This is a genomic window from Streptosporangium sp. NPDC023615 (assembly GCF_040640155.1).
Lineage (GTDB): Bacteria > Actinomycetota > Actinomycetes > Streptosporangiales > Streptosporangiaceae > Streptosporangium.
This window is the reverse complement of record NZ_JBFABE010000041.1, coordinates 1-56,753: the sequence shown is the minus strand read 5'-3', so window position 1 is coordinate 56,753 and position 56,753 is coordinate 1. Positions and strand designations below refer to the sequence as shown.

General features: G+C 73.2%; 49 protein-coding genes, 2 pseudogenes and 1 riboswitch (1 of these 52 running past the window's edge). Of the genes and pseudogenes, 29 read left to right on the top strand and 22 right to left on the bottom strand.

Annotation, left to right across the window (positions count from 1 at the left end):
* The 3 genes from ctaD to AB0G16_RS25255 all read left to right on the top strand — a co-directional run.
* Positions 1–86, top strand: the final stretch of a protein-coding gene (gene ctaD / locus AB0G16_RS25265) for a cytochrome c oxidase subunit I (protein WP_362809621.1). The gene continues 1,579 nt to the left of window position 1, outside the view; 86 of the gene's 1,665 nt are visible here — the last part of the coding sequence; its start codon lies off the left edge, out of view; it ends in the stop codon at positions 84–86.
* A complete protein-coding gene (locus AB0G16_RS25260) occupies positions 83–478 on the top strand; it encodes a cytochrome c oxidase subunit 4 (protein ID WP_362809618.1) in 396 nt (131 codons plus the stop codon). Before ctaD ends, AB0G16_RS25260 begins: the two co-directional genes overlap by 4 nt.
* A gap of 189 nt (positions 479–667) precedes the next feature.
* Positions 668–1,888, top strand: a complete 1,221-nt coding sequence (locus AB0G16_RS25255) for an Ig-like domain-containing protein (RefSeq protein ID WP_362809613.1) — start codon at positions 668–670, stop codon at positions 1,886–1,888.
* A gap of 229 nt (positions 1,889–2,117) precedes the next feature.
* Here the strand turns inward: AB0G16_RS25255 and AB0G16_RS25250 are convergent, their stop codons facing one another.
* The 4 genes from AB0G16_RS25250 to AB0G16_RS25235 are packed head-to-tail and all read right to left on the bottom strand — an operon-like array spanning position 2,118 to position 6,427.
* Positions 2,118–3,830, bottom strand: coding sequence for a ubiquinol-cytochrome c reductase cytochrome b subunit (locus AB0G16_RS25250; RefSeq protein WP_362809610.1), 1,713 nt, complete (start codon positions 3,828–3,830; stop codon positions 2,118–2,120).
* Positions 3,827–4,981 carry a Rieske 2Fe-2S domain-containing protein gene (locus tag AB0G16_RS25245; RefSeq protein ID WP_362809607.1) on the bottom strand — a complete coding sequence of 385 codons (1,155 nt, stop codon included), beginning with the start codon at positions 4,979–4,981 and terminating at the stop codon, positions 3,827–3,829. The genes AB0G16_RS25250 and AB0G16_RS25245 overlap by 4 nt, the downstream gene beginning before the upstream one ends.
* Positions 4,978–5,793, bottom strand: coding sequence for a cytochrome c (locus tag AB0G16_RS25240; protein WP_362809603.1), 816 nt, complete (start codon positions 5,791–5,793; stop codon positions 4,978–4,980). The genes AB0G16_RS25245 and AB0G16_RS25240 overlap by 4 nt, the downstream gene beginning before the upstream one ends.
* 16 nt (positions 5,794–5,809) lie before the next feature.
* Positions 5,810–6,427 (bottom strand): heme-copper oxidase subunit III, encoded by a 618-nt coding sequence (locus AB0G16_RS25235; RefSeq protein WP_362809600.1) that lies wholly within the window; start codon positions 6,425–6,427, stop codon positions 5,810–5,812.
* Positions 6,428–6,638: 211 nt separating this feature from the next.
* Between AB0G16_RS25235 and AB0G16_RS25230 the strand changes: the two genes are divergently transcribed.
* The 3 genes and pseudogenes from AB0G16_RS25230 to AB0G16_RS25220 all read left to right on the top strand — a co-directional run.
* Positions 6,639–7,037 carry a hypothetical protein gene (locus AB0G16_RS25230; protein WP_362809666.1) on the top strand — a complete coding sequence of 133 codons (399 nt, stop codon included), beginning with the start codon at positions 6,639–6,641 and terminating at the stop codon, positions 7,035–7,037.
* Positions 7,038–7,057: 20 nt separating this feature from the next.
* On the top strand, positions 7,058–8,125 hold the full coding sequence (trpD, locus tag AB0G16_RS25225) for an anthranilate phosphoribosyltransferase (RefSeq protein WP_362809597.1): 1,068 nt from the start codon (positions 7,058–7,060) through the stop codon (positions 8,123–8,125).
* Positions 8,126–8,261: 136 nt separating this feature from the next.
* Positions 8,262–9,044 (top strand): annotated as a pseudogene (locus AB0G16_RS25220) (histidine kinase); the annotation flags it as partial.
* Positions 9,045–9,176: 132 nt separating this feature from the next.
* On the opposite strand, the gene AB0G16_RS25215 reads toward AB0G16_RS25220, so the two are convergent.
* From AB0G16_RS25215 to AB0G16_RS25205, 3 genes are all read right to left on the bottom strand, one after another.
* Positions 9,177–9,464, bottom strand: coding sequence for an Lrp/AsnC ligand binding domain-containing protein (locus AB0G16_RS25215; RefSeq protein ID WP_362809663.1), 288 nt, complete (start codon positions 9,462–9,464; stop codon positions 9,177–9,179).
* Between the two features lie 104 nt (positions 9,465–9,568).
* Entirely contained in the window at positions 9,569–11,293 is a 1,725-nt protein-coding gene (locus AB0G16_RS25210) for a DEDD exonuclease domain-containing protein (protein ID WP_362809594.1), read from the bottom strand.
* Between the two features lie 120 nt (positions 11,294–11,413).
* Positions 11,414–12,607, bottom strand: coding sequence for a phosphotransferase family protein (locus AB0G16_RS25205; protein ID WP_362809591.1), 1,194 nt, complete (start codon positions 12,605–12,607; stop codon positions 11,414–11,416).
* 232 nt (positions 12,608–12,839) lie between these two features.
* Here AB0G16_RS25205 and AB0G16_RS25200 point away from each other — a divergent pair, with 232 nt between their 5' ends.
* The 8 genes from AB0G16_RS25200 (at position 12,840) to AB0G16_RS25165 (ending at position 21,121) form a co-directional block, all read left to right on the top strand.
* Positions 12,840–14,105, top strand: a complete 1,266-nt coding sequence (locus AB0G16_RS25200) for an NYN domain-containing protein (protein WP_362809589.1) — start codon at positions 12,840–12,842, stop codon at positions 14,103–14,105.
* Between the two features lie 45 nt (positions 14,106–14,150).
* Positions 14,151–14,852 carry a hypothetical protein gene (locus tag AB0G16_RS25195; RefSeq protein ID WP_362809586.1) on the top strand — a complete coding sequence of 234 codons (702 nt, stop codon included), beginning with the start codon at positions 14,151–14,153 and terminating at the stop codon, positions 14,850–14,852.
* A gap of 176 nt (positions 14,853–15,028) precedes the next feature.
* Positions 15,029–16,006 (top strand): NlpC/P60 family protein, encoded by a 978-nt coding sequence (locus AB0G16_RS25190; RefSeq protein ID WP_362809583.1) that lies wholly within the window; start codon positions 15,029–15,031, stop codon positions 16,004–16,006.
* Positions 16,007–16,258: 252 nt separating this feature from the next.
* Positions 16,259–16,549, top strand: coding sequence for a DUF1905 domain-containing protein (locus AB0G16_RS25185; protein ID WP_362809580.1), 291 nt, complete (start codon positions 16,259–16,261; stop codon positions 16,547–16,549).
* A gap of 383 nt (positions 16,550–16,932) precedes the next feature.
* Positions 16,933–17,090, top strand: a riboswitch (cyclic di-AMP (ydaO/yuaA leader).
* A 157-nt stretch (positions 17,091–17,247) separates the two neighbouring features.
* Positions 17,248–17,781 (top strand): C40 family peptidase, encoded by a 534-nt coding sequence (locus AB0G16_RS25180; RefSeq protein WP_362809577.1) that lies wholly within the window; start codon positions 17,248–17,250, stop codon positions 17,779–17,781.
* A gap of 120 nt (positions 17,782–17,901) precedes the next feature.
* Positions 17,902–18,726 (top strand): hypothetical protein, encoded by an 825-nt coding sequence (locus tag AB0G16_RS25175; protein WP_362809574.1) that lies wholly within the window; start codon positions 17,902–17,904, stop codon positions 18,724–18,726.
* Positions 18,723–20,000: a M48 family metallopeptidase gene (locus AB0G16_RS25170; RefSeq protein WP_362809571.1), complete on the top strand. Its 1,278-nt coding sequence runs from the start codon at positions 18,723–18,725 to the stop codon at positions 19,998–20,000. Before AB0G16_RS25175 ends, AB0G16_RS25170 begins: the two co-directional genes overlap by 4 nt.
* On the top strand, positions 19,997–21,121 hold the full coding sequence (locus AB0G16_RS25165; RefSeq protein WP_362809568.1) for a glycosyltransferase family 4 protein: 1,125 nt from the start codon (positions 19,997–19,999) through the stop codon (positions 21,119–21,121). The genes AB0G16_RS25170 and AB0G16_RS25165 overlap by 4 nt, the downstream gene beginning before the upstream one ends.
* Before the next feature lie 95 nt (positions 21,122–21,216).
* On the opposite strand, the gene AB0G16_RS25160 is transcribed toward AB0G16_RS25165, so the two are convergent.
* A complete protein-coding gene (locus AB0G16_RS25160) occupies positions 21,217–23,010 on the bottom strand; it encodes an AMP-dependent synthetase/ligase (protein ID WP_362809565.1) in 1,794 nt (597 codons plus the stop codon).
* Between the two features lie 207 nt (positions 23,011–23,217).
* Between AB0G16_RS25160 and AB0G16_RS25155 the strand changes: the two genes are divergently transcribed.
* The 7 genes from AB0G16_RS25155 to AB0G16_RS25125 all read left to right on the top strand — a co-directional run bounded on the left by AB0G16_RS25155 (position 23,218) and on the right by AB0G16_RS25125 (position 30,171).
* On the top strand, positions 23,218–23,985 hold the full coding sequence (locus tag AB0G16_RS25155; protein WP_362809563.1) for a metallophosphoesterase: 768 nt from the start codon (positions 23,218–23,220) through the stop codon (positions 23,983–23,985).
* Positions 23,986–24,055: 70 nt separating this feature from the next.
* Positions 24,056–24,493, top strand: a complete 438-nt coding sequence (locus AB0G16_RS25150) for an SRPBCC family protein (RefSeq protein ID WP_362809560.1) — start codon at positions 24,056–24,058, stop codon at positions 24,491–24,493.
* Positions 24,494–24,656: 163 nt separating this feature from the next.
* Complete coding sequence (locus tag AB0G16_RS25145; protein ID WP_362809558.1) at positions 24,657–25,829, top strand: ArsA family ATPase; 1,173 nt, start codon at positions 24,657–24,659, stop codon at positions 25,827–25,829.
* Positions 25,830–26,004: 175 nt separating this feature from the next.
* On the top strand, positions 26,005–27,033 hold the full coding sequence (locus AB0G16_RS25140) for a hypothetical protein (protein WP_362809555.1): 1,029 nt from the start codon (positions 26,005–26,007) through the stop codon (positions 27,031–27,033).
* Positions 27,034–27,059: 26 nt separating this feature from the next.
* On the top strand, positions 27,060–28,001 hold the full coding sequence (locus AB0G16_RS25135; RefSeq protein ID WP_362809550.1) for an ROK family glucokinase: 942 nt from the start codon (positions 27,060–27,062) through the stop codon (positions 27,999–28,001).
* A 156-nt stretch (positions 28,002–28,157) separates the two neighbouring features.
* The gene (locus tag AB0G16_RS25130) at positions 28,158–28,934 is read left to right on the top strand and encodes an endonuclease/exonuclease/phosphatase family protein (protein WP_362809547.1); all 777 of its coding nucleotides are present in this window, start codon (positions 28,158–28,160) and stop codon (positions 28,932–28,934) included.
* 109 nt (positions 28,935–29,043) lie between these two features.
* Positions 29,044–30,171, top strand: a complete 1,128-nt coding sequence (locus AB0G16_RS25125) for a hypothetical protein (RefSeq protein WP_362809543.1) — start codon at positions 29,044–29,046, stop codon at positions 30,169–30,171.
* A 127-nt stretch (positions 30,172–30,298) separates the two neighbouring features.
* Here AB0G16_RS25125 and AB0G16_RS25120 read toward each other — a convergent pair whose 3' ends face one another.
* Together AB0G16_RS25120 and AB0G16_RS25115 are read right to left on the bottom strand one after the other, a co-directional pair.
* Complete coding sequence (locus AB0G16_RS25120; RefSeq protein ID WP_362809540.1) at positions 30,299–30,820, bottom strand: hypothetical protein; 522 nt, start codon at positions 30,818–30,820, stop codon at positions 30,299–30,301.
* Between the two features lie 67 nt (positions 30,821–30,887).
* Entirely contained in the window at positions 30,888–31,652 is a 765-nt protein-coding gene (locus AB0G16_RS25115) for an alpha/beta fold hydrolase (protein ID WP_362809537.1), read from the bottom strand.
* A 148-nt stretch (positions 31,653–31,800) separates the two neighbouring features.
* Between AB0G16_RS25115 and AB0G16_RS25110 the strand changes: the two genes are divergently transcribed.
* Positions 31,801–32,574 (top strand): lysophospholipid acyltransferase family protein, encoded by a 774-nt coding sequence (locus tag AB0G16_RS25110; protein WP_362809534.1) that lies wholly within the window; start codon positions 31,801–31,803, stop codon positions 32,572–32,574.
* A 37-nt stretch (positions 32,575–32,611) separates the two neighbouring features.
* On the opposite strand, the gene AB0G16_RS25105 is transcribed toward AB0G16_RS25110, so the two are convergent.
* Positions 32,612–33,619 carry a substrate-binding domain-containing protein gene (locus AB0G16_RS25105; protein ID WP_362809531.1) on the bottom strand — a complete coding sequence of 336 codons (1,008 nt, stop codon included), beginning with the start codon at positions 33,617–33,619 and terminating at the stop codon, positions 32,612–32,614.
* 276 nt (positions 33,620–33,895) lie between these two features.
* Positions 33,896–34,864, bottom strand: a complete 969-nt coding sequence (locus tag AB0G16_RS25100; protein WP_362809528.1) for an acetylxylan esterase — start codon at positions 34,862–34,864, stop codon at positions 33,896–33,898.
* Between the two features lie 322 nt (positions 34,865–35,186).
* Here AB0G16_RS25100 and AB0G16_RS25095 point away from each other — a divergent pair, with 322 nt between their 5' ends.
* Positions 35,187–37,253, top strand: a complete 2,067-nt coding sequence (locus AB0G16_RS25095) for a bifunctional aldolase/short-chain dehydrogenase (protein WP_362809525.1) — start codon at positions 35,187–35,189, stop codon at positions 37,251–37,253.
* A gap of 40 nt (positions 37,254–37,293) precedes the next feature.
* Positions 37,294–38,727 (top strand): rhamnulokinase family protein, encoded by a 1,434-nt coding sequence (locus tag AB0G16_RS25090; RefSeq protein ID WP_362809522.1) that lies wholly within the window; start codon positions 37,294–37,296, stop codon positions 38,725–38,727.
* 130 nt (positions 38,728–38,857) lie between these two features.
* On the opposite strand, the gene mmuM is transcribed toward AB0G16_RS25090, so the two are convergent.
* The 3 genes from mmuM to AB0G16_RS25075 form a co-directional block, all read right to left on the bottom strand.
* Positions 38,858–39,715: a homocysteine S-methyltransferase gene (gene mmuM, locus AB0G16_RS25085; protein ID WP_362809519.1), complete on the bottom strand. Its 858-nt coding sequence runs from the start codon at positions 39,713–39,715 to the stop codon at positions 38,858–38,860.
* A gap of 227 nt (positions 39,716–39,942) precedes the next feature.
* Positions 39,943–42,402 (bottom strand): VIT domain-containing protein, encoded by a 2,460-nt coding sequence (locus tag AB0G16_RS25080; protein WP_362809516.1) that lies wholly within the window; start codon positions 42,400–42,402, stop codon positions 39,943–39,945.
* Positions 42,399–43,121: a MerR family transcriptional regulator gene (locus AB0G16_RS25075; protein WP_362809513.1), complete on the bottom strand. Its 723-nt coding sequence runs from the start codon at positions 43,119–43,121 to the stop codon at positions 42,399–42,401. The genes AB0G16_RS25080 and AB0G16_RS25075 overlap by 4 nt, the downstream gene beginning before the upstream one ends.
* 112 nt (positions 43,122–43,233) lie before the next feature.
* Here AB0G16_RS25075 and AB0G16_RS25070 point away from each other — a divergent pair, with 112 nt between their 5' ends.
* Positions 43,234–43,701, top strand: coding sequence for a DNA starvation/stationary phase protection protein (locus AB0G16_RS25070; protein WP_344896474.1), 468 nt, complete (start codon positions 43,234–43,236; stop codon positions 43,699–43,701).
* A gap of 88 nt (positions 43,702–43,789) precedes the next feature.
* Here the strand turns inward: AB0G16_RS25070 and AB0G16_RS25065 are convergent, their stop codons facing one another.
* On the bottom strand, positions 43,790–44,179 hold the full coding sequence (locus tag AB0G16_RS25065; RefSeq protein WP_362809510.1) for a DUF4440 domain-containing protein: 390 nt from the start codon (positions 44,177–44,179) through the stop codon (positions 43,790–43,792).
* Between the two features lie 61 nt (positions 44,180–44,240).
* Here AB0G16_RS25065 and AB0G16_RS25060 point away from each other — a divergent pair, with 61 nt between their 5' ends.
* Positions 44,241–44,732 (top strand): helix-turn-helix domain-containing protein, encoded by a 492-nt coding sequence (locus tag AB0G16_RS25060; RefSeq protein WP_362809507.1) that lies wholly within the window; start codon positions 44,241–44,243, stop codon positions 44,730–44,732.
* Positions 44,733–44,854: 122 nt separating this feature from the next.
* On the opposite strand, the gene AB0G16_RS25055 is transcribed toward AB0G16_RS25060, so the two are convergent.
* On the bottom strand, positions 44,855–48,223 hold the full coding sequence (locus AB0G16_RS25055) for a P-loop NTPase fold protein (RefSeq protein ID WP_362809504.1): 3,369 nt from the start codon (positions 48,221–48,223) through the stop codon (positions 44,855–44,857).
* A 196-nt stretch (positions 48,224–48,419) separates the two neighbouring features.
* Here AB0G16_RS25055 and AB0G16_RS25050 point away from each other — a divergent pair, with 196 nt between their 5' ends.
* Positions 48,420–49,679, top strand: a complete 1,260-nt coding sequence (locus tag AB0G16_RS25050; RefSeq protein ID WP_362809501.1) for an alkaline phosphatase PhoX — start codon at positions 48,420–48,422, stop codon at positions 49,677–49,679.
* 36 nt (positions 49,680–49,715) lie between these two features.
* Here the strand turns inward: AB0G16_RS25050 and AB0G16_RS25045 are convergent, their stop codons facing one another.
* The 5 genes and pseudogenes from AB0G16_RS25045 to AB0G16_RS25025 form a co-directional block, all read right to left on the bottom strand.
* On the bottom strand, positions 49,716–50,057 hold the full coding sequence (locus AB0G16_RS25045; RefSeq protein WP_362809496.1) for a helix-turn-helix domain-containing protein: 342 nt from the start codon (positions 50,055–50,057) through the stop codon (positions 49,716–49,718).
* 797 nt (positions 50,058–50,854) lie between these two features.
* A complete protein-coding gene (locus tag AB0G16_RS25040; protein ID WP_362809672.1) occupies positions 50,855–51,250 on the bottom strand; it encodes a hypothetical protein in 396 nt (131 codons plus the stop codon).
* A gap of 279 nt (positions 51,251–51,529) precedes the next feature.
* Positions 51,530–51,727 (bottom strand): annotated as a pseudogene (locus AB0G16_RS25035) (helix-turn-helix transcriptional regulator); the annotation flags it as partial.
* Between the two features lie 349 nt (positions 51,728–52,076).
* On the bottom strand, positions 52,077–53,159 hold the full coding sequence (locus AB0G16_RS25030) for an LLM class flavin-dependent oxidoreductase (RefSeq protein WP_362809493.1): 1,083 nt from the start codon (positions 53,157–53,159) through the stop codon (positions 52,077–52,079).
* A 146-nt stretch (positions 53,160–53,305) separates the two neighbouring features.
* Positions 53,306–54,208 carry a helix-turn-helix domain-containing GNAT family N-acetyltransferase gene (locus tag AB0G16_RS25025; protein ID WP_362809490.1) on the bottom strand — a complete coding sequence of 301 codons (903 nt, stop codon included), beginning with the start codon at positions 54,206–54,208 and terminating at the stop codon, positions 53,306–53,308.
* 158 nt (positions 54,209–54,366) lie between these two features.
* Here AB0G16_RS25025 and AB0G16_RS25020 point away from each other — a divergent pair, with 158 nt between their 5' ends.
* The gene (locus AB0G16_RS25020) at positions 54,367–55,320 is read left to right on the top strand and encodes a beta-propeller fold lactonase family protein (RefSeq protein WP_362809487.1); all 954 of its coding nucleotides are present in this window, start codon (positions 54,367–54,369) and stop codon (positions 55,318–55,320) included.
* Positions 55,321–55,641: 321 nt separating this feature from the next.
* Positions 55,642–56,667, top strand: a complete 1,026-nt coding sequence (locus AB0G16_RS25015) for a 6-phosphofructokinase (RefSeq protein WP_362809484.1) — start codon at positions 55,642–55,644, stop codon at positions 56,665–56,667.
* Positions 56,668–56,753 lie beyond the last annotated feature (86 nt).

Genomic DNA, 56,753 nt, shown 5'->3' with positions numbered 1-56,753 from the left:
TGCCCCGCATCAGGTCCGAGCGTCCCGCGTTCGACCTCAAGCGCCCGTACGAACCGGCCCCCCGTGAGCTGGAGGAGGTCCGATGAAGGTCCAGGGCTGGCTGTTCATCCTGTGCGGCGTGTTCTTCGCCGCCGTGGACGTCGTCTACTGGTACTGGTCCAAGGAGCCGGTCGGCACGACCGCGATGGCCATCTCGGTGGGCTTCGCGTTCATGATCGGTTACTACCTCATGTACACGGCCCGCCGCATCGGCGACCAGCCTGAGGACGACAAGCAGGGCGAGATCGCCGACGGCGCCGGGGAGCTCGGCTTCTTCAGCCCGCACAGCTGGTGGCCGCTCTTCGTCTGCCTGGCGGTCGCGCTCACCGCGATCGGCCTGGTCATCGGCTGGTGGCTGTTCCTGATCGGGGTCTTCGCGGTCCTGATGGCCACGATCGGCTTCGTCTTCGAGTACTACCGGGGCAACTTCTCGCACTGACCCCGTCCGGGCGTCACCGGGGGATCCGTCGAACCGGCCCCCGGCCCCTGGCGACAGGCGGACCACGGAAAGCTTCCGTGGTCCGCTTTTTGTCGTTTATTGGACGCTCAGGGTGGATGTCCGCTGTGGTGGACCGCTTACACCGGGTAATAACTGAATCAGTGGTTCGATCCGGACAGGGGAGTTCATGTGGGGCACGCGATCCGTGGTTCGAGCCGGGGGGCCGGACTGCTGGCCCTCGCCCTGGTGACGGCCTCCTGTTCGACGAACACCGCCGCGCCCGGCGGGCCCGCGACGGCCTCGCCCGCGGCGGCGGCGGCCGTCGTCACGGTGGTCCCGCTGAACGGGGCCGCCGGGGTGCCCACCGACGTGCCGATCGTGGTCGCCGCGCAGGGCGGCACGCTGAAGAAGGTCACCGTCACGGCCCTGAAGGGCTCCAGGAAGCCCCTGGCGGGCGTTCTCAGCGCCGACGGCACCCAATGGCGCAGCCGCGGGACGGCGGCTCCCGGGGCGTCCTACGAGGTTCAGGCGACGGCGGTCAACCCGGCCGGCACCGAGACCCGCACCGTCTCGTCCTTCTCCACCGTGAAGGCCCGCGAGACGTACGCGATCCAGAACCTCATGCCGAGCCGGTACGACACCGGCCTGACCGTCGGCGTCGGCATGCCCATCATGATCACCTTCGACCGGGACGTCTCCGACCGGGTCTCGATCGAGCGCAACCTGCACGTCAGGACCTCCAAACCGGTCCTGGGCGCCTGGCACTGGTTCGACGACCGCAACGTGCACTTCCGCCCCAAGAGGTTCTGGCCCGCCCGCACCAGGGTCCGCGTGCAGGCACGCCTCGCCGGCGTGCGCGGCGGCCCCGGCCTGTACGGCGCGGCGAACCGGACCGTCGACTTCAAGGTCGGCCGCTCGCAGATCACCCGGGGCAGCGTCCTGTCCCACCACCTCACCGTGCGGCGTGACGGCAGGGTCGTTCGCGAGATGCCGATGAGCGCCGGCCAGGGGGGCGCCTGGAAGTACCACACGACCAGCGGCGTGCACCTGGCCATGTCCCGCGAGAACGTCACGGTCATGACCTCGCCCGGGATCGGGCCGGGCTCGCCGGGGTACTACCGGCTGACCGTCTACGACACCGTCCGCATCTCCAACAGCGGCGAGTACATCCACAGCGCCCCGTGGTCGGTCGGCTCCCAGGGGCACGCCAACGTCAGCCACGGCTGCGTCAACGTCAGCCCGTCCAACGCCAAGTGGTTCCTGGACAACACCCTGATCGGGGACCCGATCGTCATCACCGGCTCGCCCCGCGTCCTGGAGCCCACCAACGGCTGGGGGCACTGGCAGGAGAGCTGGAGGCAGTGGCTGAGGTGGAGCAGCCTCAAGCACTTCACCACCGACGACGTCTGACCGCCGGGCCGGGCCACGCGGCGGGCCCCGGGCGTACGAGGGGGACCCCGGCAAGGATCCCGGACACCCCGGGCGGGGTCCAGGCACACGAGGAGGGGCCCGGACACCGTGTGCGGTGTCCGGGCCCCTCCTCGTTCGACGTGGCCTCTGGCGGCCCCTCAGCCCCCCGGGTGGGCCCCCGCCGGCTTCTCGCGACCGGGGAGGACGCCCGGGAGGGCGGGGGAGCGCCTCAGCGGGTCAGGGACCTGTCGTCCTCGCCGCCCTGACCGCGCTGACCGCCCTGGCCGACCGCGGCGTGCTCGGTGTGGCCGACGGCGTGGCCGTCCCCGTGCCCGTCGCCGTCCCCGTGGCCGTCCCCGTGACCGGCCTCCAGCGGGATCTTCTCGCCGCCGTAGGCCTGGCTCAGCTTGAGCCGGAGCCTGCCCAGGGGACCGCGCATCGCCTTGGACGGGATGTCGTCGCGGCCCGTCTTCCTGTCGGAGATGACCGGGACGATCTCCCTGTTGCGCATGTGGGCCTCGATGGCCTCGTGCGGCGGGACGTGCACCTCGATGTACTCGCCGTGCGGGAGCCGCTTGATCACGCCGGACTCCACGCCGTGGCCGAGGACGGCCGCGTCGCTGCGCTGCAGGCCCAGGCAGACCCGGTAGGTGATCATGTACGCCGCGATCGGGCCCGCGATGATCAGGAAACGGCCGATGTAGGTCGTCCAGTTCAGCGAGACCTGGAAGAACGCGGCGATCTCGTCGTTGGCGCCCAGCAGCCACAGGACGCCGTAGAAGGTGACCGCCGACATGCCGATCGAGGTGCGGTGGGGGTTGTTGCGGGGACGCTCGGCGATGTGGTGCTCGCGCCGGTCGCCGGTGACCCACTGCTCGATGAACGGGTAGAGCGCCAGGCCCGTCATGATGATGCCCATCGGCAACAGCGCGGGGATCAGCACGCTCATCGCGAGCGTCCCCCCGGCCTGCCCGAAGAGGTTGAGCTCCCAGGCGGGCATCAGGCGGAGCGAGCCCTCCAGGAAGCCCATGTAGAAGTCGGGCTGCGAACCGGCCGAGATGTCGGCCGGGGTGTAGGGACCGAACAGCCAGATCGGGTTGATCTGGGCGAAGGTGCCCAGCAGCGCGATGACCCCGAACGTGAACATGAAGTAGGCGCCGGCCTTGACCATGAAGGCCGGGTAGAACGGCGAGCCCACGACGTTCTCGTTCGTGCGTCCCTTGCCCGGCATCTGCGTGTGCTTCTGCACCCACATCAGGATCATGTGGGCGCTGATCAGCGCCAGCAGGATGCCCGGGATCAGCAGGATGTGCAGCGAGTAGAACCGGGAGACGACGTCCTCGCCGGGGTACTCGCCGCCGAAGAGGAAGAAGGTGATCCAGGTGCCGACCAGCGGCAGCGAGATCGCCACGCCCTCGGTGATCCGCAGGCCCGCGCCGGAGAGCAGGTCGTCGGGGAGGGAGTAGCCGGTCAGGCCCTCGGCCAGCGCCAGCGTCAGCAGCAGCACGCCGATCAGCCAGTTGAGCTCGCGCGGCTTGCGGTAGGCGCCGGTGAAGAACACCCGCAGCGCGTGCACCATCATGCCGCCGATGAACAGCAGGGCCGCCCAGTGGTGCATCTGGCGCATCAGCAGGCCGCCGCGCACGTCGAAGCTGATCTCCAGCGTCGACGCGTAGGCCTCGGACATCGTGACGCCGTAGAGCGCCTCGTAGGAGCCGAGGTACTCCACGTGGGCCATGCTGGGCTTGAAGAACAGCGTCAGGAACGTGCCGGTCAGCAGGAGGATGATGAACGAGTAGAGAGCGATCTCACCGAGGAGGAACGACCAGTGGTCGGGGAAGACCTTGCGCAGGTTGCGCCGGAGGAAGTTCCCCGCCCCGAGGCGGTCGTCGACGAAGTTACCCGCGCCCGCGATGGGCTTGGGAACGCTTTCGGAACTCATTTCTGGGTGGCTCCGTTCTCACGGGCCTCGGCCTCGGCGTCGCCACGCTCCCAGAAGCTGGGACCGACAGGGACGGCGAAGTCCGCCGTGGCAACGAGGTACCCCTCATTATCCACGGCGATGGGCAACTGGGGCAAAGGCCGGGCGGCCGGGCCGAAGATGACCTTGGCGCCGTCGGCGGCGTCGAAGGTCGACTGGTGGCACGGGCACAGGATGTGGTGGGTGGTCTGCTCGTACAGGGCCGCGGGACAGCCGACGTGCGTGCAGATCTTGGAGTAGGCCACGATCCCGTCGCTCGTCCAGTTCAGGTTCGTCCCGGACCTGAGCTCTTCGGGACGGAACTTGATCAGGATGAGCGTGGCCTTGGCCAGCGCGTTCAGATCGTGCTCGTAACCCTCGGGCACCACCGACAGGATGCCGCCGGGGGAGTTGAAGTCGGCCGCCCGGATGGGGTCGCCGGTCCCCTCGACGAGCAGCCTGCGGGGCTTGCCGTCCTTGGTCTTCTCCCCCCAGACGGTGTGCCGCAGCTTCTCGGGGAAGTTCGTGTAGTTCGGGCCGAGGTCGCGCAGCAGCACCAGCGGGGCCAGGCCCAGCGGGGCGGCGGCGGCCAGCAGGCTGCGCCGCAGCAGCGGGCGCTTGGTGATCCCGCTCTCCGCCGCGCCCTGCATGAAGGTCTCGCCGACGTAGGACCTGGTCGCGGGGTCGGAGGCCATCGGGTGGCGCTCCTGGACCATGCTGTACTTCGGCATGACCATGCGGACCCAGGTGACCATGCCCGCGGCCAGCGCGAGCAGCGCCAGGGTGAGCGTGCCGCCCAGCGCGAAGTTGGAGACCTGCGTCTTCGCGATGTCGCCGACCTGGAAGACCACGTACGACACCACGAACCCGAGGCCGGCCAGGGCGGCGACGGCGAAGCAGAGGGCGGCGTAGCGCTCGCCCTTCCGCGCCGTCGGCTCGTCCTGCGGGACCACTCCGGGGACCTGGACGTCCGTGGCGGCCTGGGCGGTCTTCCCGGCCTGCCCGGTGCCGAGCAGCGAGGTGCTCGCCGCGGGGGAGGGGGTGCCGATCACGCGCCTGGGCGCGCGCTCCTCGGGCTGACCGGCCTGACCGGGCTGCTCGGGCTGTTCGGTGCCGTGATTGTTCTCAGTCATTTGGCCTGTCGCCTCTTCGCGGTGATCCAGATAGCGGCCAGGGAGAGCAGGCTGAGACCGACGGTCCACGCCACCAGTCCCTCGGTGACCGGGCCGATGCGGCCCAGGCCCGAGCCGCCCGGGTCGGGCTCGTTGCGCACGCCCACGATGTAGGCGATCATGTCCCGCTTCTGCTCGGGGGTGATGATGCTGTCGTTGAACACCGGCATGGCCTGCGGGCCGGTGACCATGGCCTCGTAGATCTGCCGCTCGGTGGCCTGGTTCAGCGACGGGGCGTACTTGCCCTGCGTCAGGGCGCCGCCCGCGCCGACGAAGTTGTGGCACTGGATGCAGTTGGCCCGGAACAGCTCGCCGCCCTTGACCGGGTCGCCCTTGCTCGCGTCGACCATGTCGGCGTCCGGCGTGACCGGGCCGCCCCCCAGGGACTGGATGTAGGCGCCGAGCTGGCGCAGGGTGTCCTGGTTGACCCAGGGGGCCACGGGCTTGCGCGGGGCCTGCGACGAGGGGTTGGCCAGGGGCATGCGGCCGCTGCCGACCTGGAAGTCGACGGAGGCGGAGCCGACGCCGATCAGCGTCGGTCCCTGACCGGTGCCCTCGGCGTTGCGCCCGTGGCAGCTGGAGCAGCTCCGCTCGAAGAGCTTCCTGCCCTCCTCGACGTCGTCGGCCCTGCCGGAGGCGATGGCCGCGTCGGCCTGCCGCGGGGTGGAGGCCGCCAGGGCGACGGTGTAGAGCCCGCCGATCAGCCCCAGCGCCAGAAGCAGGACGGCGTATCTCGCGAGGGGATGCCGCCGCCCAGCGGTGATCCTGTTCACAGAGATCCCCGATTCCTTATTGAATTCCGTAGATGGTCACGAAAAGGCCGATCCAGACCACGTCCACGAAGTGCCAGTAGTAGGACACGACGATCGCGCTGGTCGCCTGCTCACGGGTGAAGCGCTTCGCGGCGTACGTGCGTCCCAGCATGAGCAGGAACGCGATCAGCCCACCGGTCACGTGCAGGCCGTGGAAGCCCGTGGTCAGGTAGAACACCGAGTCGTACGCGGAGTGCGACAGCGTGTGCCCCTCGTGGACCAGCTCGCTGTACTCGAACAGCTGGCCTCCGACGAAGACGGCGCCCATCAGGAAGCTGATGATGTACCAGAAGCGCAGCTTGGCGACCTGGCCCTTCTCCGCCGCCCACACGCCAAGCTGGCAGGTCACACTCGACAGGACCAGGATGATCGTGTTGGCCAGGGAGAACGGGACGTTCAGGTGAGCCTCGGGCCAGGGTTGATCCTGACCGATGGTCACCGACCGGATGGTGAAGTACATCGCGAACAGCGCCGCGAAGAACATGAGCTCGGAGGACAGCCAGACGATCGTCCCCACGCTGACCAGATCGGGCCGGCGGGACGAGTGTGCTGTCGTCGTCGTTGAGATTGCGGATGCTGTCGCCACGGGCAGCATTATTGCGGCTCTCCTGCTCGGGTCGCCGCACGACCCCCCGATAGGGAGCCCATACGTCCCCTCAAAGGGGATCTATGGGGCAATTCGCCCGGCAGCGACTCCGGCCTGGGTGCCGGGGGCGGCCGACCGGTAGCATCCCAGGTGACCATACATCGACGTGCGAGGGACAGTGAGCGCGACCGTGAGCACCGGCGAGAGCACCGACGACAGGATGAGGATCCTCGTCTACAGCGACGACGCGAGCACCCGTGAGCGGGTCAGGCAGGCCGTCGGCCGCCGCCCCGCCGCCGACGTGCCCTTCGTCGAGATCGTGGAGTGCGCCACCCACGCCAAGGTCGTCCAGTACTTCGACTCCGGTGAGATCGACGTCGCCGTGCTCGACGCCGAGGCCAAGCCGGCCGGCGGCATGGGCGTGGCCCGCCAGGCCAAGGACGAGGTCCACGACTGCCCGCCGATCTGCCTGCTGATCGCCCGCCGTGACGACCGCTGGCTGGCCGAGTGGTCGCGCGCCGAGGCCGTGGTGCCGCACCCGATCGACCCGGTGGTGCTCGCCGAGACCGTCGCCGACCTGATGCGCCGCCGCCTGTCCACCCGCCTGACCGCCCAGTAGCGACCCCCCAGGAGACCCCCATGGACGCGCGTACCACCTGGCCCGCGCTGTTGTCCGCCCTCATCGCGGGCGAGCACCTGACGGCCGACGAGGCCGCCTGGGCGATGGATCAGATCATGTCGGGATCGGCCACCTCCGCCCAGATCGCCGGGTTCGCCGTGGCGCTGCGGGCCAAGGGCGAGACGGTCGCCGAGGTGGCCGGCCTGGCGCGCATCATGCTGGAGCGGGCCGTGCCGCTGTCGGTCGAGGGCCCGGCCGTCGACGTCGTCGGCACCGGCGGGGACCGCGCCCACACCGTCAACGTCTCCACCATGGCCGCGATCGTGGCCGCCGGGGCCGGGGCCAGGGTCGTCAAGCACGGCGGCCGGGCCGCCTCCTCCTCCTGCGGCGCCGCCGACGTCCTGGAACACCTCGGCATCGTGCTCGACCTTCCCCCCGCCGAGACCGCCAGGGTCGCGGTGGAGGCCGGGATCGCCTTCTGCTTCGCGCCCGTCTACCACCCGGCGCTGCGTTTCGTGGGACCGACCCGCAAGGAGCTGGGCATCCCCACGATCTTCAACTTCCTGGGCCCGCTGACCAACCCGGCAAGGCCCGCCGCCCAGGCGATCGGCATCTTCGACGCGCGCATGCTCCCGGTGGTGGCCGGCGTGTTCGCCGAGCGCGGCGTCTCCGCGCTCGTGTTCCGGGGCGACGACGGGCTGGACGAGCTGACCACCTCCACGACCTCCACGGTCTGGGTGGTGCGCGGCGGCCAGGCCGAGCGGACCGTGTTCGACCCGGCCGTGCTGGACATCCCCAGGGCCGCGCCGGACGCGTTGCGCGGCGGGGACGTGACCTTCAACGCCCAGGCCGTCCGCGACCTGCTCGACGGCCGGACCGGCCCGGTCCGCGACGCCGTGCTGCTGAACGCCGCCGCCGCCCTGGTCGCCCTCGACGGCGTCACCGCGGACGGCGGGGTCACCGCCGAGGACCTGAACGCCGCGATGACCGCCGGGTACGAGCGCGCCGTGCGGGCCGTCGACTCCGGCGCCGCCGCCGGCGCCCTGGAGCGCTGGATCGAGGTCAGCCGGCCGCGCGGGCGCTCCTGACGCCTCGCCCCCGAAGGCCCGGTGCGCGGGCGGTCCTGACAGCCCGTCCCGACGCGGAGCCGTCCCCTCGTGGGCTGATCGAGGATCAGCCCACGAGGGGACGCGGCCCTGTGCGGGGCCGCCCTAGATTGCGTCCATGTGGCGCGCCCTCTTCCCGACCGGGCAGATGTTCCCCCTCCCGCTGGCGTGCGTGACCCTGGGCCTCCTGGGCCTCCTGGGCCTCTGCCTGGTCGTCGTGCTCCTGGTGCGCGAGCGCAGGCTGCTGCTGCTCAGGCTCAGATCCCAGGAGGACAGGTTCGCCGACCAGGGGCGGGAGCTGGCCCGCGCCCGGTTCGCCGAGCGCCGGGCGCGCATCGCCCGGGAACTGCACGACGTCGTCGCGCACGGGATGAGCATGATGACGCTCGGCGTGGGCGCCGGGCGAATGATCATGGAGAAGGATCCCGGGCGCGCCAGGGAGACCCTGCGGGTGGCCGAGGAGTCGGGCCGCCAGACCCTGGTCGAGCTCCAGCGCGCCCTGTCGCTGCTGGACCTCGACGGCCCCTCCACCGGCAGGACGCCGCAGCCCAGGCTGTCGGACCTGGACGACCTGCTCGCCGGGGTCAGGGCCGAGGGGCTGGCCGTGGAGATCGTGCGGGAGGGCCGTCCGGCCGAGGTCGGGCTCGCCCTGGAACTGGTGGCCTACCGGATCGTCCAGGAGGCGCTCGGCAACACCCTGCGGCACGCCGGCGCCGGCTCGGCCCGCGTCACGCTGCGGTGGCGGCCGGGCTTCCTGGACGTGCTCGTCCGCGACGACGGCCGGTCCGCCCCGCCGGGGGCCGCCGGGCACGGGCTGCTCGGCATGCGCGAGCGCGCCACCCTGTTCGGGGGGACGCTGGAGGCGGGCGTCCTGCGCGGCGGGGGGTTCGAGGTGCGGGCCAGGCTGCCCACCGCCGGTGAGGTGACCCCCGGCCCGGAGAGGGGAGCCGGCGGGGCCGCCCGCCCGGACGCGGAGCCCGGCCGGAACCGCCCGCCCGGGGAGGGAACCCCGCCGGACCCGCTCACGCGGGCGCTAGTCGGACTCGCCCAGGCCGATCGAGAAGGCGGCGTCGAGGTCGTGCCGGGAGTAGGCCCGGAAGGCGATGTGCGTCTCGGTGTGCAGCACCCCGGCCACCTTGTTGATCCGCCCCGGGACCAGCTCGGCGATCTCCTCGTAGGCGCTCACCCGGATCATGGCCATCAGGTCGTACTCCCCGGTTATCGAGTAGACCTCGCTCACCCCGTCGATCTCGGCGATCGTCTGGGCGACCTCGGGGATCCGGTCCACCTCGGCGTTGATGTGCACGATCGCGGTGACCACGAGCTTCCTCCTCGTTGAGTGCTGCCTGCCGCCTCAGAAGCTACCAGTGCGGTCCCGCGCGCGGCGGGCGGCCCTACGCGGGGGCGAGCCGCGGCGGGCGGCCCTCAGCGCAGCGGGCGGCCCTCGCGCGCCCGGCGCGGCTCGCCCCCGCGGTAGGCGCGGTCGATGCGCGCCTTGAGCCTCCCGGCGCCCGAGACGGGCAGGCTCCAGGTGCCCTCCACCTCCACCAGCCGGACCCCGGGCGTCTCCAGCCAGCGGAGCACGCACTCGGTCTCCTCGGCGCTGGCCGCGTGGACCGGCCCGATCCCCGGCGGGACGGTCTCCGCGGTGGCCGTCAGCGCCTCGACGAACGGGGTGGGATGGGCGCCGGAGGGCATCACCCCCGCCGAGGCCAGGCGGCCGTAGCGCACCACGTGGATCTCCCACCGGCCGCCGGACAGCGGGGCGGCGGCGACGAGCTGGGGGATCGAGGTCAGCGACCGCAGCCGCTGCATCCTGGCCGAGGTGCGGACGTAGGCGGCGAGCCGGTCGCGGTCGGCCGCGGCCTCCTCGTAGCGCTGGTCGAGCGCCAGGCGCTCCATCCGCGCCTCGATGGCCGAGAAGACCGGTGCCGCGTCCAGCTCCAGCGCCCGGCGGGCCTCGATCACGTGCACGGCGTACTCGCCGGGGGTCTGGCGGCCCTCGCACGGCGCCCCGCACCTGCCGATCTCGGCGAGCGCGCAGGCCGACCGCCGGGTGCGGACGGTGATCCGCTCGCTGCACTGCCGCAGCGGGATCGCCTCGTGCAGCGCCGCGCGGGCGTCCTCGGCGGCGCGGGTGCTGGAGAAGGGCCCGAGATAGGAGGCGTCGTCGTCCTTGACCTCGCGGACCACCGACAGGCGGGGGAAGGTCTCGTCGGTCAGCTTGAGCCAGAACATCTTCTCCGGGGAGCGCGACCTGCGGTTGTAGCGGGGCTTGGCCGAGCCGATCAGCCGCAGCTCCCTGACCTCCGCCTCCAGCGGGGTGGCGCAGGAGATGGACCTGACCCGCGCGGCGATGCCGACCATCTCCCGGATGCGGGGCCGGGTCTCGCCGGCGGTGAAGTAGCTGCGCACGCGGTTGCGCAGGTCGACGCTCTTGCCGACGTAGAGCGGGTCGCCGCCCTCGTCCTCGAACACGTACACGCCCGGGCCCGGGGGCACGGAGTCGGCCAGGTGCCTCTTGCGGCGCTGCTCGGGCGTGGGCGCGCGGACGAAGCCCTTGAGCTCCTCCAGCGTGTGCACCCCGAAGGAGCCGGCGCGTTCCAGCAGCGCGTGCAGCACGTCGGCGGTGGCCCGCGCGTCGGCGAGCGCCCGGTGGCAGGGCTCGGTGCCGCTGAAGATCCTCGCCAGCGTGGCGAGCTTGCAGTTGGGCGCCTCGTCGCGGGTCAGCAGCCGCCGGGCCAGGCCGACGGTGTCGACCACCTGGTGGCCGGGCGGGGGATGGTCGTGGGCGGCGCAGGCCGCCTTGAGGAAGCCCATGTCGAACCCGGCGTTGTGCGCCACCAGGGTGGAGCCGGCGGCGAACTCCAGGAAGGACGGCAGCACCGCCTCGATCCTGGGCGCCGCCGCCACCATGACGTCGGTGATGCCGGTCAGCACCGAGATGAACGGCGGGATCGGCCCGCCGGGGTCGACGAGGGTGCCGAACTCGCCGAGCACCTCGCCGCCCCTGACCTTGACCGCGCCGATCTCGGTGATCGCGTGCTCGCCCGCCGAGACGCCGGTGGTCTCCAGGTCGAACACGACGAAGGTGACCTGGCTGAGCGGTGTGCCCAGCTCGTCGAGCGTTCCCTGTACGGCGTAGTCCACGATTCACGACCCTAGAAGCCCCGACCGACATTTAGCGCACCGCCTCCCCCGCCGGGAGCCCGCCGGGAGGTCCCGCCACGGGGCCGCGCCGCGACCACCGGGAACCCGGGCGGGCGCCGCTCAGCCGTGACGATCCTCCTCGATCATCCGTTCGAGCCGGTGGCGGTGGAGCACCAGGTCGTCGGGGTCGGCGGGCATGGGCTGCTCGCCGAAGTGGATGCGGCGGTGCCAGACGCGGGCCATGATGACGCCGTGCCGCAGCGCGGCGTAGACCTCGTAGAACTCCATGTCCCGAGGGGCGTATCCCGTCATTTCCCGGTATGTGCGGCATACGTCTTCGGGTCGCATGAAATCCGGCAGGCCCGGCAGGCCCATGGACTCGGCCACGTCCTGGAAGAACCGGTGCAGGAAGATCATCCAGCCGAGGTCCAGCTCCCGGGGGGCGACCGTGGCCATCTCCCAGTCCAGCACCCCCACCGGGGCGAAGTCCCGGTACATCACGTTCCCGATGCGGGCGTCCCCCCAGCTCAGCACGTCGGGCCCGGGGTCTGCGGGCCAGTGCTCCTCCAGCCAGCCGAACGCCCGCTCCAGCAGCGGGACCCGCATCGCGCCGTGCGCCCACTCGTAGTAGGCGCGCTGCTCGTCGACGTGCGCGCGCAACGCCGGCCCGCCCGCGCCGGGAGGCCGTAGCGCGGCCATCTCCCCGTCGGTGAACGGGGCGTCGTGCAGCCTGGCCAGGATCTCCACGCTCCGCCGCTGCAACCGGGCGCGGTCGGCCGGGGAGGCGTCCAGCAGCCAGCCCTCGAAGGTGTACGGCAGCACGTCCGGCGGCACGTCGCCGTCCAGGCGCTCCATCACGAAGAAGGGGGTCCCCAGCGGTCCCGGGTCGGGTTCGTACCACAGGGTCGGCGGGGCGAGCACGCCCGCGCGCTCCCTGACCAGGCGCATGACCCCGAACTGCCTGCCGAGGTCGTAGTCGGGGAAGACCGGCACCGCCTCGCTCGCCGGCGCCATCCTGGCCACGCAGCGGACCTCCTGGACCTCGCCGCCGCCGCCGCCGCCGTCGCGGCCCTCACGACCCTGGCCGACACCGTCGCCCTCGCGGCCCTCGCGGCCCTCGCCGCCGGAGGTCCACCGCGCGTCGAAGATCAGGGTCTCGCTGGACATCCCGTTCCCCGACGGGTGGGCGAGCCGGGAGATCGTCACCGGGGCCCCCACCCGGCCGGCGAGCCAGGAACGGAGCCGCTCGCGCAACTCCTCCAGGTCACGGGTCGAGGTCCGCATCCCCCTGGCCTGCCGGCGTTGCTCGTCCATCGCTCTCCCGGGTGGCGTGGGTCACAAAGTGATCCGCACAGTCGTAACCTATGAGCAATCGCTTGTCCACAACGGGTTCACCGGCGGGCCGGGCGCCGGTCGTCCTCGGTCAGGTCGGGGTCAGGGTGCGCTAGCCGTACCCTTGACGTGAATGCCGATCCGAGTAGGGGCCGTGATGAGTTCAGCCGGAGAGGGCCTGTCTCGTCCGTTACCCGAGCAGGTCCGTTCACATGTGGTGGAGCTGGCGTCCCAGATCCTCGGGTCGATGCCCGCCGCCTCGGTCCCGCCGCCGCTCAAGGGGATCGCCAGGTTCGACCCCCGCAAGCGCGCCAAGCTCGGCGGCACGCCGATCGCGGCGCAGCTGGAGACCGACAAGAAGTTCCGTGAGCTGGTCGCCGAGACGCTGACCACCGGCTGGCCCGAGCTGGTCGCGAGCCTGGCCGAGGGCACCGTGCCGCCGGCCGCCGAGCCCGTCATGGTGGCCGCCGCCGCCTACCTGACCCGGCCCCCCGGCTGGGCGGAGATGGTGGAGACGGCCCGGGCCGACCTGGAGCGGTCGGCCGCCGTCGCCGAGGGGTCGGCCCAGGAGCAGACGGTCGCCCGGCTGCGCGAGCAGCTCGCCGCCCAGAAGACCGCCGCCAAGGACGAGGCCGACCGGCTGCGCGAGCAGCTCAAGGCCTCCCGCTCGGAGGTGTCCGACCTGCGCCACCGGCTGCACGACGCCAGGGAGCGGGCCAGGGCCGCCGAGGCGCGCGCCACCGAGGCGGCCGAGGTCGCCGCCGAGGCCAAGACGGCCGCTACCTCGGCCGGAAGCAGCATGGAGAGCGAGCTGCGCCGCCTGCGCGAGCGCCTGGCCGACGCCGAGCGTCAGCTCGAGGCCACCCGCAGGGCCGCCCGCGAGGGCCGCAGCGTGGAGGACACCAAGGTGCGCATGCTGCTGGACGCCCTCCAGGACGCCGCGGCGGGGCTGCGCAGGGAGCTCGCGCTGCCGTCGGGCATCCACCGGCCCGCCGACTCGGTCGCCGCCGTGGCGCCGGGCAGGCAGGGTGTGCAGGCCGTCCCGGCGCGGGCGCTGGCCGACGACGACCCCGCCCTGCTCGACCAGCTGCTCGCGCTGCCGCAGATCCACCTCATCGTGGACGGCTACAACGTGACCAAGTCCGGTTACGGCACGTTCACCCTCGCCGACCAGCGCAACCGCCTGCTCACCGGCCTGGGCGCGCTCTACGCGCAGACCCGCACCGAGCTGACCTGCGTCTTCGACGGCGCCGAGCTGAACGGGCCGGTGCCGGTGTCGGCGCCGCGCGGGGTACGCGTGATGTTCAGCGCCCCCGGGCAGATCGCCGACGACCTGATCCGCCAGCTGGTGCGCGCCGAGCCCACCGGGCGGGCGGTCGCGGTGGTCTCCTCCGACCGCGAGGTGGCCGACTCGGTCCGCAGGATGGGCGCCCGTCCCGTGCCGGCGGTCCTGCTTCTGAGGCGTCTCGGTCGTGCGTGAACCTTTCGGGTGATTCGCGCATCGAACACCCGGGAGGATGTCCCCATGAAGAAGATCACAGCGCTCGCCCTCACCGTCCTGGCGGGCGGCGCGGTCACCGCGGCCCCCGCCGCTCCCGCCGCGGCGGCCCCCGCCGCGCTCACCGCGCCCGCCACGGGCGTGCCCGCCGCGGGGGCACCCGCGGCCGGAGCGGCCGCCATTCCCAGGGGCTTCCTGCTGTACGAGAGGGACGCCGCCGGCAAGGACGACGACCCCCAGACGAACTGGAAGGTCAGCGGCTCGGTGAAGGCCAAGCTGGCGGTGAACCCGTGCGACCGGAGCACGCTGGCCAGGACCGGCCGCCTGGCCGCGCGGACGGTGACGTACACCGCCGTGCCGGACTTCCTGAAGGTCGAGCAGGTCGTGCTGTACCGGACGCCGGCCGACGCCGTCAGGGCGGTCTCCCAGGTGCGCGCGGCCCTGGGCGCGTGCCGTTCCGGCACCGGGTCCGCCTCGACCTACCGCTACGCCTCCGCGCGGCTGGGCGGGCTCGGCGACGAGGCGCTGAGAGTCGCCGGCCAGGTCTACTACGACGGCAGGGCCGGGGTGGGCGGTGACCGGAGCGTACTGGTCAGGAAGGGCGACGCGGTCCTGGTCTACCTGTGGGCCGGGGAGTACGCCAAGCCCGCCAGGAGCGACTGGGCCACCCAGCTGCGCGACGCGAGGAGGATGACCGCCAAGGTCTGCGCCATCGCCACCTGCGGGTAACCGGTACCGCCGTCCGGCGGAAGCGGTCCACGGTCCACGGTCCACGGTCCACGGCACGGAAGCGGCCATCATCGTTTGGGGCAAACCCGGCGAAAAGGTGAGCCAATCATTACTTCTTCTGTACTATTCGCCGCAGGTCTGTGTATCTGGGAGGCGTTGACGTGGCCGTGGCGGGCATGCCGGTTGGACTGAGTCGGATACCGGTGGTCGCCGGTCTCGCCCTGGCGCTGATGATGGTGCCGGTGGGCGGGGCGGTCGCGGAGCCCAAGCCCACCCTCACCCAGGCGAGGAAGAAGCTGGCGAAGCTCAACGAGCAGGCCGACCAGGTCGTGGAGAAGTACAACCAGGCCTCGGAGAAGTGGAAGCGGGCCAAGAAGAAGTACCGGGAGCTCAACGGCGAGCTGACCCGGCGCGGCGAGCGGGTCACCGGGCTGCGCGAGGAACTCGTCTCGCTGGCCGTCAGCACCTACCAGACCGGCCCGGTCACCGGCTGGGAGAACATGATCGCCCAGCCCGATCCCTCGGCGCTGCTGAGCGGGATGGCCGCCGCCGACCAGATGGCCGCCTCCCGGGCGCGGGCCCTCGACGCCTTCAACGAGGCCACCAGGGAGCTGCGGGCCGGCCGGGAGGCGGCCAAGAAGGTGCTGGCCGAGACCGACGAGATCCGCGACGAGCTGGCCGAGGAGAAGGCCAAGGCCGACAAGATGGTCAAGGCGCAGACGAAGCTCCTGCGCGAGCTCGGCGCCTTCCGGACGGGCAACCCGGACAGTGCCGGGATCCAGTACAGCGGCTCCGCCTCGGGCAACGCCCGCGCCGCCCTGCAGTTCGCCTTCGCCCAGGTGGGCAAGCCCTACCAGTACGGCGGCACCGGCCCCGGCGGCTGGGACTGCTCGGGCCTGGTGCAGGCCTCCTGGCGCAGCGGCGGGGTCAGCATTCCCCGTACGACCTGGGAGCAGTGGAGCTGGGGCGCGAGCCGCAAGGTCTCGCTGGACGCCCTGCAGCCGGGCGACCTCATCTTCAGCGAGGGTCTGGGACACGTCAGCATGTACGCGGGCGACGGCAAGATCGTGCACGCCCCGCAGACCGGCGACGTGGTCAAGGTCGTCCCGATGTCGGCCTACGGCCGCCGTCTCGTCGGGGCCGTCCGCCCCTGAGGGGGCCGTGCCCCCCCGGCGGCTCTCGGCCGCGCGTGGGGCGGTCGTGCGTGGGGCGGTCGTGCGTTTCCGAGGGGGCCACGTCCCCGGGAGGGACTTCCCGTTCCGGGGGGGGGCGTCCATCGGTGCCGGTGAAGAGATCTCGTGCGGCGGCGACGATTTCAGCGCCTCGCGGGAGTCATCCCTACCGACCATCGGCCTCCTCCGGGCCCACGGAGGCGCACCGCACACAGGAACCGGGAGACGACGACCATGCCCACACCCACGACCCCTCAGCCGCTCGACCACACCTTCACCGCCCCGATCGAGAAGGACGGCGCCTTCGCCACCTTCGTGACCGTGCCGGGCTCGGCCGAGGTCCTCGGCACGAGGAGGGCCGTGAAGGTCGCCGGGACGATCGACGGTCACCCCTTCACGGCCACGCTCATGCCCTCGGGCTCGGGCCCGCACTGGCTGCCCCTGCGGGCGGAGCTGTGCAGGCTCATCGGCAAGCGCGAGGCCGGTGAGGAGGTGGCCTTCCACCTCGAACGGCGGCTGAGCTGAACCGCCGCCCGGGATCCGGGACGGCCGGGGCCCGGGACGGCCGGGGCCCGGACGGCCGGGTCCCGGCCTCCCGGGCCGGTCGCCGCAGCGATCCCACGATGTGATGAAGATAACAAAAATCGCCTTTTCCGGGATTGACGAGCCCGTGTGACGAGAGTCATATCTCGATCGCATAAACAGGCATCACGCAGCGGTAACGGCGGGATCAAGATGCCGACTCGATACTCCTTTTCGAGGAACCCTTTGCCGAAACGTGGCGATCGGAGTAACTTCTGGCTGCGCGACGTGCAAGCCATGCCGCCGCGGTGAACGACGGCCTCCGGGCCGTGTCCCTTCATAGAAATCCAACCGGCCGCCGTGCCCCCGCAAGGGGCGGACGTCATCGCGGTGGCCCGCCGAATCCATGCAGCCAGGAGGCATGGAACCGGGGACCCAAAAGGCCCGGCACGGTGGCCAGGGGTGAATCGGCACATTTGTGTCGTAGGGCATCTTCCAAGCCCGAATCCGTCAGCTAACCCGGTAGGCATCAGTGGAAGCACCAAGGAGAAATCCTGTCTACCACCTCGCGCAACCCCCGTCTGTCGCGCCTTTTCCGCCTTTCGCTGGGCGGCGTCGCCCTCACGTTGACCGCCTCGGCCGGAGCGGTCACCCTGGGGTCCACGGCGGCTCAGGCGACGACGGACAATCCCTCTGACATCTTGGTCAGCAGCCCCACCGGCGTCCTCGAGCAGGCCGGCGGCACGGAGGCGACGCGGGCCGGGGGTGCGAAGAGCACCGACCGGATCGCGAGGAACGTCAAGGTCAAGGCCAGGACGAAGAACACGGCCCCGGCCGCGGCGAAGACCACGATGAGCAGGGCGGCACTGCAGAAGGTCAAGGCTCTCAAGGCGGTCACGGCGGCCAAGAAGCAGGTCGGCGATCCGTACCGGTGGGGAGCCTCCGGTCCCGGCGCGTTCGACTGCTCGGGGCTCGTCCGCTACGCCTGGCGCAAGGCGGGCGTGTCCCTCCCCAGGATCACGCAGAGCCAGTACCGGACGATCAGGAAGAAGGTCTCGTGGAGCAGCTTGCGCCCCGGTGACCTGCTGTTCTTCAGCGGGAAGGGCCACGTCGGCATGTACGTCGGCAAGGGCAGGATGGTCCACTCGCCGAGCAGCGGCAAGACGGTCAGGATCGTGAAGCTGCAGGGCCACTACAGGTCCTCCTTCGCCGGCGCGGTCCGACCGGGCGCCTGAACCCCCGGGGCCGGGCGGGAGCCCGGACCCGAGCGGGTGCGCCGGCGTGCGACAGCGGTCCCGTCCCTCCGTCCAGGAGGGGCGGGACCGCTTCCGCGTGTTCGGCTACCATCGGCTCACATGTCCGTCCCGAACGGCTCCCCGCCGGGCGGATCCGTCCCGCGCGGACGCCGCGCCGTGCTCGCCGGGCTGCTGGCGCTGCTGGGCGCCGGTCCGCTCACCGGCTCGGGACCCCTCCCCGCCGACCTCCACGACCTCTGGCCGGACGGTACGACCGTCGTTCGGGGCCGGCACTCCACGGTGGCCGGCCACCGTGTCTCGCCCGCCGCCCTGCGGGACCTCGCCGCCAGGGCCGACCGGGCTCGCCGTACCGTCACGGCGATCTGGGGTCCGGTACGGGCACTGATCCTGTTCCCCGCCACCGACGCCGAGGCCGCGGCGATCGCCGGGACGCGGAGCACCCCCGCCCTCGCCTCCCTGGCCGCCCTGGCCACCGCGGACCGGGTGATCGTCGTGCCGTCCGGCTACGCCCGGCTCACCGAGGCCGGCAGGGACGTGGTGATCACGCACGAGCTCGCCCACGTGGCCACCGGCGCCACCCGCGGCGGCCGGGTGCCGATGTGGCTGTCGGAGGGCTTCGCGGACTACGCCGGGTACCGCGACGCGGGCATCCCCGTGCGGACCGCCGCCGCGGAACTGGCCGCCGAGGTGCGCGCCGGTGTCCTGCCCGCCCGCCTGCCCGGGACCGCGGACTTCGCCCCCGGCGCCGCGAGGCTCGCGCAGGCCTACGAGGAGGCGTGGCTCGCCTGCAGGTTCGTCGCGGAGCGCTTCGGGGAGAAGGCGCTGGTGAGGCTCTACGGTAGCGATGTCGGGAGCACGCTCGGCCTGTCGGCGGCCGGGTTCACCCGGGCCTGGCGCGACTACCTCCGGAGGGAACTGGGATGACGCTGAGCAGGACGGACGCGCCCTCGGGCACGCGGTCGGCCGGGTGGGCGCTGGCGGCGCTGGGCGCGGTCACCCTGGCGATCGTGGCGTTCACCACCCCCTGGCGGGCACTGCCGGCGGCGGCGCCCGCGGTCGCCCCCTCCCCGGAGCGGGACTTCACCGCCGAGCAGATCGCCCGATCCGAGGCGTTCGACGCGCTGGTCGGCGTCCCCGGCTACCTGTCGCTCGGCCTGACGCTGGTCGTGGCCGGAGTGCTGGTGGCCACCCCGCTGGGCGCCAGGCTCGCCGACCGGCTGCCGGGGCCCTGGTGGGCGCGCGTGCTGCTCGGCGTGCTGACGATCTCGGTGGCCACCGCGGCCCTGCGCTGGCCGCTGGGGATGTGGTCGGAGACCTACCTGCGCGAGTTCGGGCTGTCCACCCAGGAGTGGCCCGCGTGGGCGGCGGACCGGGCCAAGAGCGCGGGCGTCGGCACGGCGCTCACCGCGATCATGGTCCTGGCGGTGGTCGCGCTGGCGCGGCGCCACCGGCGCTGGTGGATCCCGGCGTCGGCCGGCGTGTTCGTGCTGACGCTGGGCGCGTCCTTCGCCTACCCGGTGCTCATCGAGCCGATCTTCAACGACTTCAGGTCGATGGAGGCCGGGCCGCTCCGCGACGACCTGCTGGTCATGGCCGCCCGGGACGGCGTCCCCGTGGAGGACGTGCTCGTCGCCGACGCCTCACGGCGGACCACCGCGCTCAACGCCTACGTCTCCGGGTTCGGCGCCACCCGCAGGATCGTCGTCTACGACACGCTGCTGCGGGCGCCCGCCGACGAGGTCGAGCTGGTGGTCGCGCACGAGCTGGGCCACGCCGAGGACGGCGACGTGCTCTGGGGCACGCTCGTCGGCGGCCTGGGCGCGGCGTGCGGGGCATGCCTGCTGTACGTGGTGGCCTCGGCGCCGGGCCTGCGGCGGCGGACCGGCGTGGGCACGCTCGGCGACCCGCGGGCGACGGGGCTGATCATGGGCCTGGTGAGCCTGGCCACGGTCCTGTCGGGACCCGTCCAGAACGTGGTGAGCAGGCACGTCGAGGCCCGCGCCGACGTGCACGCGCTGGACCTGACCCGGGACCCGGCGACGTTCGCCGCCATGCAGAGGCGCCTGGCCGCCACCAACATCTCGGACCTGTCGCCCGACCCCCTGGAGTACCTGCTCTACTCCTCGCACCCCACGGCGCCGCAGCGCATCGCCTCGGCGCGCTCCTGGGCCCGGCTGAACGCCCTGCCCGAGCCGTGAGCCGGACCCTGGTCGTCACCAACGACTTCCCGCCCCGCGCGGGAGGGATCCAGTCGTTCGTGCACGGCCTCGTCGCCCACCGCCCACCCGGCTCGGTCGTCGTGTACGCCCCCGCCTGGCCCGGCTGCGACGCCTTCGACCGAGAGCGGCCGTACCCGGTCGTGCGGCACTCCGGCTCGCTGATGCTGCCCTCGCCCGCGGTGGCCCGCCGGGCCGCCGCCCTGGTCTCCCGGTTCGGCTGCGACACCGTGGTCTTCGGGGCGGCGGCGCCGCTGGGCCTGCTCGCGCCGAGGATGCGCGAGGCCGGGGCCCGGCGCGTGGTCATGGTCACCCACGGCCACGAGGCGGGCTGGGCCGGGGTGCCGCTCGCCCGCCGGATGCTCGCCAGGATCGGCGCGGAGGCCGACGTGGTCACCTACCTGGGGGAGTACACCCGCAGGCGGCTGGCCGGGGTGTTCCCCGAGGACAGGCTGGTGCGGCTGGCGCCCGGCGTCGACACCCGGACGTTCCACCCGGGCGCCGGCCGGGGACGGGTCCGCGCGGCGCTGGGCCTGGGGGAGCGGCCGACGGTGGTCTGCCTGTCCAGGCTGGTGGCGCGCAAGGGCCAGGACACGCTCCTGCGGGCCTGGCCGGCGGTACTGCGGGACGTCCCCGACGCGGTGCTCCTGATCGTCGGCGGCGGCCCGTACCGCGGGACCCTGGAGCGGCTCGCCCGGCCGCTGGGCGGCTCGGTCCGGATCGTCGGGCCGGTGCCGGACTCCGCGCTGCCCGGCCATCTCGCCGCGGGCGACGTGTTCGCCATGCCGTGCCGCACCCGCCTGGGCGGCGTGGACGTCGAAGGGCTCGGCATCGTCTACCTGGAGGCCTCCGCCACCGGGCTGCCGGTGGTGGCGGGCTCCTCGGGGGGCGCCCCCGACGCCGTGCTGAACGGCGAGACCGGCGTGGTCGTCGACGGCACCCGCCCCGAGGAGGTCGCGGCGGCCCTGACCGGCCTGCTCAAGGACCCGGCCGGCGCGCGGGCCATGGGGGAGCGGGGACGCGAGTGGGTCGCGAGCGAGTGGAGCTGGGAGCGGACCGCGGCCCGCTTCGCCCGCCTGCTGGAGCCCGCGGAGGCTCCGTAGCCGTCGTCCCCGGCCCGTCCTGCCCCGGCCTGTCCCGGCCTGACCCCGGCCCGGCCCGCGCTCCGTCTGACGCGGCCCGCCCGACCCGCTCGGGGTTAGCCGTAGAGGGCGCTGACCCGGTCGGCGAAGTCGCGCATGACCAGGTTGCGCTTGACCTTCAGGGTCGGGGTGAGGTGCCCGCTCTCCTCGCTGATGTCGATGTCGAGGATGGTGAACTTCTTGATCTGCTCGGCCTTGGAGACCGTCCTGTTGGCGTCGTCCACGGCCTTCTGGACCTCGGCGACGATCGCCGGGTCGGAGCTGAGGGCGGCGAGGTCGGCGCCGGCCTTGCCGTTGGCCGTCTTCCACTGCTCCAGGGCCTCGGCGTCGAGCGTGACGAGCGCCGCGACGAACGGCCTGTCGTCGCCCACCACCATCGCCTGGCTGACCAGCGGGTGGGCGCGGATGCGGTCCTCCAGCGGGCCCGGGGCCACGTTCTTGCCCGCGGCGGTGACGATGAGCTCCTTCTTGCGGCCGGTGATGCTGAGGTATCCGTCCCCGTCGAGCTCGCCGATGTCGCCGGTGTGGAACCAGCCCGCCTCGTCGATCACCTCGGCGGTCGCCTCGTCGTTGTTCCAGTACCCGCCGAAGATGTGCCGGCCCTTGACCAGCACCTCGCCGTCCTCGCCGATGCCGATGACGACCCCGGGGAAGGGCTTGCCGACGGTGCCGATCTTGTTGGCCCCGGGGATGTTGACCGAGGACGGCGCGGAGGTCTCGGTGAGGCCCCAGCCCTCCAGGACCTCGATGCCCGCGCCGCGGAAGAAGTGGCCCAGCCGCTCCCCCAGGGCCGAGCCGCCGGACACCGCGGCCCGGAGCCTGCCGCCGGTGGCGGCGCGCAGCTTGCGGTAGACGAGCTTGTCGAACACCAGGTGCCGCAGGCGCAGGGCCACTCCGGCGCCGCCGGTGGACTCCGCCCTGCTCCAGGCGACGGCGGTCTCGGCCGCCGCGTGGAAGATCTTCCCCTTGCCCTCGGCGGTGGCCTTCTGCTCGGCCGAGTTGTAGACCTTCTCGAACACGCGCGGCACGCCCAGCAGGAAGGTGGGCCGGAAACCCTGCAGGTCGGGTCCGACGTTCTTCATGGTCGGGGTGTGCGCCAGCACCGTGCCCGTCTCGATCAGCACGACCTCGATGATGCGGGCGAAGACGTGCGCGAGGGGCAGGAAGAGCAGCGCCGACCTGCCCTCCACGGTGAAGAGGCGCTCCAGCGGGCCGCGGGCGACGTTCCTGGCGGTGAACAGCAGGTTGTCGTGCGTCAGCCGGCAGCCCTTGGGCCTGCCCGTGGTGCCCGAGGTGTAGACGACGGTGGCCAGGTCGCCGCCCTGGCGCGCGGCCCTGCGCTCGGCGAGCGTGCCGTCGGCGACCTCGGCGCCGCGCGCGGTGAGCTCCTCCAGCGCGCCGCCCTCGATGCGCCAGACGTCCTTGAGCCCCGGCAGCTCGGACGCGCCCTCGCGGACGGTCGCCTCGTGGTCGTCGAGCTCCACGAAGACGGCCCTGGCACCGCTGTCGGAGACGATCCAGGAGACCTGGTCGGCCGAGGAGGACTCGTAGATCGGTACGCTGACCGCGCCGGCGGACCAGATCGCGTAGTCGATGACGGTCCACTCGTAGCGGGTGCGCGACATCAGGGCGACCCGGTCGCCGGGCTCGACGCCGGCCGCGATCAGGCCCTTGGCCACCCCGGCCACCTGGTCGCGGAACTCCGCGGCGGTGACGGCGGACCAGTCCTCGCCGAGCTTGCGGCGCAGCGCGACGGCGCCCGGCTCCTCCTCGGCGCGACGGAACACCGTGTCGGTCAGGTTGGCGGATGAGGGGACATCCACCAGCACGGGGACGCTGTACTGGCGCACGGATCACTCCCGGAGACGCACGGATCGATGGGCTGCCTGGAAGTTATCGCGATAAGTTACGCACGGGTAAATTCGTCATCCAGGCGTTACCAACGGGAATTTCACCGTACCAAGCCCCGGGCCTCCCGGACGAGGGCCGCACCGCGTCCCACAACATGTGAGGTTTGTTACTTATATCGGCATTTATGGGTAGTTAGGATGGTCGACATGCGGGTTCATGTCGTCAGCGACGTGCACGGGAGAGCCGACGCGCTGGCCCGTGCCGGGGACGGCGCCGACGCGCTGATCTGCCTGGGCGACCTGATCCTCTTCGTCGACTACGAGGATCACTCCAAGGGCATCTTCGCCGAGCTCTTCGGGGCCGAGCGGGCGGCGGAGTTCATCGGGCTGCGGACGGCCAAGCGGTTCGACGAGGCGCGGGCGATGTCCTCGGAGCTGTGGGCGTCGCTGGAGGGCGACCCGCGCGAGCACATCGAGCGCTCCGTGCGGCGGCAGTACGGCGAGATCTTCGCCGCGATGCCGACCCCCGCCTACCTCACCTACGGCAACGTGGACCTGCCGCTGCTGTGGCCCGAGTACGTCCGCGAGGGCCACCGGGTGCTCGACGGCGAGACCGCCGAGATCGGCGGTCTGCGCTTCGGCTTCGTCGGAGGCGGCCTGCGCACGCGCTACCGGACCCCGTACGAGATCGACGACGAGGAGTACGCCCGCAAGGTGGAGGCCGTCGGCGAGGTGGACGTGCTCTGCTGCCACATCCCCCCGGCCGTCCCCGAGCTGCTCTACGACGTGGTGGCCCGGCGCTTCGAACGGGGCAGCGAGGCCACCCTGGAGGCGATCAGGCGCACCCAGCCGCGCTACGCGCTCTTCGGCCACGTGCACCAGCCGCTCGCCGCCCGCACGCGCATCGGCAGGACCGAGTGCCTCAACGTCGGGCACTTCCGCGGCCGGGGGGTCCCGTTCGTCCTGGAGTGGTAGGCGCGCCCGGCACGACGTCCCGGCACGGCGAGGACGTACACGGACGATCGTGAGGCAGTACGCTCGGCCCATGGCTGATCGCACCACCTCCAGCATCACGATCGGCGCGGACCGGTCGACCGTCATGGCGGTCATCGCCGACTTCCCCTCCTACCCCGAGTGGGCGGGCCAGGTGAAGGCCGCCAGGGTCCTGTCCGAGGGGGCGGACGGGCGGCCGGAGACGGTCCGCTTCGTCCTCGACGCGGGCGTCATAAACGACGAGTACACGCTCCGCTACACCTGGCACGGCGACGAGTCCGTCGACTGGGTCATCGCCGAGGCGGGGAAGATGGTCTCCGGGCTCACCGGGAGCTACCGTCTCGCCGAGGTGGGCGGCGGCACCGAGGTGACCTACGAGCTCGCCGTCGACCTCAAGGTCCCGATGATCGGCATGATCAAGCGGAAGGCCGAGAAGGTCATCATCGACACCGCCCTGAAGGGGCTGAAGAAGCGCGTCGAGACGTCATGACGGGCCCGGCCGCCGGACGCGACCCCGCACCGAAGGGTCCGAAGGACCCGCGGGGCCCGCGAGGCTCACGGGCGGTGCGGGCGTCGCGCGCCACGCGCCGGGGCCCCGCGCCTGTGCCGGCCGCGTCCCGCGGACGCGGTCCGGTGCCGTTCCGGGAGGCGTCGTGAGCCGGATCCTGCTCTTCACCGGCAAGGGCGGGGTCGGCAAGACGACTGCCGCCGCGGCCACGGCCACGCTGGCCGCCCGGTCCGGCCTCAAGACGCTGGTGGTCTCCACCGACACCGCCCACTCGCTGGCCGACGCCCTCGGCGTGCGGGTCGGCGGCGAGCCCACCGAGATCGCGCCGGGTCTCTCCCTGCACCAGGTCGACACCCAGCGGGCGCTGGAGCGCCAGTGGGGCGAGCTGCGCGACTACGCCAGGGGCCTGTTCGCCGAGCTCGGCCTCGACGAGGTCACCGCCGAGGAGATCACGGTCCTGCCCGGCGCCGAGGAGGTCATCGCGCTGCTGGAGCTGCGCGAGCAGGCGCGCACCGGGCTGTGGGACGTCATCGTCATCGACTGCGCCCCGACCGCCGAGACGCTCCGGTTGCTCGCCCTGCCCGAGGCCCTCGACTGGCACGTGAACCGGCTGCTGCCCGTCGGCAGGCGGCTGCTGCGCACGCTCTCCCCGCTGGTCCGCCACCTGGCCCAGGTCAGCGTGCCCGAGGACCACGTGATCGGCGCCGGGGAGCGGCTCCACCGGGGCCTGATGGAGGTGCGCGAGCTGCTCACCGGGTCCGGCGCGAGCGTCCGGCTGGTGCTCACCCCCGAGGCCGTCGTGCTGGCCGAGGCCCGCCGCACCCTCACCTCCCTCAGCCTGTACGGCTACCGGGTCGACGCGGTGATCGCCAACCGGGTCTTCCCCTCCGAGGGGGCCGACCCGTGGCGGCGGCGGTGGGTGGACGCCCAGGCCCGCCACCTGGCCGAGGTGGAGGAGTCCTTCGCGCCGCTGCCCGTGCGGATCGTCCCCTACCTGGAGGCCGAGCCGGTGGGCCTCGACGCCCTCGCCCGCGTGGCCGAGGCCATGTACGGCGAGAGCGACCCCTTCGCCCCGCCCACCGTCGACGCCCCACTGCGGATCACCGCCGAGGGCGAGCTGATCCTGGCCCTGCCGCTCGCGGACAAGGAGGACGTGGATCTGTCGCGCAAGGGCGACGAGCTGATCGTCAACGCCGGGTCCTACCGCCGGGTCCTGGCCCTTCCCGCCGCACTGGCCCGCAGGCCGGTACGCGACGCCGCGCTCCGAGATGGCTTTCTCCGGGTACGGTTCGAGTCGGGAGGGCCTGATGACCGATAACACGAATGACGAAGAGAAGACCCCTACGTCACGTACGCCCGGTAAGCCGAGCACGTCCGGTAAGCCGCGTACCCCGAGCAAGCCGCGCGCGCCCCGGAAGGCGGGGAAGACCGCCGCGTCCGCGGGACAGGAGACCGGTACGACCGGAGCCTCCGAGTCCGGAGCCTCCGCGTCCGTGACGCCGGTCTCCGGGACTCCGAGTCCCGGAACGCCGAGTCCCGGAACGCCCGGTTCCGAAGCGAGCGGAGATGACACCGCGCGGGCCGGGAGCGCCGGGCGGCCCGGGAAGGGTACCCGCCGGTCCGCCGGCACGAAGAAGACCGAGAGCGCGAAGAAGACCGACGGCACCGAGCAGACCGCGAGCGCGAAGCAGACCGCGAGCGCGAAGCAGGCCGGGAAGCCGGAAAAGGCCGAGAAGCCGGAAAAGGCCGAGAGCGCGAAGCGGGCCCCGAGTGCCGCGCGGGCCGAGGACCCCGCCCCGGTCACGGAGACCGCGCGGGACGAGCGGGCCGGCAAGGACGCCGGAGAGGCCGGGAGCGCCGCACGTGACGCGCGCGCCGAGTGGTTCGAGCGTGTCGAGCGGGCCCGGCGTGAGGAGCGGTCCGCGCAGATCCCGTGGACCTGGCCCGGCCGTCGCACCGACCGTCCGGAGCCGGAGGAGCGGGCCGGGAGCGACGAGCAGGTCCGTGCCGCCCGCGCCCGGGACGAGCGTGCCCGGGACGAGCGTGCCCGGGACGAGCGGAGCCGGGACGAGCGCGTCCGTGCCGCGGGAGCCGCGGAGGAGCGCGCCGGCGACGGCGGCAAGGACCCGCTGGGCGCCGCCACCGAAGAGGCGTTCAAGCTCTTCGAGAACCTGCAGCAGAAGGCCGCCAGGGAACTGCGCAAGAATCTGATCAAGGGCACCATGACCGGGCTCGGCGGCGCCTTCTCCGGGGGCGGCCGGGGCAGGGAGCGCGACGTGTGGGAGGAGGCGGTCTCCGATCACGAGGAGTACATCTGCCGAGCCTGCCCGGTCTGCCGGGCCATGGCGGCGCAGCGCGAGTCCGGAGGGGGAGCGGTCACCGACCACCTCCTGCAGGCCGGGACCGAGCTGTTCGCCGCCTTCAAGTCGGCCGTCGACGGGATCGGCAAGCCCGCGTCCGGAGATCGGGCACGGGAGCGCGAACGCGAGGAAACCCCCGTGGAGCACATCGACCTGGGGTGAGCCCAGGGGGAGAGGATGAACGGACAATGGCGCTGACCATCGGCGTGGACATCGGCGGTACGAAGGTCGCGGCGGGAGTCGTCGACGAGGACGGCCAGATCGTCGCGAAACTGCTGCGACCCACCCCGGCAGACAATCCGGACCAGGTCGCCCACACGATCGGTGAGGCGATCCTGGAACTCGCCGAGGGCCGGGAGATCGAGGCCGTCGGCCTCGGGGCCGCCGGATTCGTCGACGAGACCCGGTCCATCGTCCGGTTCGCCCCCAACCTCGCCTGGCGCGAGGAGCCCCTGCAGAAGAAGGTCTCCGACATGGTCGGCCTTCCGGTGGTCGTGGAGAACGACGCCAACGCGATGGCGTGGGGCGAGGCGAGGTTCGGCGCCGGCCGCGGCGAGACGCACCTGGTGTGCGTGACCGTCGGCACCGGCATCGGCGGCGGCCTCGTGTTCGAGGGCTCGCTCTACCGGGGCCGCTGGGGCATGGGCGCCGAGCTGGGCCACATGCAGGTGGTCCCCGAGGGGCGCCGGTGCGGGTGCGGCAACCTCGGCTGCTGGGAGCAGTACGCCAGCGGCAGCGCCCTGGTCAACGAGGCCAGGAGGATCGCCGAGACCGACCCCGGCCGGGCCACCACGCTCCTGAAGATCGCCGGAACCCCCGAGGAGATCGAGGGCCAGGAGATCACCGACGCGGCCAGGCAGGGCGACCCGGCCGCGCTGGCCGCGTTCGCCTCGATCGGTCAGTGGCTCGGCCAGGGCATGGCCGATCTCGCGGCCGTCCTCGACCCTGGGTGCTTCATCCTCGGCGGCGGCGTCTCACGTGCCGCGGACCTGTGGATCGACGAGGCGCGGGAGTCGTTCGCCACCCGTCTGAGCGGCCGGGGACACCGCCCCCTGGCCGACATCCGCCCCGCCGAGCTCGGCGCCGCGGCGGGCCTGGTGGGCGCCGCGGACCTGGCCCGCAGGCGCTGACCGGTCCGCGGACGCCGCCCTGGTCCGCGGGCGCCGACGGGAGCACTCCGCCGGACGGAGGGTGAATTTCCACGTCCGCGTCATACGCGGGTATGGGTGCGCCTCGCAGGGGTACCCGTCGTGAGGCCGTGAGGTCGCGGCGGGTCCTGAGGTGAGGTGACCGTGGTGCTGAGGATCGCCAGCTACAACGTGCGTTCCATGAAGGACGACCAGGCGGCGCTGGAGCGGGTGGTGTCCGCGCTCGGCGCCGACGTGCTCTGCGTGCAGGAGGCGCCCCGGTTCCTGTTCTGGCGCCGCAAGCGCAGGCGGCTGGCCGCCTTCGGCGGGCTGACCGTGGCCGCCGGGCGCCGCAGGGGTGGGGTCGCCGTGCTGACCGGCCCGAAGGTGCGCCTGCTGCACGGGGAGGGCCGCCTGCTGGAGTCCTTCTTCCCGCTGGAGCGGCGCGCCGTCGCCATCGCCGTGGTGGAGGCGGAGGGACAGCGGGTCGCGGTCGGCTCCATCCACCTGGACCTCGACGAGAAGGCCCGCATGCGGCACGCGGCCGAGGCGTTCGCCGTCGTGCAGGAGGTGGCCGACCGGTTCGACGCGCTGCCGGTGCTGGCCGGGGACATCAACGAGCAGTCCGGCCGGCCGAGCTGGGATCACCTCGCCGAGCGGCTGACCGACTGCTACCCGGTCTCACCCAAGGGCGACGGCTTCACCTTCCCGGCCAGGAACCCGCACAAGCGGATCGACGCGATCTTCGCGAGGGAGGGCCTGACCGTGCTCTCCTGCGGCGGGGTCGATGCCGACCCCGCGGACCTGGCCGCCGCCACCGACCACCTGCCGGTGATCGCCGACCTGGACCGCCCGCCCCCCGGCACCGCGCGGGAACAGGGCTCCTCCGGCGGGAACGGGCCGGGCGCGCAGGGGAATCCTCCCGGCGGACGGTAGGAGAGCGGGCGGGAAAGGGCGGGACCGGACCGGCCGGCTGACCGCCGGTCGCCGGTCAACTGCCGGGACCGGCACGCGGAGGGGCGGCGCGCCCCGTACCATTTGAAGCATGACCCGTCGCCTTCCGCGGCGTGCGCTGGTTGTCTGCGCGGGAGGCCTGCTCCTGCTGTCCTCGCACACGTTCCCGGTACACGCCGATCCCGTCAGCCCGCCCGAGGCAGGAGCCTGGCAGGCTCCGGTCAGCGCGGGCCTGAGCAGTGACGGATCACTCTCGGACGTGGTGGGCCTCTCGGCCACCAGTGTGTGGGCCGTGGGCCAGCAGAGCGTCTGGGACATCTCGCAGAGCCGGGGGGCGATCACCCACTGGGACGGCTCGTCCTGGAACGAGGTCGGCATCCGCAACGACCCGACCGGCGCCGGGCTGCTCCGCTCGGTCGCCGCGGCCTCGGCCACCGAGCTGTGGGCCGTGGGCGAGGGGCACGACGGCCTGCCGTACCTGGCCAGGGGCGACGGCGCGACCTTCGACAGGGTCACCCTCGACCGGCTGCACGCGGGCGACTGGCTGGGCGGCGTGGCGGCCGTCCCCGGCCGGATGGTGGCCGTCGGCCGCCGCGACCGGCTGCCGCTGATCGTGACCGGCACCGCCTCGAAGTGGAGACTCACCCGGTTGCCCGACCGCGGGACCCTCTACGGCGTGGCGCTGTCGGGCAAGAGCGACGGGTGGGCGGTCGGTGACGCCGCCGGCAGGCCGCTCGTGATGCGGCAGTCCGGCGGGCGCTGGAAGCCCTTCGCGACCCCCGACATTCCCGGCGGCTACCTGCGGGACATCCACCTGGACGGGCCGAAACGGGCGCTGGCGATCGGCGGCGTCCAGCGCAGGACCGGGGGGACCGTCCCGCTGGTCCTGTCGTGGAACGGCAAGAAGTGGTCCCGGGTCCCCCTCCCCGATGGCGACGTCCGCCTGTACGGGGTGACCGGCGACCGCAAGGGGCACTTCTGGATGTCCGGGGTGGACCTGGAACGGCCGCGCGAGGCCTTCCTGCTCCGCTACGACGGGCACCGGGTCAAGACGCTGCGCGGCCCCGAGAGCGCCGTTCCCCGGACGGTCAGGCTCCAGGCCGCGTCCTACCTTCCCGGCACCGGGACCGTGTGGACCGTCGGCCACGTGGTCGACGCCTCCGGCAAGTACACCGACGTGATCGAGCGGTTCGCCAATCCGGAGCGCGCCAAGTCGTGACCCGCCGGGCGACCGCGACCACCGGTGATCGTGACCGGCCGGCGGCGCCGATCCGCCGCGCGTCGTGACCGGCCGGCGGCCGCGGCCCGGCGGCCGCCGCTACCCGCCGGGCCGCCCCCGGACCACCTCAGACGACCGCGCCGTCGTCCCAGCCGTCGTTGGGCGGTCCGTCGCCCATGCGGACCACCAGGGCCACGAACCCACCGATGAACGCCGCGACCGCGGCGAAGAGCATCCAGCCCTGCAGGTTCCAGTTGAGGGCGGCGCTGAGCAGCAGGTACGCGGGACCGCCGAACAGGGCCGTCCAAGCGATCTTGGTGGTGGCGTCGGTCCTGGGCAGCGGGGGAGGGGGCGGGGGCACGTAGTGGCCCTCCTCGTCCTCGCCGGCGGCGTCCTCACGGCCGGGGTCCTCGTCGGCGGAGTCCTCCGCGCCGGGGGGCTCACCCGATCTGTCCAGGAGGTCACCGGGCGGGTCGTCCTCGCGAAGGAGGTCCTCCTCGTCCGACTGTTTGACCACCCGCCGCGGAGGCTCGGCGGGCAGGTTCTCGCTGTCCGGCCACGGCTGATCCGCCGAGTCGTGCTCGGCGGTGTCGTTGAAGGACGCGACGATCTGACGCCAGACCTCGTCCTCATCGCTTTGAGGTGTCACTTAGCTTGGCCCGTTGTTCATCGGCCGATCACTTTCTCCCGGAGACCGCGCCATCCCCCGCTCACGATCAGTCTCTCTGCAAGGGTACAGACGCGTTCGTCGTGATGAACTCCAGGCTCCCCGCAAAGATCCGATCCGCATCGTTGTCGAGCGTCGCGACGTGATAGCTGTCGGAGAGCTCCACCACATCCAGATTCCCTCCGGTCAGCCTCTCCCGCAGAATACGCACACTCTCCGGTTTCACAACATGATCCTGGGGACTATGAAAAATCAGGACAGGTTGCGTGACCTTGTGCAGTTCCGACCGGGTCAGCGTCCAGAGCCCGAGCAGGCTGGCCGCGGCCTTGACGGGGGTGCGCGAGTACCCGAGTTCGGTCGCCCCCTCCTTCTTGATGTCCCCGGCGACACCCGGCACGGAGTTCACGAAGAACTTGAGCACGGGCGACAGCCGCAGCAGCGGCACGTCGTTGACCACCGACGGGTTGACGACCACCACCCCCTTGATCCCGTCGCCGTGCACCTCGGCGAGACGCAGCGCCATGCAGCCCCCCAGGGACAGCCCCATGACGAAGACCTCGTCGCACCGGCCGCGCAGGTCGGCCAGGGACTTGTCCAGCTCGGCGTACCAGTCCTCCCAGCGGGTGCGGTTCATCTCCTGCCAGGTCGTGCCGTGGCCGGGCAGCCGCGGCAGCGCCACCGTCATGCCGGCCGCCGCCAGGTACTCGCCCCAGGGGCGGAGCGACTGCGGGGAACCGGTGAATCCGTGGCAGAGCAGGACGCCGATCCGTCCTCCCGCATGGTGGTACGCCTCCGCACCGGGCATGACTGGCATCCGTGGCTCCTTGTGAGGTTCGCCCGATCGTCGCACGACTGGGACGTGTTTTGCGAGAGGGCGTTTTGGGCGGTTCGGTGGGGTAGGTGGGCGCGATCGGAAGTGGGAGGATAACTCAGGTCCCGCCTGCAACCGAAGGGAGCCTCGAGTGTTGTACTGGGTGGTGAAGGCCATCGTCGGGCCCCTGCTCCATCTGATCTTCCGTCCATGGGCGGAGGGCGTGGACAACGTGCCGAGAGAGGGCCCGGTGATCCTCGCCGGTAACCACCTGTCGTTCGCCGACCACTTCTTCGGCGCGCTCTTCCTCCGGCGCAAGGTGATCTCCCTCGGCAAGTCCGACTACTTCACCGGCAGCGGGTTCAAGGGCCTGATGAGCAGGGCCTTCTTCAGCGGCGTCGGCACCGTTCCGATCGACCGCTCCGGTGGCAAGGCCAGCGAGGCGGCGCTGCGCACGGGCAAGCGCATCCTGGCCGAGGGCCAGGTGCTCGGTATCTACCCCGAGGGCACCCGCTCTCACGACGGCCGCCTCTACAAGGGCAAGACCGGCGTGGCCCGGCTGGCCCTGGAGTCACGGGTGCCGGTCATCCCGTGGGCGATGGTCAACACCTTCGAGACGATGCCGCCCGGGAGCGTCCTGCCCAAGCTGGGCCTCCGCCCGGGGGTGAAGTTCGGCAGGCCGCTCGACTTCTCCCGCTACCACGGGATGGAGGAGGACCGCCTGGTGCTGCGCGCCGTCACCGACGAGATCATGTACGCGCTGATGGAGCTCTCCGGCCAGGAGTACGTCGACCAGTACGCCGCGAGCGCCAAGGCCGAGGCCGCCCGCGCGGCCAAGGAGGCCAGGGAGATCGCGAAGAAGGAGGCCAGGGAGGCCGCGAAGAAGGAGGCCAAGGAGGCCAGGGAGGCCCGCAGGCGCGGCTGAGGGGCCGGACCGGAGGGGGCGGGGCGGGCCCGGGGGGTCAGCGTGTCGACTCGCGGACGATCAGCTCCGGCTGGAACGTGACCTGCTGGTGGGCGTGGGAGTCGGGGTTGTCGCACTCGTCCAGCAGCAGGTCGGTGGCGACCCGGCCGAGCCGGTGGGTCGGCTGCCGGATCGAGCTCAGCGACACCGCCGACGCCGAGGCGAAGTCGATGTCGTCGTAGCCGATGAGGCGGACGTCCCCGGGGACCCGCACTCCCGCCTGGAGCAGCCCGCGCAGCATGCCGAGGGCCATCAGGTCGTTGGCGCAGAACACGGCGTCGGGCAGCCGCCCCTCGGCGATCAGCTTCTCCGCCGCCTGCTGTCCCGACCTGGCGTTCATCGCGCTCATCTCGATCTCCTCCAGCGCCTCCGCGGGGTCGCGGCCCGCCGCGGCCAGCGCCTGCTCGGCGCCGATCAGGCGGTCGGCGCACTGGCGGACGGCGAGGGGGCCGGTGACGTAGGCGATCCGTGCGGGGCCGGCCTCCAGCAGGTGGGCGACCGCCATCGATCCGCCGACGACGTCGTTGACCGCCACCGAGCACTGGTCGGCGCGCTCGGCGGGGTGGTCCACCAGGACCACGTTGATGCCGCGCTGCTTGAGCTGCCCGAGCCCGGTCAGGTCCGGCCCGGAGGGGGTGATGAGCACGCCACGGACCCGCTGCTCGGCGAAGACCAGCAGGTTGCGCTCCTCCTTGAGGCGGTCGCCGGAGGAGTTGCCCAGGATCACCGCGTACCCGCGCTCGCTGGCGACCTCCTCGACCCCCGCGGCCACGTCGGTGAAGAACGGGTTGCCGATGTCGATGACGGAGAGGCCGACGGTGCGGCTGTGCCCGGCGCGCAGGCTGGAGGCCGAGCCGTGCCGGACGAAACCGAGCTCGCGGATGGCCGTCTCGACCCGCGACCGGGTGGAGGCCGCCACCTTCTCCGGACGGTTGAGCACGTTGGAGACGGTCCCCGGGGACACTCCGGCCCGCGCCGCGACTTCCTTGATGCTCACCGAACTCATGAGCACTCATTAAAACGTAACAACCTTGTCGACGCCACTGAAGATGGTATCGCGGGCCCGCCTGCGCCTTTTTCGTAAAACGTTTTTATGACAAAGAGGAGCCTGCGCGCGCATTCCGGCGCCCGCCCGCCGCGACGGGCACGGGCCGACGGGCACGGGCGGGGCGGGCGGGCGCACACGGACGGGCACGGGCGGGTGGACGCGGGCGAGGCGGACGGGTGCGGACGGGCACGGGCGGGGCGGACGGGTGCGGGCGGGACCGGAGCGGCCCGCGGCTCAGCCCGCCAAGAGCTTCCCGGCGGTCCGGAGGTGTTCGGCGACCTGCTGGGACTCGCCTCCCTCGTGACCGTTGAAGGCCCACACCCGGATGTCCTTGGGGCCCGCGTAGTGGTTGTAGGCGGCGTAGACCGTGGAGGCCGGGGTGACGCCGTCGCGCAGGCCGACCGAGAAGAGCGCCGGGGTGGTGTTGCGGGCCGCGAAGTTCACCCCGTCGAAGTGGTCGAGGGTGGCGAAGACCTCCTCGACCCGGTGCCGGTGGCTCTTGAGGAACCTGCCGAGCTCGCCGTACGGGTCCTCGTCGGTGATCTCGGCGGCGCGCCGGATGTGGGACATGAACGGTACGTCGATGAAGGCGAACAGCAGGTCGTCGACCAGCGCGCTCACCGCCATCGCCAGGGCGCCGCCCTGGCTGCCGCCGGAGACGACGACGCGGGAGGCGTCCACCAGCGGGTGGGAGCGGGCGGCCTCGACCGCCCGGACCCCGTCGGTGTACAGGCGCCGGTAGTAGTAGTCGTCGGGGGAGGACACGCCCTGGGTGAGCTTGCCGCTGACCTGCGGCCCGGTCCCGCCCACCGGGTCGGCGGTGTCGCCGCTCCGCCAGCCGCCGCCCTGCCCCCGGGAGTCCATGACCAGGACCGCCCATCCGGCCACGGGCCAGGTGAGCCAGTCGTGCGGCAGGCCGCGGCCGCCGTTGTAGCCGATGTACTGCACCACGCAGGGCAGCGGCTCGGCGGCCGTGGCGGGCACCAGCAGCCAGCCCTTGATCTCGTGACCGCCGAACCCGGCGAAGCGGACGTCGAAGCAGCGCACCAGGGACAGGTCCGTCCCGATCTCGGTGAAGACGGCGTCCAGCTCGTGCTCGCGGGTCTCGGCCAGCGTCCTGGCCCAGAAGGCGTCGAACCCGTCCGGTTCGCGGCGCTCGGGCCGGTACTCCCTGAGCTGGTCCAGCGGCATGTCGACGAACAAGGCATCTCCCCGGATCGGATCGGCGCGCGGCGGCCGGAGGCGAGGCCGGCCGTCGCCCGATGGTGGCCGGCCGGCGATCGCCGGCGGCCGGTCGACGGTCACCGGCCGGCGGGTGAGGACCGGCGGCCGGTAACCACCGTAGGGCGCCGCCCCCGCACGTGTCAGCGCGGGGACGGATGGTAAAAACGTATCAATTCGGAAATCCCGTCCGGTGGCGTTGACAGTGCCGGGCGTGCCGCGTAGCTTCGTCATCGTTATTAAAACGTTTTTAGCCCCTGCTCGCGGCGGTGTACCCGTGTTCCGGCCCGCCGCCGGACGGGCGGTGGGCACAGAGTGGGGAGATGCCATGACGTCGCCGGTTGAGGAGCTCCTGCAGCGGTCGCACGCGCTGGGGGCCGACCCGCGGAACACGAACTTCGCGGGCGGGAACACCTCGGCCAAGGGGGCGGTGACCGACCCGGTGACCGGGGAGCCCGCCGAGGTCATGTGGGTGAAGGGCTCCGGGGGGGACCTGGGCACGCTGACCGAGCGAGGCCTCGCGGTGCTCCGGCTGGACCGGCTGCGGGCGCTGACCGGGGTGTACCCGGGGGTCGAACGCGAGGACGAGATGGTCGCGGCCTTCGGCTTCTGCGCCTTCGGCCCCGGAGGCGCGGCCCCGTCGATCGACACCGCGATGCACGGCCTGGTCGACGCAGCGCACGTGGACCACCTGCACCCGGACGCCGGCATCGCGATCGCCACCGCCGCCGACGGCGAGGACCTGACCACGCGGATCTTCGGCGAGCGGGTCGTGTGGGTGCCCTGGCGGCGTCCCGGCTTCCAGCTCGGCCTGGACATCGCGCGGATCAAGGCGGACAACCCCGCCGCGATCGGCTGCGTCCTGGGCGGGCACGGCATCACCGCCTGGGGCGACACCTCGGCCGCGTGCGAGGCCAACTCGCTGGAGATCATCCGTACCGCGGAGGCGTACATCGCCGAGCACGGACGCGCCGAGCCGTTCGGGCCGGTGCTCGAAGGCCACGAGCCGCTGGAGGCGGCGGCGCGGGCCGAGCGGGCGGCGGCGCTCTTCCCGGTGATCCGCGGCCTGGTCTCGACGGACGCCCCGCAGGTCGGCCACCACACCGCCGGCGACGAGGTGCTGGACTTCCTGTCGCGCGAGCGCCATCCCGCCCTGGCGGCGCTGGGCACCTCCTGCCCCGACCACTTCCTGCGCACCAAGGTGGCCCCGCTGGTGGTGGACCTGCCCCCCACCGCGCCCCTGGAGGACGTGGTCGCCCGGCTGCGGGAGCTGCACGCCGCCTACCGCGAGCAGTACGCGGCCTACTACCGGCGGCACGCGAGCGAGGACTCGCCCGCGATGCGCGGGGCCGACCCGGCGATCGTGCTCGTGCCCGGGGTCGGCATGTTCTCCTTCGGCAGGGACAAGCAGACCGCGCGGGTGGCCGGGGAGTTCTACGTCAACGCGATCAACGTGATGCGCGGCGCCGAGGCGCTCTCCTCGTACGCGCCGATCGAGGAGGGCGAGAAGTTCCGGATCGAGTACTGGGAGCTGGAGGAGGCCAAGCTGCGCCGGATGCCCCCGGCCAGGCCGCTGGCGACCCGGGTGGCGCTGGTGACCGGCGGAGGTTCCGGCATCGGCGCGGCGACCGCGCGCAGGCTGGCCGCCGAGGGGGCCTGCGTGGTGGTGGCCGACCGCGACCTGGACGCCGCCCGCGCGGTGGCCGGGGAGCTGGGCGCGGGGGCGTACCGGCCCGAGGACGTCGCGGTCGCGGTGCGGGTGGACGTCACCGACGAGGAGCAGGTGGGCGCCGCGCTCCGGGAGGCCGTGCTGGCGTTCGGCGGGGTGGACCTGGTGGTCAACAACGCCGGGCTGTCACTGTCGCGCTCGCTGCTGGAGACCACGGTGGCCGACTGGGACCTGCAGCACGACGTGATGGCCAGGGGCTCGTTCCTGGTCTCCCGGGAGAGCGCCCGCGTGATGATCGCCCAGGGGATGGGCGGGGAGATCGTGTACATCTCCTCGAAGAACGCGGTGTTCGCCGGGCCCAACAACGTCGCCTACGGCGCGGCCAAGGCCGACCAGGCCCACCAGGTGCGGCTGCTCGCGGCCGAGCTGGGCGGGTACGGCATCCGGGTCAACGGGATCAACCCCGACGGGGTGGTGCGCGGCTCGGGCATCTTCGCCTCCGGCTGGGGCGCCAACCGGGCCGCGGTCTACGGGGTGGAGGAGGAGAAGCTGGGCGAGTTCTACGCGCAGCGCACCCTCCTCAAGCGCGAGGTGCTGCCCGAGCACGTGGCCGGCGCGGTCTTCCAGCTCACCCAGCTCACCCAGACCACCGGCCTGCACGTCCCGGTCGACGCGGGCGTGGCCGCCGCCTTCCTGCGCTGACCGGGTCCGCCCTTCCAGACGCATTCCGAGAGGAGCTTGCATGCAGTCGGCACCGGGGACCCGGCGGTACGCCGCGGTCGACCTGGGCGCGTCGAGCGGACGGGTGGTGGTGGCCGAGATCGGGCCGGACACCCTCGACCTGCGCGAGGCGCACCGTTTCGCGAACGTGCCCGTCCGGGCCGGCGGCACGCTGTACTGGGACATCCTGCACGTCTACCGGGGCGTGCTGGAGGGCCTGCGGGCGGCCGGACCCGTGGACGGCATCGGGATCGACTCCTGGGCCGTCGACTACGGGCTCCTGGACGAGCGCGGCGCGCTGCTCGGCAACCCCGTCCACTACCGCGACGCGCGCACCGAGCGCGCGAACAGCGACGTCCCCTTCGAGGAGCTGTACGCCCGCACCGGCATCGCCCGCCAGCCGTTCAACACGATCCACCAGCTCGCCGCCGAGCCCGGCCTGGCCACGGCCGCGACGCTGCTGCTCATCCCCGACCTGATCGCGTACTGGCTGACCGGCCGGATCGGCGCGGAACTGACCAACGCCTCCACCACCCAGTTGCTCGACGCCAGGACCCGCGGGTGGGACCCGGCGCTGGCCGCCGGTCTCGGCGCCGCGGCCTCGATCCTGCCGCCGATCCGGCGTCCCGGCGAGGTGATCGGCCCGCTGCTGCCCGAGGTGGCGGCCGAGACGGGGCTGTCGCCGGACACCCGGGTCATCGCGGTCGGTTCCCACGACACCGCCTCGGCGGTGGCCGGGGTCCCCGCCGCGGACGAGCGGTTCGCCTACATCTCCTGCGGCACCTGGTCGCTCGTCGGCGTCGAGCTGGACCAGCCGATGATCAGCGAGGAGGGGCGGCGGGCCAACTTCACCAACGAGGCGGGTATCGACGGCACCGTACGCTACCTGCGCAACGTCACCGGCCTATGGCCGCTGCAGGAGTGCGTCCGCGTCTGGTCCGCGGCGGATCTGGGGGAGCTGCTGGAGCAGGCGGCGCGCGAGGAGCCGTTCCGGTCGGTGGTGGACGCCGACGACCCGGTCTTCCACGCGCCGGGCGACATGCCGGCGCGCATCGCCGACTTCTGCCGCCGCGCCGGACAGCCCGTCCCGGACACCCGGGCCCGGACGGTCCGCTGCGTGGTCGACTCCCTGGCCCTGGCCCACCGCGCCGCGATCGACGAGGCCCTGCGGCTCACCGGACGCGAGGTGGACACCGTGCACATCGTCGGCGGGGGATCGCGCAACGCCCTGCTCTGCCGGCTCACCGCCGACGCGTGCGGCCTCCCCGTGGTGGCGGGCCCGGTCGAGGCCACCTCGATCGGCAACGTCCTCGTCCAGGCCAGGGCCGACGGGGCCGTCTCCGGCACCCTGGCCGACCTGCGCGCCCTGATCCGGCGCAGCCAGCCGCTGGAGCGCTACGAACCGCGCCCGGAGGCCGCGGTCCCGGGCGCGGGCAGGTCCGGCCCGCGGGCCTGAGGGGCCGACCGGCCGATCCGGATCGGCCGATCTGGACCGGCCGATCTGGACCGGCCGGTCTCGATCCGTCGATCTCGACCGGCGCCGAGGTGGGCTCCACCACCCCGGCCGGCGCCTCGGGGGCGGACGGTCAGGTGAGGTGGGCGCGGATCTGGCGGATGTGCTCGGGAGTGGTACGGCAGCAGCCGCCCACGAAGGCCGCCCCCGCCGCGTTCCACCCGGCCGCGGCCTCGCCGAACTCGACCGGGTCGGCCAGGCCCAGCCAGCGCCGGTTCTCCGAGTCCCAGACCTCGCCCGAGTTGGGGTAGGCCATGGTGGGCTTGCCCTTGACCTGCGAGATCAGGTCGGGCACGTGGCGCGGCGCCGTGCAGTTGACCCCCACCGCGATCACCTGCGGGTTGCCCGCGAAGAGCCGGGCCGCGGTCCTGAGGGGGGTGCCGTCGTTGATGTGCTCCCCGTCGCGGCAGGAGAAGCTCACCCACGCCCGCATCTCCGGCGTCTCGGCGAGCAGCCGCCGCAGCGCCCTGGCCTCGGCGTAGGACGGGATGGTCTCGCAGGCCAGCAGATCGGCCTCGCTGTCGGCCAGGATCTGCCAGCGGTCACGGTGCCAGTCGGTCAGGCCGTCCTCGTCGAGGTCGTAGTCGCCGGTGTACTCGGCGCCGTTGGCCAGGTAGGCGCCGTACGGGCCGACGCTGGCCGCCACCGTGCCGGAGCCGTGGGCGTCCCTGGCCTGTGCGGCCAGATGCACGGAGAGCATGATCAGGTCCTCTGCCTCGGTGGCGCTCAGCCCCCGGCGCATGAAGGCCGGGATGCTGGCCTGGTAGCTCGCCGTTATCGCCACCTCGGCACCCGCCGCGAAGTAGTCGAGATGCGCCTGCCGGATCACGGCGGGGTTCTCCAGCAGGAGTCTCGCCGACCAGAGGTCGTCTCGCAGATCCGCGCCCAGCTCCTCCAGGTGCGTGGCCAGGCCGCCGTCCAGAATCACCATCCCGCCACTTTATGTGGAGCGGCCGGGACCGAAAGACCTCTTCCCCCCGCCGCGACCTCGTCCTCCGCCCCCGTCGCGCCCCGTGACCACCTGCCCGGCCGGGGACGGGGACCCGGGCCCCGCCCCGGCCGGAACGGGAACCCGGGTCTCCGCCCGGCCGGGGACGGGACGTGGGCCTCCACCCGCCGGGGACGGGCCCCGGGTCCCGGTCAGGCCGGGGTCGAGGGTCAGCGCTTCCAGAACGGCCGGCGCCTGGCGGGACCGGCCAGTGCCTCCAGACCCTCCACCGCCCGGCGCCAGAGAGCCTCCAGGTCCCCGCCCGCCCGCAGGTCCTCGGCCAGGGCGGTCAGCTCCGGGTGGCCGCCCAGGTAGACGGCCAGGGCCGCGAGCCGGCTGCCCAGGTCCTCCAGGACACGCAGCCGTTCGGCGTCGGGCAGGGACTCCGCGGCGCGCAGCAGCTTCAGCTCCTGGGCGAGCTGCTCGCGCGGCGGCTCCTGGGCCGCGCCCCGGCGCGGGGCGGCCGTCCTCGGGGCGGGGCGGGGCAGCATCCGGGCGCGATCGTCGAAACCGCCCGCCGCCGCCTCCTGCGACAGCCCGGCGACGGGCACGCTCGCCCCGAACGCCGGCGGCGCGCCGGGGGCGGCCATCCCGGGCGGGCCCATCGGGGGCGGCGAGGCCGGGGCCGGGGCCGCGCCCGTGTAGGACGCGGAGGCCATCGACATCGGCATCATCGGCGCCGCCGCGACCGGGTTCGCCCAGCCGCGAGGCAGCTCCACCGGCTGGATCACCCGGTGCCCGGGACCGCCCTCGGCGACCACCTGGCTGTCGACCGCGACGAACGCGGTGAACCGGCAGAGCACCCCGTACCGGAGCGAGGTCTCGACGATCTCGGCCTCCAGCGACCGGTCACCGGCCGCGTACCGGTCCTCCAGGGCGCGCAGCCGTGCCCGCGCCCAGATCGACCGCATCGCCGGGTTCTCCACCGTCGTCGCGCCGACCCGGCGCTCCCACGGCAGGCCCGCCGCGTCCAGGCCCTTCACGGTGAGAGCCCCGGCCGCCGCGCCGCGATAGCGGCCGAACACGGTCAGCGGGACGCCCGGGTAGATCGAGCCGACGTGGCTGACGCTCTCGACGACCAGGTCGAGCCCGTCGGCCTCGAGGGACAGGTCGGTGACCAGGGGGGCGCCGATCCGCCGGTGGATGTGCTCCATCGCCTCGTCCAGCCGGTCCTCGGACTCGACCAGCTCGCACCGGCCGCCCCCCAGCCCGGCCAGCCTGCCCAGGAAACCGGCGTTGACCGCCTGGTCGATGCCGACCGTGTGCACCCGCACCCCGGCGAGCCGGCCGCCGATCCGCTCCAGGATCTGGTCCTCGTTGCCGACCTGCCCGTCGGTGACGAGCACCAGCACCCGGTCCCCGGCCGAGTCGCCGAGCAGTGTCACGGCCCGCTCCAGCGGGGTCAGCATCTCGGTGCCGCCGCGCGTCTCCAGCCTGGCCAGGTGCTCCACGGCCCGGTAGCGGTTGCGGTCGGAGGCCGCCGACAGGCCCTTGCCGAGCCCCTCGGGGTGTTCCACCTCGGTGTCGAAGGACAGCACAGCGAACCGGTCGCGCGAGGTGAGCGTGTCGACGATGCGGGCGGCGGCGCGCCGGGCGGCCACCATCTTCCAGCCGGTCATGCTGCCCGACCGGTCGAGGACCAGCACCACGTCCCTGCTCCCGGGGCCCTCGGCGCCCCCCGCCCCGGCTCCGGTGGGCGCGGCGCCGGGGACGACGGTCAGCGTGAACGTGCCCTCCCGCCGGCCCTCCTTCGGGCCGGTGCTCGAAGCGGTGCCGGTGGCGGTGGTGGTGCCGGGGACGGCGTCGAGGTCGGTGCCGGGGTCGGGGTCGGGGGCCAGCGCCAGCGAGGTGGAGGCGTCGAAGGCCAGCCTCAGGATGAAGTCGCGGTCCAGCCGCTCGCCCGGCTGGAGGCGGACCGTGCCCCCCTCCTCCCGGACCACGTGCAGGCTGGGGCGCAGCTCGCGCAGCTCCAGGCCCGCCGGGTCGACGGAGACCGCCAGCGAGAGCCGCACCGGGCCGGGGAAGCCCGGCAGCAGCACCGGCGGCGTGATCCGCGAGGCGTCGGGGACCGCGTCGGTGTCGGGCGCCCACCCGTCACCGGCCGGCTCGCCGTCCAACGGGGTGCCGGGGATGTAGCGCGGGGCCACGACCAGCGGGAACCGGAAGGTCGCCGCGCCGTCCTCGTACGGGAGCGGCTGGTCCAGCGTCAGGCGCACGGTGACCCGCTCGCCCGGCACGATGTTGCCGACCCTCATGGTGAAGACGTCCGGCCGGTCCTCCTCGGCGATCGCGGCCCGCCTGCCCTGGGAGATCGCCTGGTCGTAGTCGGCCCTGGCCTGGCCGCGCTCCTTCAGCACCCCCTCGACGACCCGGCCGTCGGCCTCCATCCGGAACGCGGTCACGGCGGCCCGGTCGGGCAGCGGGAAGACGTAGGTCGCCTCCAGGGCCACGTCGTGCGGGTTGCGGAAGCCCTGGACGACCTCGACCCCGGCCGTCAGGCCGGACACGGCGGCGGTGACGTCCACGCTCTCCAGCGGCAGGTTGCCGCGCTCGGTGCTCAGCGCCCCCAGCCCGGCGTCCGGCACGGGCGGGCACTCCTCCGGTCGCAGAGCGGTGATGGAAACGGTCATGGTTGCAGTCCTTCCGGAGGTGTGAGGCCGCGTTCGCGAAGGAGCGACAGGAGCTTCCGCGAGGCGGCGGCGATCTCGGCGAGTTCGTCGGGCGACGGGGCGCGCCCGTCGCCGTGCCCGCCGTCGAGCAGCAGCGTCACGCCGTCCGCCAGCCGTACGCCGTGCACGGTCACGGCCGCGGGGGCGGGCGGTGCGGGTGGTACGGGCGGGGCGGCTGGGAGCGCACCGGAGGTGGCGGCGGGCGCGGGGGGAGCCGGTCGTACGACCTGATCGAGGGCCGGGCGGGGGGCCGCCGACGCCGGCGCGCCCGTCCAGAAGCGCGGGCGTGCCGGCGCGGGGGAGGGGGCCTCGGCCGCCCCCGCTCCCCGCGGCGGCCGTTGCCCCGCTCCCCGTTCCGGCCTGTGCTCCGGTCCTGGCTCGGGAAGGCCCGCGATCGACTCCAGGGCCCGGTCGGTGGCACCGGCCAGCTCGGCCTGGATCTCGGCGATGGTCCGCCCTTCGGCCTGGCGCCGCTTGACGGCGACGAGCTGGAGCAGGTGGCGCCTGCCGTACACGGCGACGCGGCCCCGGCGGGCCGAGGGCGGGTCGAGGAGGCCGATCGTGGAGTACCACCGGATCACGCGCTCGTTGGGCACGTCCCTGCCCCGCCCGCCCTGCCGGGCGGTGGGGGCCAGCGCCGCCGACGCCTGCTCGGCCAGTTCGCCGATGGTCCATTCCATACGGTGATAGTGACACTGCAATCATGACAGTGTCAACATAAGAAGCCGAATAGATGGGTACGGACATTCCGTACGAAACCGGAGATTAAGGCGAAAACAGGGGGGACGCTCTATGTCCGCGATCACCAGCCCGCTCAATCCGGAAGACAAGAAGGTCATCGCCACCGCGCTCCAGGGCTCGCTCGTCGACCTGCTCGACCTGTCGCTGCTGACCAAGCAGGCCCACTGGAACGTGATCGGTCACAACTTCCGCTCCCTGCACCTGCAGCTCGACAAGATCGTCTCGGCTGCCAGGAAGCACGCGGACACCGTCGCCGAGCGAGCGGTGGCCATGGGGTGCAACCCCGACGGCCGGGGGTCGACGCTCGCGAAGAGCACCGAGGTGCCGCAGCTGGAGCCCGGTTACCTCAACGACGGCAAGGTCGTCGCCGCGATGACGGACATCCTCGGCTCCATCACCCGCAGGATGCGCGAACGCGTCATGGCCACCGAGAAGGCCGACCCGATGACCCAGGACCTGCTCATCGAGATCACCCAGGACCTGGAGAAGTACCACTGGATGATCGAGGCCCAGCGCTAGATCGTCCTTCGGGGCGCCCCGCTCGTCGAGAGCCGGGGCGCCCTCCGCGTCACCGGCGACCTCGAGGGGCCCGGGCGCCGGGCGGGTGTCAGACGGCCGCCTCCCGTACGCCGAGGATGTTGTCGATGGCGTACCGCCAGTGCCCGTCCGGGTCGCGCCGGGCGACGTCGGTGGCGGTGCCCTCGATGCGCACGGGCGCGCCGTCGGGGGCGTCGCCCTCGATGACCCAGTCGACGATCAGCAGGGCGAGGTCGCCGGTGCTGTAGACCTGTCGCGGTCTCACCGTGATCGGGAGACCGAGGGCCATGAAGGCGGCGTTGGCGTCGTAGGCCTCCCGGCCGGTCAGCGGCGAGCCAGGTTCGGCGACGAACACCGCCCCGTCCTCGTAGACCTCCGCCAGCGCGTCGGGGTCACCGCTGTTGAAACGCTCGGCGAACACCGCCGGAACGTCCTCGGGGATCTCGGCGAGCCGTCGCATCACGCACGTCCTCTCGGGAGGTAGGAATCGGGGGAACGCGGCAACGCTAGGAGGCGCCCTCGTGACTCACCAAACGGTCGGCCACCGGCTTCCGGCCCCGGTCCCCGCGCCGGCCCCGGCCCTGAACCCGACCCCGGCTCCTGCTCCGACCCCGGCCTCGCACCCGGCCCCGGCCCCCGCTACGGCCCCGGTCCGGCCGGGTCTGCCCGACGACCCGCGCGCGGACGTCGCCGAGCCCACCCCGTCCTGCCCGGTGGAGATCACCCTCGCGGCCCTGCACGGCCGCTGGACGACCCTGGTCGTCCGCGAGTTCCTGCGGGGCGACCACACGTTCACCGAACTGCGCCAGGCTCTTCCGGGGCTGTCGGACAAGGTGCTGTCGGACCGGCTGGCACATCTGACCGAGGTGGGCGTGCTCGACCGTCACCGGATGCCGGGGTGGCCTCCCCGGGTCCGCTACACCCTCACCGAGAGGGGCCGCCGCCTCGGTCCCGTCCTGCAGGCGCTGTGGGACTGGGGCGAGGGGTCCCCGTCGCCCTCGCCGCCCGGCTGACCCGGCGGGAAGACCGGCCCGGGACCCGGCGGGACGACCCCTCCGGGCGCCCGCTCGGGACCCGGCGGGACGACCTGGCCGGACGACCCTGCCGGGTGGCGGGGGCCTCTGCGGACGGAGGGTCAGAGCAGGTAGCGGGCCAGGTCGGCGATGGGGTGGGGGCGGGAGAGCAGGTCCCGCAGGGAGTCCAGGCGGGCGGCCCCGGCCCCGCCGGCGGCACCGGCGGCACCGGCGGGGACTCCGGGGTCGGGGACGGTCAGGCCGGTCTCGCGCAGGGCGCGCCGCCAGCTCTCGGCGTCGCCCGCGGCGCCCTCCAGCAGCCGTAGCACGCTCACCCCCTCGTACTCCTTGACCAGCAGCGTCAGCAGGTGCGGCCACTGCACGGCCAGCGCCGCGAGTTTGGCGACCTCGCCGTCCGAGGCCGGGGCCGCACCGGCGAGGGCGCGGCGGTAGGTCAGGAACGAGTAGAAGCGGAAGACGTTGACGTACCGCTTGATCTCGCGCGGGTTGAAGAACGTCAGCGCCGGCAGGACGAACTCGATGGCCCGGTAGGCGTTCTCGTCGCTGTAGAGGTCGTCGTAGACGCGGTCGGCGGCCTCGCGGGTCGCCGCGCACAGGCCGCCGACCGCGTCGGAACACTCGATGCCCAGCGCGTCCTGCGCCAGCCGGGCCGCCTCGTCGATGGTGGTCGTGGTGGGGCGCAGCGCCCAGATGGCGTCCTGCAGCCTGCTCACCTGGACCGGGTCCGGCGGGTCGGTCACCCACGGGCCGGACACGGACGGCACGTCCACCGAGGTCCGCGTCCCCGGCTCGTCCGGCGGGGTGTTCGCCGAGGTTCCCGGTCCGGGCTCGTCCGGCGGTATGGCCGCCGAGGTCCTCGGTCCGGGGCCGTTCGCCGGCGAACGCGCCTCCCGGCTCTCCGCGGAGGTCCGCGCCCCCGGTACGTCGGCCCGCGCCCGCGCTCCCGGCGCCCACACCGGTGCCCGCAGCCCCGGCACGGCCGCTCCCCGCGGCGCGCCGGCACCGGGAGAACCCGGTCCGGCCGCACCGCGCGGGAAGGGCCGTGCGGGAGACAGGGGACCGCGTGAACGCGGTCCGGCCGGATCCGGTGGCGGGTCGAGCCGTTCCAGGGCGGCTGGGGGACCCGCCGGACGCGGTCCGGCCGGATTCGGTGTGACCTCGGGAACGCCCAGCAGAGCCCGTACGAAGGCGGGCAGCCGGTCGGCGTCGTCCAGCAGCGGCACGCTCAGCGGCAGCTGCACGATCTTCTCCAGGAACCGCCAGCCCAGCCCGGACCTGCCGGTGCCGGGCAGCGTCCCGGCCAGCTCGGGGTAGGCGGCCTCGATGTGGGCGACGACCACCTCCGGCTCCATGGCCAGGACGAAGACACAGTTGGGGAACTCCCCGGCGAGGAAGAGGTTGATCGCCTCGATGACCTGCGCCACCGTCCCCGGCGAGCAGCGGTCCAGGTCGTCCACGAAGACCACGAGCGGGCGCTCCGAGGTGGCGACCAGGTCCAGGACCTGCCGCATGTCGGTCTGGACCAGGTGCAGGAAGCCCGTCCTCGACCGGTAGCCGGGGACGGTCACGGCCTCGCCGGTGGCGGAGTCGGCCAGGCCGCCGGAGCCGAGCAGGTCGGGCTGGGTGACCAGGCCGCGGAAGGCGTTGTCCGCGGCCTCGCCGAAGAACCTCGCCAGCCGCAGCGCGCCCACCCCCACCACGACCGCGGAGCCGGTCGCGCCCACGGCGGCGGCGGCGTTGCCCAGCAGGGTGCCGAAGGCGGGCAGCAGGGCGGTGGCGGCCAGCAGCGCCCCGGTGACGACGAGGGTCGCCACCAGGCCGAGGGCCACCGGCGCCAGGCGGGTCATCGCCAGCCGGTAGGCGCGCCTGCGGACCGCCTCCCGGTCGATCCTGGACAGGTTCAGCTCCAGCCAGAACCGCTCCCGCTCGGCGCGGGGCAGCCGCCGGGTGACCTGGCTGATGATCTCGTGGGCCAGTCCGGCCCAGACCTGCTCGCCGCTCTGGTACATCCACGGGTTGAACCAGACCGTGGGCCGCCAGTCCGCCGGCCGCAGCGGGAGCGGGTCCGGCTCGGCCTGCCCGGCGTTCTCCCGGCCCCGGCGGCCCGCCCTGGCCAGCACCTCGGCGTTGGTCAGCGCCCGCTCCGCGCGGGAACCCGGCAGGTGGATCGGGACGGCGGCGTCCCCGGCGGCTCCCGGGTCCAGGATGTCCTGGATCATTCGCATCAGGGAGGTCTTGCCGGTGCCCCACGGCCCCTTGAGACCGATGGTGAGCGGCGGCCGGGTCTCGGGGTGGCGGACGAACGCGGCGATGGCCTCGGCGTAGACCCGGTGCCCGAGCTGGTCCTCGGTGGTCCACCGGTCGGCGGTGAGCCTGGCCCGGGGCCGTACGGTCCGCAGCCCGGCCCGGCGCCGGCGCAGCAGCGCGGAGGTCTGCGCCCGCTCGGCCGCCGACAGCCGAGCGTGGCCGAAGGCCCGCACGTCCGGGTGGGCGAACGTGGTCGTCTCGCCCAGCAGGCCCCACTGCCGCAGCTCGCCGGCGTCGCCGAGGATCTCGTCGATCGGCTCGTCCTCGTCGAGCAGCGCCGCCCTGCGCAGCAGCTCCCTGGCCGGTTCGCTCAGGTGCAGCTCGTAGACCCGCCGCACGATCTCCGTGCCGTCGGTGGGCGGGACGGGCTCGCCGAGCCGGGCCAGCGCGACGGCGAAGGCGGCGTCCGGCTCGGCCGAGACGTCCCGCACCGGCGTCAGCGGGACACCGGCGACGGCCCCGTAGGCGATCAGGATCGGGGTACGGGCGGCCGAGACGGCCGCGTAGCGGGCGAGCGCGTAGGCGTGCAGGTCCCCGACGCTGACCGTGCCGTCCCCGTCGAGGTCGGCCGCCCGGGTTGCCAGGCCCTCGGCGATGACGTCGGTCAGCGTCCGCGCCGGGCCCGGCACCGCCTCGTCCAGCCGCAGCGTCAACGTCAGCGCCGCCGCGGCCACCTTCGGCTCCCCGGCCACCGCGAGCTGCCGGACCGGTCCGGCGGACCCGCCCAGGGCGCTCCAGCCGAAGTCCACGATCAGCACCACGGCGGCGGCGAGCGAGGCGCCGACCTGCCGCCCGAACGAGCCGATCATCGCCCCGAGCTGCCCCGAGGTCCAGCCGCCGTCGGCGGGCAGCCGGACGACGATCAGGTCGCCCTCGCGCGCCGAGCGCAGCAGCTCCCACACGCGCTCGCCGTCCGCGTCCGCGCCCTCGCTGGTCCCGGCGTCGACGCCGAACCCCTCGGCGCGCAGCGCGCTCACCAGCCGCAGGTCGGGCCGCGCCGGGAACGGGCCGGGCGGGCCGGGCGGGCCGGGCGCACGGGACGCGAGCGGGGAGGGGACGGCGAGGGGGGACGGGGGAGAGTCGAGGAAGACCAGCGCGCGGCGGGACCGCACCCGCGGCACGGGCTCGGAAACCAGGTTCGCGAACGTGAGTCCCTCGGTCAACGGTCCTCCCCGGTCTGATGACGCTTGATCTCCACTGTGAACGCGAGAAACGGGGCGGATGGCGATCTTGGCGATAGGTCGACCTGTTTTGACGGATGTTTGCCCGATGGGTGACGCAAAGTTTGCGCCCGTGGTGTCGGCGTTCATGTCGGTCCGGTCGGCTTGCGGCGTACCGTGTGGACGACGAGGAGGGGCCATGCTTCGCCGTACGTTGGTGCGCTCCGGGGGGCTGGCGGCCGGCGCCGCCCTGGCGGGCTCGCTCTGGCAGGGCGCCGCGGGCGCCGCGGGCGCCGCGGGCGCTGCGGGCGCTGCGACGACGAGGGGCGCGGGTACGGGACGTCCGGCCGGGCCGTACGGGCCGCTGCGCGCGCCGGACGCGGCCGGGCTCGCCCTGCCCGAGGGGTTCACCGGCAGGATCGTCGCCCGCAGCGGCCGGCGGATCGGCGGGACGCGCTGGCACCCGGCGCCCGACGGCGGCGCCTGCTTCCCGGACGGCGACGGCTGGATCTACGTGTCCAACTCGGAGGTCCCGCTGCTCGGCGGGGCCTCGGCCATCAGGTTCGGGCCCGGTGGGGACGTCGTCGGCGCCTACCGCGTGCTGTCGGGCACCGACCTCAACTGCGCCGGTGGCCGTACCCCCTGGAACTCCTGGCTGTCGTGCGAGGAGACCCACCGGGGACGGGTCTTCGAGTGCGACCCCTACGGCTCGCGGGCCGCGATGCCGCGCCTGGCCATGGGCCGCTTCCGGCACGAGGCCGCGGCCTGCGATCCGGTCCGGGGCGTGGTCTACCTGACCGAGGACGAGCCGGACGGCTGCTTCTACCGGTTCCGGCCCTTCCACTGGGGCGACCTGACGGCGGGCCGGCTGGAGGTGCTCTGCGCCGGGCGGGGCGCCGGCCGGAGGGCTCGCGGGGCCCAGGGGGACGCCGGGCCGGATGCCGGGGGGAGCGGCGGGCGGGACGCGGGGCGGGGTGGCCGGCGGGTGGCCTGGCGTCCGGTGCCCGACCCCGGAGCGGCACCGGTGGCCACCCGGCACCAGGTCGAGGGGGCACGGCGCTTCTCCGGGGGGGAGGGGTGCCACTACGCCGACGGGGTGTGCTTCTTCACCACCAAGGGCGACGACCGCGTGTGGGCCTACGACGCCGAGGACGAGACCCTGCGCGTCGTCTACGACGCCGGTGCCCCGCTGAGCGGCGTGGACAACATCACCGGCACCGCCTCGGGCGACCTGTACGTCGCCGAGGACGGCGGCGACATGGAGATCAACGTGATCACCCCCGACCGTGTGGTGGCCCCGGTCGTGCGGATCGAGGGACACCCGAGGTCGGAGATCACCGGCCCCGCCTTCTCCCCGGCCGGTGATCGCCTGTACTTCTCCTCCCAGCGCGGACCCCGGGGTGACGCCGCCGGCACCGGCGGCGTCACCTACGAGGTCACCGGTCCCTTCCGCCGCTAGCCCGCGCGCCGGTCACGGGCGGGCGGCGTCCCGCCGTCAGACCTCCGGCGACGGCCGGGGGGCGTGCCGGTACCGGTACTCCCGGGGGGTGAGCCCGTAGGCGGTACGGAAGGCGCGGGTGAAGTGCGCGGCGGCGCAGAAGCCCCACCGGGCCGCGATGGCGTGGATCGGCCGGTCACGGTTGCCGGGATCCGTCAGGTCGTCCCTGCACCGCTCCAGCCGCCGGTCGTGGATCAGCCGCGACACGGTGGTGTTCTCGTTCTCGAAGAGCCGGTACAGGGAGCGGTTGGAGATGTTGTGCGCTGTGGCGATCATGGCCGGGGAGAGCCGCGGGTCGGCCAGGTGCCGGTCGACGAAGGCGCGGACGCTCACCAGCATGGGGTGGGCGGAGGCGCCGGGCGGCGCCGCGAGGGCCCCCGGGGGGGAGACGTGGCCGGCGGGGTCCCCAGGGCCGGCCGGGTCGTGCCTGTCGTGCCTGTGGTGCCTGTCGTGCGTGTCGCGGGGGTCGTGCGCGTTGTGCGGGTCGTGCGGACCTCCGGGGGCGCCGCGCGTCCCGTCCCGCGCGTCCCTCGGGCCGCCGGACGGTTCGTCCCGCGTGCCCGTCGAACCGCAGCGTGTCTCGTCCCACGCCTTCGCGGGGCCGCCGTGTGTCCTGTCCCGCGTGCCCACCGGGTCGCCGGGGCGTGCGGGGCCGTTCGTTCCGCTCTGCGTGTCCGTCGGGGTACCGGTCCCCCCGACCGGTCGCACCCCGCGGGGTAGATGGGAAAGCCAGGACCCGAGCCGCTCCATCGCGAGCGGGTCCTCTCTGCGAACCATTGCCTTCACTGACCTCTGCCTCCCGTCAGGAGGTCGCCGGTGACGCCGGCCGACCGTTCCTGTGCTGGTCATCCGTTGTTCCGCGAGGGAGGAACCGCCCGGGGACGGGCGCGGTGCACGGCGGGATCCGGGGACGCCCCGCCACGTGCCGGTGTGCTCGCGTCGGCCGCGGGGCGGGCGAGGAGACCGGGGAGTGACGGCCGGGCGGGCCCGCGAGCCGGATCCGGTGGCCGGCGCCGGTCGAGCTCGCGAATCGGCCGGCGCGTTCCTGACCGAACGCTAGCCAGCCGGGCGCGGACAGGAGGTGATGCGGCGTCCCGGTTTCGTCCCACATCCATCCCACATGCTCTGACCTGCGCCTACTCCTTCTCCGCCTCGGTGACACACGGTCCCGGGGCGCGTTGGATCCAGTCACCGTGGGTGATCCAGCCGTCGATCGTCTGCATCATCTCGTTCTGTACGACGGGCGGCTCGGCGACGTAGAAGACCTCGTTCGGCAGGTACGTCTCGAGAAGCCGCCGGCGGTTGGGGCTCGGCCGGTCGGCGATCAGCACCGGTGCCGGGTCCCCGTCGGTCACCACGTAGCGCCACGGGCAGTAGCGCTTCGACGACCGCTCCTCGCCGGAGCCGAGCCACAGGTAGCCCGCCCCGGCCAGCGCGGCGGCGAGCAGCGCCACCAGGATCGGCGCGATCCGTCCCCGGCGGGGGTTCGCCGCCGCCCGCCCCGCCGCGTTCCCGGCGCCGTCTGTTTCCACCGATTTTCTTGGTGTTTCGGGATCTCTAGGTGTTCCGTGTTCTTTTTTGCCTTCTCGGCCTTTTCTGTCTAGCTTCGTCCCTGTTTCCGATGGATGCGATGCTTCTGCCGGTCTCGCTGGTTCTGTCGGCCCTGACGGGCCCGGTGGTCCTTCCGGCTCCTCCGGCCCGGCCCCTTCCGGCTCCTCCGGCTCGGCCGGCTCGGCCGGCTCCTCCCCGGAGGGGGCGTAGTAGCGCTGCAGCCTCGCCCGCCGGGCGGCCTCCCACGGCTCACGTAACGCGTCCGCCTCACGGCCGGCGGTGCGGCACAGCGCCTCGACCACGGACCAGGGCGGACAGGCGGCTCCCGAGAAGTAGCGGGAGAGCGAGGAGTCGCTCGTCGCGGTGTCCCGTTCCAGTTCCTTCAGGCTCTTTCCGGTGAGGGCGCGAAGTTCCCGCAGGTGACGGGCGAGAACGGCTCTGGCCGGTGGAACAGTCATTCACAGATGCCTTCCGTACAACAAGCATGCACGTTTCGTCGACTTCTGTTCATTCTTCCCGGCGCGGTGAAGGCCCCGGACGGCCCCGCGGGAATGCCTCCGGCGCCCCGGCCCCGCGGGGGCGCGGCAGGGGCGGGCGCGCCCGTCGCGGACCCCGTCCTGTCGTGGCCGTCTTTCTCCGCTCGTCCGCCCGTTCGCCCGCCTGACGTGCGGGACGCGATTCGGCGTGTACGCCGACCGTGCCGGCCCGAGGGCCGACCCTCATTCCGTTTCTCGTGCCGCGTGCCCTCTACCCGTGTCGAAGGCGGAGATGTCCGCCGGCCGGGAGAGGGTCACGGGGAGGGCGCTCTCACGCGACGAGCGAGGGGGCCGCCAGCCGGGGCCGGACGAAGTCCCCCACCCGCCAGGCCTCCTCCAGATGCGGCCAGCCCGACAGGACGAACTCCGACAGGCCGAGTTCGGAGTACTCGCGGATGCGCCCGGCGACCTCGTCGTAGCTGCCGACCAGGGCGGTGCCCGCCCCCTCGCGGACCAGGCCGACCCCGGCCCAGAGGTTGGGGGAGATCTCCAGCGCGTCCGCCGACCCTCCGTGCAGGCCGGTCATGCGGCGCTGTCCCACGGAGTCCATCCGGGCGAACCGGGCCTGGGCGGCGGCGATCCTGCCGGGGTCCATGCCGTCGAGCAGACGCCGGGCGTGCGCCCACGCCTCCTCGGCGGTGTCGCGGGCGATGACGTGGAGCCGGATGCCGAACCGCAGCTCCCGCCCGGCCTCGGCGGCCAGCCCGCGCATCCGCGCGACCCGCTCGGCGATCATCGCCGGGGGCTCGCCCCACATCAGGTAGACGTCCGCGCCGGCGGCGGCCACCCGCTCGGCGGCGGGGGAGGCCCCGCCGAAGTAGATGTCGGGGGTGTCGAGGAGCGGGGTGGCCAGCCCGCCACCGGAGACCCGGTAGTGGACGCCCCGGTGGTCGAACGGCTCGCCCGCCCAGGTGCGCCTGAGCACCTCGATGAACTCGCCGGTCCGCTCGTAGCGGGTGTCGTGGTCGAGGAAGTCGCCGTAGGCGCGCTGTTCCCCCGGGTCCCCTCCGGTGACCACGTTGAGCAGCAGGCGTCCCCCGCTGATCTCCTGGAAGGTCTGCGCCTGCTGGGCGAGGAGCGTGGGCAGGGTGAAGCCGGGCCTGAAGGCCACCAGCAGCCTGAGCCGCTCGGTCCGTGCCGCGACGGCGCCGCACACCACCAGCGGGTCGGGGCAGCCCGCCCCGACGGGGGTCAGTGCCGCCTCGAAGCCGGCCGCCTCCGCCGCGCGGGCCACCTGGGACAGGTAGCCGAGCGTCGCGGGCCTGGCCGCGTCGCCCCCCGCCGCGACGGTGGTCGTGGCGGGCCTGACGTGGTGACCGTCGCCGGTGGTCGGCAGGAACCAGTGCAAGCGCATCTTCGCCTCATACGGAGCTCGTGCGGAACGGGGCGGACCCCGACAATAAACGCATAATACCTATCTGCAAAGAGGGTATTACGCCGGGGTGCGGGCGGTCCGCGCGTGAGGCGCCGGGGAGGGGTCGCGGTTCACGGGCCCCGGGGTCACAGGTCGCGGGCCCAGATCTCCTCGACGACGTCCCCCTCGGGCCGCTTCTCGACCAGCTCGAAGCCCGTCGCCTGGTAGATGCGCCTGGCCCCCAGCAGCACGTCCCTGGTCCACAGCACCATCCGCCGGTAGCCCGCGGCCCGGGCGAAGCGCACGCACTCGTCCACCAGCCGGGTGCCGATCCCCATGCCGCGCGCGGACGGCTCGACGAGCAGCATCCGCAACTGCGCGGTCTCGTCGTCCTTGCGCACGCAGAACACGCACCCGGCCCGCTCGCCGTCCACCTCGGCGATCCAGCCGGCCTCGCGGCGGGGATCGTGGCCGTCCACGTAGGCGGCCACGATCCCGGCCACCATCGCCTCGAAGTCCATGCCCCAGCCCTGCTCCTGGCCGTAGAGGACCCCGTGCCGGTACACCACCCAGCCGAGATCGCCGGTGCGCGGCGGGCGGAGGACGTACGACCGGCCGGCGCGCGGCGCCCGGCCGAGGATCTCCTCGATCGCCGCCATGCTCCCGACCAGCCGCTCGCGGTCCTCGTCGGTCACCCCGGCCAGCAGCTCGCGGACGTCCTCGGCCGCGCGCCCGTCGAAGTCGGCGAAGTTCGCCCTTCCCTTCCCGGTCAGCTCGACCACCTGCCGCCGCGCGTCCACGGTGGACCTGCCCCGCAGGACCAGGCCCTCCTCCTCGAAGCCGGCGAGAATCCTGCTGAGGTAGCCGGCGTCGATCCCGAGGAGCCGCCGCAGCTCGCCCGCCTCCGTCCGGCCCCGGTGGTCGAGCTCGAACAGCACCCTCATCTGGGTGAGCGAGTACGGGGTGCCCAGGACCCGCTGCTCCAGCACGCCGATGAGCCGGGTGTAGAAGCGGTTGAAGGCGCGGACCTCCGTGACGTGTCTCTTCATGCTTGACATCGTCAACGAATTCGTTGACGAAGTCAATCAACGCAGGGGGTGGCTCGGGGGCGGGCGCCTGTCGGCTCACCGGTCCGCTGCGCTACCTTCGCACCTGGCCGGGAACGGATGACGATCTGTGGCGCGGAGGCCGCGCCCGGGGCGGGAGCATGATGGCTGAGGTCGCGTACATCGGCGGGTACACCCCCGACACCGGCGGTTCCGGGCCGGGGATCACCCTGGTCGAGCTGGGCAGCCTGGTCAGGCTGGGGGAGACGGTGGCCTCCGGCCCCTCCTTCCTGGCCGTCCACCCCACGCTCCCGGTCCTGTACGCGGCCGGGGAGGCGGAGCGCGGCACGGTCGGCACGTTCGGCCGGGGCGACGACGGCGCGCTCAGCCCGCTCGCGCAGCGCTCCAGCGAGGGGTCGTCCCCCTGCCACCTGGCGGTGGACCCCACCGGCACCCGGCTCGCCGTGGCCAACTACGGGGACGGCACGGTGAGCGTGCACGGCCTCGACCCCGCCGGCCTGCCGGAACAGGTGTGGATCTTCCCCTACCGCGAGGGGGCCCACGCCCACCAGGCCGTCTTCGGCCCCGACGGCGTGCTGTACGTGAGCGATTTGGGCGCCGGCGAGGTCCGCCGCTACCTGGTCGGGGAGACGGTGGTACCGCACCCGGACGGCCCGGTGCGGCTCGCCGAGGGCATGGGCCCCCGGCACATGGCCAGGGCGGGCGACCACTGGTACGTGACCGGGGAGCTGGACGGCACCGTCCGCGTCTACGACGACGGCTGGCGCGAGCTCCGGGCCGTCCCGGCCACCGGCACGGGACGGCACAACGAGCCCTCGCACCTGGAGGTCTCCGCCTCCGGCGAACTCGTCTACGTCGCCAACCGGGGGCCCGACACGATCTCCGTCCTCGCGGGACCCGAGCTGACCCCGGTCGCAGAGGTGGCCTGCGGCGGCGTCTGGCCCCGGCACTTCGCCGTCGCCGACGACCGCATGTACGTGGCCAACCAGCGGTCGGACGGCGTCGCCGTGCTGCCGCTCGACGACGGCGTCCCCGGGCCCGTGGCGGAGGTCTTCGCGGTGGGCAGCCCCTCCTGCGTGCTGCCGCTGCCCTGACGGGCCCCGCCCGCGGGCCGGGGCGTGCGCGCCCGGCCCTGGGCGTACGCTCGGAGAAGGGTCTCCCGGGCCCCGCGCGGGAGGGGGCACCCACGGGATCTTCGCAGGGTCCTCGCCCGCAGGGCGCGCGAGCCGGCCCGCGAGGACTAGTACCATTTGGTCTAGACCACTGGTGCTTCTGGCGGCAGAATGCGTTGCGGCGGCGACGCAGGGCCCGTCGCCGGCCGTACCGTGCCGCCTGATCAGGCCACCCTGTCTTGATCTGTCTTGATCTGTCTTGATCTTTCTTGATCTGTCCCGCACCCCACACCGGAGGATGTCATGCGTATCGGAGTGCTCACCGGAGGCGGCGACTGCCCCGGCCTGAACGCCGTTATCCGCGCCGTCGTGCGCAAGGGCGTCACCGTCCACGGGCACGAGTTCGTCGGCTTCCGCGACGGCTGGCGCGGGCCGCTCGAGGGCGACACCATGCCGCTGGACGTCCAGGCGGTACGCGGCATCCTGCCGCGCGGCGGAACGATCCTGGGCTCGTCCCGGACCAACCCCATCAAGATCGACGGCGGCGTCGAGAAGATCAAGGAGAACCTCGCGGCGGGCGGGGTCGACGCGCTGATCGCGATCGGCGGCGAGGACACCCTCGGGGTGGCCAAGCAGCTCTTCGACAAGGGCGTGAAGGTCGTCGGCGTGCCCAAGACGATCGACAACGACCTCAACGCGACCGACTACACCTTCGGCTTCGACACGGCCGTCAACATCGCCGTGGAGGCGATCGACCGCCTGCACACCACCGCCGAGTCCCACCACCGCGCGCTGATCTGCGAGGTCATGGGCCGCCACGCGGGCTGGATCGCCCTGCACGCGGGCATGGCCGGCGGCGCCAACGTCATCCTGATCCCGGAGAAGCCCTTCGACATCGACCGGGTCTGCGCCTACGTCGAGTCCCGCTTCAAGACGCGCTACGCGCCGATCATCGTGGTGGCCGAGGGCGCCCACCCGCTGGAGGGCCAGATGGCCCTGCAGGCGGGCGAGCTCGACGCCTTCGGCCACGTCCGGCTGGGCGGCATCGGCGAGACCCTCGCCGGGGAGATCGAGAAGCGCACCGGCAAGGAGGCCCGCACCACCGTGCTCGGCCACATCCAGCGCGGTGGCACGCCCACCGCCTTCGACCGGGTGCTGGCCACCCGGTTCGGCCTGCAGGCCATCGACGCGGTGCAGGAGGGGGACTTCGGCAAGATGGTCGCCCTGCAGGGCACCGACATCGTCCGCGTCGGTCTCGACGAGGCCACCAAGGAGCTCAAGACCGTCCCGGTCAGCCGCTACGAGGAGGCCGAGGTCTTCTTCGGCTGAGCCCTGCCTCCGGCGGCGCCGGAAGGGCCCCAGGTGATCGCCACCGCCTTCGCCGACCTCGGCTTCGACGTCGACGTCGGCCCGCT

What these genes read in the sequence shown, in the direction of transcription:
- AB0G16_RS25260 (WP_362809618.1), top strand. Translation starts at nt 83, where the DNA reads ATGAAGGTCCAGGGCTGGCTGTTCATCCTGTGCGGCGTGTTCTTCGCC.
- AB0G16_RS25250 (WP_362809610.1), bottom strand. Translation starts at nt 3,830, where the DNA reads ATGAGTTCCGAAAGCGTTCCCAAGCCCATCGCGGGCGCGGGTAACTTC.
- AB0G16_RS25245 (WP_362809607.1), bottom strand. Translation starts at nt 4,981, where the DNA reads ATGACTGAGAACAATCACGGCACCGAACAGCCCGAGCAGCCCGGTCAG.
- AB0G16_RS25235 (WP_362809600.1), bottom strand. Translation starts at nt 6,427, where the DNA reads ATGCTGCCCGTGGCGACAGCATCCGCAATCTCAACGACGACGACAGCA.
- AB0G16_RS25230 (WP_362809666.1), top strand. Translation starts at nt 6,639, where the DNA reads ATGAGGATCCTCGTCTACAGCGACGACGCGAGCACCCGTGAGCGGGTC.
- trpD (WP_362809597.1), top strand. Translation starts at nt 7,058, where the DNA reads ATGGACGCGCGTACCACCTGGCCCGCGCTGTTGTCCGCCCTCATCGCG.
- AB0G16_RS25205 (WP_362809591.1), bottom strand. Translation starts at nt 12,607, where the DNA reads ATGGACGAGCAACGCCGGCAGGCCAGGGGGATGCGGACCTCGACCCGT.
- AB0G16_RS25195 (WP_362809586.1), top strand. Translation starts at nt 14,151, where the DNA reads ATGAAGAAGATCACAGCGCTCGCCCTCACCGTCCTGGCGGGCGGCGCG.
- AB0G16_RS25190 (WP_362809583.1), top strand. Translation starts at nt 15,029, where the DNA reads ATGCCGGTTGGACTGAGTCGGATACCGGTGGTCGCCGGTCTCGCCCTG.
- AB0G16_RS25185 (WP_362809580.1), top strand. Translation starts at nt 16,259, where the DNA reads ATGCCCACACCCACGACCCCTCAGCCGCTCGACCACACCTTCACCGCC.
- AB0G16_RS25175 (WP_362809574.1), top strand. Translation starts at nt 17,902, where the DNA reads ATGTCCGTCCCGAACGGCTCCCCGCCGGGCGGATCCGTCCCGCGCGGA.
- AB0G16_RS25170 (WP_362809571.1), top strand. Translation starts at nt 18,723, where the DNA reads ATGACGCTGAGCAGGACGGACGCGCCCTCGGGCACGCGGTCGGCCGGG.
- AB0G16_RS25155 (WP_362809563.1), top strand. Translation starts at nt 23,218, where the DNA reads ATGCGGGTTCATGTCGTCAGCGACGTGCACGGGAGAGCCGACGCGCTG.
- AB0G16_RS25150 (WP_362809560.1), top strand. Translation starts at nt 24,056, where the DNA reads ATGGCTGATCGCACCACCTCCAGCATCACGATCGGCGCGGACCGGTCG.
- AB0G16_RS25135 (WP_362809550.1), top strand. Translation starts at nt 27,060, where the DNA reads ATGGCGCTGACCATCGGCGTGGACATCGGCGGTACGAAGGTCGCGGCG.
- AB0G16_RS25125 (WP_362809543.1), top strand. Translation starts at nt 29,044, where the DNA reads ATGACCCGTCGCCTTCCGCGGCGTGCGCTGGTTGTCTGCGCGGGAGGC.
- AB0G16_RS25115 (WP_362809537.1), bottom strand. Translation starts at nt 31,652, where the DNA reads ATGCCAGTCATGCCCGGTGCGGAGGCGTACCACCATGCGGGAGGACGG.
- AB0G16_RS25105 (WP_362809531.1), bottom strand. Translation starts at nt 33,619, where the DNA reads ATGAGTTCGGTGAGCATCAAGGAAGTCGCGGCGCGGGCCGGAGTGTCC.
- AB0G16_RS25090 (WP_362809522.1), top strand. Translation starts at nt 37,294, where the DNA reads ATGCAGTCGGCACCGGGGACCCGGCGGTACGCCGCGGTCGACCTGGGC.
- mmuM (WP_362809519.1), bottom strand. Translation starts at nt 39,715, where the DNA reads ATGGTGATTCTGGACGGCGGCCTGGCCACGCACCTGGAGGAGCTGGGC.
- AB0G16_RS25080 (WP_362809516.1), bottom strand. Translation starts at nt 42,402, where the DNA reads ATGACCGTTTCCATCACCGCTCTGCGACCGGAGGAGTGCCCGCCCGTG.
- AB0G16_RS25075 (WP_362809513.1), bottom strand. Translation starts at nt 43,121, where the DNA reads ATGGAATGGACCATCGGCGAACTGGCCGAGCAGGCGTCGGCGGCGCTG.
- AB0G16_RS25070 (WP_344896474.1), top strand. Translation starts at nt 43,234, where the DNA reads ATGTCCGCGATCACCAGCCCGCTCAATCCGGAAGACAAGAAGGTCATC.
- AB0G16_RS25065 (WP_362809510.1), bottom strand. Translation starts at nt 44,179, where the DNA reads ATGCGACGGCTCGCCGAGATCCCCGAGGACGTTCCGGCGGTGTTCGCC.
- AB0G16_RS25050 (WP_362809501.1), top strand. Translation starts at nt 48,420, where the DNA reads ATGCTTCGCCGTACGTTGGTGCGCTCCGGGGGGCTGGCGGCCGGCGCC.
- AB0G16_RS25045 (WP_362809496.1), bottom strand. Translation starts at nt 50,057, where the DNA reads ATGCTGGTGAGCGTCCGCGCCTTCGTCGACCGGCACCTGGCCGACCCG.
- AB0G16_RS25030 (WP_362809493.1), bottom strand. Translation starts at nt 53,159, where the DNA reads ATGCGCTTGCACTGGTTCCTGCCGACCACCGGCGACGGTCACCACGTC.
- AB0G16_RS25025 (WP_362809490.1), bottom strand. Translation starts at nt 54,208, where the DNA reads ATGAAGAGACACGTCACGGAGGTCCGCGCCTTCAACCGCTTCTACACC.
- AB0G16_RS25020 (WP_362809487.1), top strand. Translation starts at nt 54,367, where the DNA reads ATGATGGCTGAGGTCGCGTACATCGGCGGGTACACCCCCGACACCGGC.
- AB0G16_RS25015 (WP_362809484.1), top strand. Translation starts at nt 55,642, where the DNA reads ATGCGTATCGGAGTGCTCACCGGAGGCGGCGACTGCCCCGGCCTGAAC.